Below are 57,091 nucleotides of genomic sequence, written 5' to 3'. Positions count from 1 at the left end.
AGAGGTAAATACCCGACCGATATTGCGTACCGACGTCGTTGCCTTGGCACATGCCCTGCGTTGGATCGTGCGATTCCCAAAATACCTTCAAGAGATCGGCGTAGCTCACGACCTTCGGATCGAACACGACCAACACCACTTCGTTATGACCGGTCATGCCGCTGCAGACTTCGTGATAGGTCGCGTTCGGTGTATAACCGCCGGCATAACCAACAGCGGTGGTGTACACGCCTGGTAATTGCCAGAACTTGCGCTCGGCGCCCCAGAAACAACCGAGGCCGAACATCGCCGTCTCCAGGCCGGCGGCGAACGGCGGCTTCAGTGGATGGCCGTTCACGTAGTGCCGATCGGGCACCGGCATCGCCTCGGTTCTTCCGGGCGGCGCGTCATTGGGCTTGGGCATGGCGGTCTTCTTCATAAAGGAGAGCATGGTCCACCTCACGTTTGCAGAGAATGATCGGCGATGTGGCTTGGTCGGTACGACGCGGACTTCCTTACAGCGTAAACCTATTGATCGGTATGGGCGATCAACAGTCGCTTGACCGTCAATCCAACGGACATAAGTTTAAACCCAGTGACGGGCACCGGGTCCATCTCGTCGTTTAGCAAGCTCCGATTAGTGCGGTGTCATCCCGCGAAGCGGGAGTTCTTTCGCCAGGATGGGATGCCCCCTTCACTGAGATGGTCGAAAGTAACACACCACCTCCGCAGACGGCTGCGGGGCAATACTGCCGTTACATCTTAAGCTTTATATAGCGATACTCCTGACGTATGAATAGGCCGACGATGCATTACCGAAGACGGACGCCGCGTGCTCGTGGCGCGACCTACTCCGGCAAACTCGTCGGTACGACTGAATTGCTTTCGCCGTCTTGGCGACGCAGCGCATCGGCAACTTCTTCTTTCTCTTCTTCCTGCTGACGGGCGCCGTTAACGTTATTTATCTTCGGCGCTGCCGCGGGTGCCTGCTGCTTGGATTCGGGATGATATTTAAATAAGTTTAGGTTCATGGACTCGCTCCTGGCGACAACCCGTGGGAGATACGCGGCAGCATCAAACATCTAACGGAAGAATCGGTAACCTTGCCGGCAACCGAATGTTAAACGACCCGCCGGGCGCCGTCGGTGTGGTAACGCACATAGCACGACATGTTCGCGTTTCAGGCGGCGGTACGATCGATCACGGCCTGATAACAACTGCAGGAAGCACGTTCCAGACCACGACGATTGATGATGGTGATGTTGCCGCGGCTATAACGAATCAACTTCTGTCGTTGCAGAGAATGGGCCGCCTTGTTGATGCCGGCCCGCTGGACGCCGAGCATCGGCACCAAAAATTCCTGCGTGAGATAGAACTCATTTGACTCGACGCGATCTTGCGTCATCAACAACCAGCGGGCGAGACGCGGACCCACCAAGTGCAAGCTATTGCACGCCGCCGTCTGCGCGACTTGGACCATGAGCGTGCAGAGATAGCGGTTTAGTTGACGCTGCAATGCCGGGCTACGTTTTATTTCCGAACGAAACGATGCCGCCGGCATGCGCAAGGCGGTGCCGGCACCTTGCACCAACATGCGCACCGGCGAAAAAGTGGCGCCCAACATCAGCGGTATCCCGGCCATGCCTTCACGGCCGACGATGCCGACTTCGATGTGCAAGCGACTGTCCACCGGCGTCAGCAACGAAACCAGACCGCGGCCAACAAAATAAACGTACTCGATCCGGTCACCGGACTCGCACAGTACGTCGGCAAACGTAAGTTGAACTGGCTGGCAACGCTCAACGACGCGTTGATAGTCCTTTAACGGCAGGGCCGCGAGCAGGCGATTGGGACGGCGTACAGATTGCATGGGTGCGCTCCAGTAACGTAGGAGGACCCAACAGACGGCACAAGGAACGATCGCGCCACAATCCTAATGTCGAATCTTGAGTGTGAGGACGAGCTTTCACTATACGCGCAATTGCCGGCATCGATACCTTAATTCCAAAACCCGATCAATGCTCGCTAATGGCCTCAAGAAAATTTGACGGGATCAGCCGATCAGACTCTTTCTTGACCACCGCATAGCATTCACACACCTTCGCCTCGAGACCGGGTCGATCAGTCACGGTGATGTGACCCCGCATGTAGTGAATTAATCCAGCCGTTTGCAGTTTGCCGGCCGCTTCGGTGACGCCCTCGCGGCGAACGCCGAGCATATTGGCGATCAGTTCCTGCGTCATGGTCAGTTCGTTGGAACGCAATCGATCGAGGCTCAACAACAGCCAGCGACAGAGCTGCTGCTCCACGGAGTGATGCCGATTGCAAACCGCGGTCTGTGCCATCTGCGTGATCAGTGCCTGCGTGTAACGCAACAACAGATGTTGCAACCTACCGCCGCGAGCGAACTCCTCTTTCAGCGCCTCCGACCTCAAGCGGAACGCGTGGCCGGCGCTTTGCACCAGCGCCCGGCTGGGCGTGCTCTCGCCACCCATGAACAACGAGATACCCACCAATCCTTCATAACCGACCACGGCGATTTCCGCCGACGCTCCGTCTTTCATGACGTAGAGCAGCGAAACGATACAGTCGGTCGGGAAATAAACGGACGACATTTGCGAACCCGCTTCGTAGACGACGCTACCAAGCGGCATCGACGTCAAATCCAAGTGCGGACGAAGTCGATTGAATTCGACCGGCGACAGATTGGCAAGAAGCTGATTCTGTTCGGGGCGAGAGGTTGGCATGAGCGATGCTCTCCGATGCTAACGCTTCCGGGTACGCGACCAACGTACTAGAGGAATGACGGCCACACGATACGCGCCTTATGTGCGATTGCATACATAACCGTTCGACCAAAACACGGCGCCAGAGTTAAGCCGACGCCACTGCCGCCATTCGTAAAACCCTATGTGCGTAAACGTACAGACGCGCTTAAATCGGACCGATACGTTATCTACCTAATTAACTAGGGGGGTGTACTTAAGGGAGAGTACTACGGCGGCACAAACAGCAAACACCCGCGATTAATTAAAGGAGCAACATGATGGCAGCACAACCCAAGGGAACAACCCTAATTACGCCAACGCTGCAGGCAACCTTCTGGGAGCCGGCGGAACTACTGCCCGCGCTCGTCATTGCGCAACAGAAATTGGTTGCCGCCAATCACGATATTAACCTGCTGACTGAAACCAACCTTCGTCTGCGCCAAGAAGCAAAATCGCTCGCCCGTAAAGAGGCATGCGCATGGCACTCGGCTTATCACGATGAGCTCACCGGTCTACCCAATCGCCGATTGCTGTGGGACCGACTGAGTCAGGCGATGACGCAGGCCATACGACAAAATAAACAGGTGGTCTTACTGTTCTTCGACATCGATCGCTTCAAAAGTATCAATGACCGCATGGGCCACAGCACCGGCGACACTATTTTGCGGCAAGTGGCGGATCGCCTAGCCACGTGTCTTCGACGATCCGACACCGCCTGCCGTTATGGCGGCGACGAATTTATCGTGATGCTGCCGGAGATCGACGGCCAGGAGAGCGTGGTCGCGGTCGAGCGCAAAGTACGAGCGCGTCTGGCGGAATCTTATCTAATCGATGGCAGCGAGATTACGATGAGCATCAGCGTCGGCAACGCCGTCTACCCGGTCGATGCGCAAAATCGTAGTGAATTGTTAAAGCATGCGGATCACGCCATGTATGCCGCAAAGAACTCGGCTGGCGGTTGTTCCGTTACGCGGCGATAATTCTATCGGGCAAACCAGGTCGATTCCGCCCACGTCACAGCAATCAGCCATATCGGCGTCGGCTATTTTCTCCACTTGCCAGCAGCGTACGGCGCAACCAAAATCGCACACGATGGTCATAACGCACGCCGCCCAAATTTGTGGAGGGGATTGTTATGCGAACCATTATTCGTTTCATCATTATTGCTATCGGCGGGTTGTTCGCGTTGGCGGCGGTAGCTACCGAGTCATCCAACGGCAGTACCAAGACACCTGCTATCGCTATTTTCGCCGGTGGTTGCTTCTGGTGTATGCAACCACCGTTCGACAAACTTGCCGGCGTGGCATCGACCACCGTCGGCTACACCGGTGGACAAAAACCGAACCCGACTTACCAAGAAGTTTCCGCCGGCGGTAGCGGACATCAGGAGTCGATACAGATCGCTTTCGATCCCGCCAAGATTAGTTATCGCCAACTACTCGATGTGTATTGGCACAACATCGATCCGCTCGACAGCGGCGGCCAATTTTGCGATCACGGGGATTCCTATCGCGCGGTGATTTTTTATGGCGACGATGAGCAGAAACGGATGGCCGAGGCATCGAAAGCGGACATCGAGAAGACGCTCGGTCGCAGCGTCGTCACCGCGATTCTGCCGGCGCGCGAGTTCTACGCTGCCGAGGACTATCACCAGAGTTACTATCAGAAAAATCCGCTGCGGTATAAGTACTACCGCTACCGCTGCGGACGCGATCAGCGACTCGAGCAGGTGTGGGGTAAGGCCGCGGCGGCGCACTGAGCGCCGCATTGATTCCGGCTTAGCCTTCCGGACCGGAGCCGCGCAGGTTCTCCGCATACATATTGCAGAACAATGTGCCCTGCTCCAGTGCATCGTCGAGCGCGACATGCGTATGCGGGCGTTCGTCGAACCAGCGCTTCGGCAAATACGTGCGTGAGGTTTGGCGGAAGGTCGATTTGCGCATGCCCATGGCGTACGAACGCACGTCGAGCGCGTTCTCGCGGAACGGGCGTTCGCCGGTGAAGCGAACCAGGTACCAATAGATCCACATGAAGTCCCAGTTGGCCGGCCAGCCGAGGAAGATCGGTGTACCGGGCAACGCTTGCAGCCACTTCAAATATTCCGGCATCACCACTTCCGGCGACCGCGTATCTTTACGGCACGCGGCCCACGCCTCGGGGAAATTTTTCCACCACTCGGCGGTGCGCGGATCGACCGTTGCGCCGGGCAGCGTCTCTAGATTAGCGCTAAAGGTTTGCAGCTCGGTCTTGTCGGCCAAGTAGGCGACCGAGGCGAAGCTCAGCATGGAATGCGGTCCGGGGATCGGGCCGTCGGCTTCGATATCGGTGCTGACGTAGATTTCGATAGGTTTGTTCATAAAGGGTCAGCAAAAGTTATTAGTAGGTCGCTATCGCGAAACTCGAAATTGCCCGAAAACTTGTCGCCCGGATGGAGCGACGCGTAATCCGGGAACGGTCTTTCCCGGATTACGACGCTTCGCGCCTCCATCCGGGCTACTACGTTGCCATCGTTTTGAATTTCGCGATAGCGATTATAAATATGAGCCAACCTTGGCGTCCCACGATTGAAAAAAGAATTGTCCCTGCTCGTCAATGAGAAGGACAGCCGTGCCTGATAATTTAGCCAGCGAATCTACCGCAGAGGATAAAGCCGACCACCCGTATTCGGGCGCTCGTATTGATAGAACGCCGATCCCATGGCGCTGTCGAGCTGGCGCAGCCGTTCTTCCGGCAACGGATGGGTCTTGAACAACAACTGTACGCGGTCGTCGCTGTTGGCGACGCTGCCGATCTTTTGCAGTACCGCCGGCAAGCCATACGGGTTGTAGCCGGCGCGGGCGCTGAGCACGATCGCATGGCGGTCGGCCTCGAACTCGGCCTTCTTGTCCAAGCCGCGGGCGAAGATCTCGGCGCCGTTGCCGACCAAGCGCTTCAGCAATTCCTCTTTATTACCCTTCGTTTGCTTCTCGATCGCGTCGCGGCTTTCTTCCAGCAATACGGTCTTGCGCATCAGATCGATGTGATGGCGCTCGGTGATGTGGGCGATCTCGTGTGCTAACACGCCGGCGAGCTCGGCTTCGTCGCTCAAGCTGGCATAGAGGCCGCGCGTGATCAGCACGTGACCGCCGGGCGCGGCGAAGGCGTTGACGTCGGCCGATTCGATGACGCCGAAGCGCCACGGCAAATCCGGACGCTCGCTTTGCGATGCGAGCCAACGGCCGACCGTGTTCACGTAACGCTGCAGTGGTTCGTCGTTAACGAGCGGCGCCACGCCGAGTAGATTGGCGGCAATCTGTTCGCCGACGCGTACTTCGTCCTCCGGCGTCAGTGCCAACAGCAATTGCTTGGAGCTCGGAATTTTTTCGAGCAGCTTCGAGCGCAGATTGTCGGCGGACGCACCGGCGATCTGCGTCAATCCGAGAATTGCGACAACGACACGCAGCCAGTGTTTCATGGCGACTCCGGCAGATACGGCACATCGTGTCGTGCCAAGCGCTGCTTGCGTGCGTAGTCGGCCGCCTGCTCCTTGCTGGCGGTGTAACTCTCGAGCTTCTTCAGCTCTTCGGGATTTGGTTGCGCCGTGCGTAATTGCTCTTCATTCAAGCCGCGAATGCCGGTGGTGGAAACGATATTGCCGCTGCCGGCACGGCCGGTGGCCAGCTTCGCGACCGCTTCGAGATCTTGGGCGTTGCCGCCATGCGCCGGTTGGCTGCTGACGTGCAGCAGTCTGACCCAGCCCGGGCGACCGGCGCTCAGCACTTTGTACCAACCGCCGCTGCGGTCGATGATGGTGAGCGGCGCATTGGCCGGCAACCGCTTGAGGGTCTTAGCATCGATAGCAGGTTTGTCTTTGAACTCGGTCTCGCGCCGCGTCGTTCCCGGCGTCGGTGCCATCTTCGTGGTAGCGGTCGCTTTCGGCGTTGACGTGGCCGCGTGCACCGACGCGATGGTCACGCCTGCCGCTAGCAGCAGCGCAGCGATAACGAAATAATGTCGTAACCGATTCATCGACGCATTCTAACCCAACGTCGGTGTACACCAGCCAGCGTTTTGTAATAACTCGGGAACGGACAGATCGCCGCAACTGGCCCAGAGCTCGGCAAACTCCGGGGTCGTTGTAAGGGGATGGCGACTCGACTGCGTCGATAGCGCCAAGCCTTGCACCACCGCTGCCTTGCCGGTCTGGCGCCAGCGGCCGTCGGTGTCGACGGTGAAATGAAAACCATGTAATACGAGCTGCGCCGCCGTTGTTAATCCCTGCGCTTGCAACTTGCTGAAGCTGCGCAGCAACATCCGCTGCAAATCGATCAGTGCCGCACGCGTCTGCGCCGGCTCGACCAGCCAATAGAACAACATCGTATCCGCATGCAGATTGTTGAGCAGCGGCGCCGCTGCAAACGGCCGGGCAGCAACGACCCCGTAATGCGTCAACCCGGCTTCGCGTTGCAAGACATTGGCGGCACGGCGCTGCGCCGCTGTGTCGGTGCCGGTAAAACGGCAGGTCACCAATAACGACTGGCAGGTTTTCCCCGGATCGAGCGCGGCGGAAAATAACGGGTGACCGTTACGACGCCACAACATCGCCCGGTAATAAAAACGAGCGAAGAAAAAGTACGCCACAGCGGCAGTGAACGGCACGGTCAGGTCGACGAACCAAGTGCTGTAGTTGAGAAACAAGTACGCCACGCCGAGGAACGCCGTCTGCATCATCGTGAACAACGTATACAACCAAACCGGATCGACGTTGTAGAGAAAGGCGATTGCTAACGCGACTAGGGCAATGATGGTGATCAGCAGGTAAATGCCTTGCGGCAATTCGGTGAGGTAATCGCCGTTCTTGAGATTGTCGATGGCCGTGAGCAGGATCTCGACGCCGGGATGGGTTTGCGAAACCGGTGTCGGCTTGATATCGAACAGCGACGGCGCGGTCGAACCGATGACAATGATCTTGCCGGTAAAGTCGCTGCTCGCCGCCGCGCCCTGCTGTTTTTGTAAGTCGGTATAGAGCGTATAAAACGAAACTGTTTTATACGACAACGGCCGACCGCGCCAATTCAGCAGAATGTCGGAACGCTCCGGCAATTCGCCGCCGAGCGCCGCGACCACATTCGCCGGCAACGAAAACAACCGCCAGCCGTAAGCATCGCGATAGACATGATACTTACGGGCAATGCCGTCGTCGTCGGTATAGAGCGTGTTCGTACCCAAGCGACGATCGTTGAGCACGTCTAAAAAATACGGCACGACAGCGGCAACCGTTGCATCCTGCGGCGCATTCGGACTCAAGGGGACGGCACCGGGCAAGCGCGACAATTTGAGCTCGCTGAGTCGATCGTTGTCCGGATTCAATCGGATCATGGCGGAGAACGTTTGCGGATGCTCGGCGATGACGTCACGAAAGTAGCGATCGGCCTCGGGGTGATCGACATCGAGATCGCTGAAGGCGATATCGAACACGATTGCCGCCGGCTTATGGCGCTCCAACCCTTCGACCAGCTCGGCCATCACACTACGCGGCCACGGCCAGCGACCGTACTCCGGCGCCATCGCCGCCATGCTCGCTTCGTCGATGTCGATCAAGACCAGATCGGGATCCGCCGGCGGCAACCGAAAGCGGTTCTTCATGATCAGGTCGTACGCCTGATGCTTCATGCCGCCGGCATGACCGCCGCTGACGCTATAGAGCGCGACGGCGATAACGACGATAGCCAAGCCTATATAGAAGCGGTTGCCCAAGCGTTCCGACAACAACGCGAACGGCAACAGCACGACGCGCGCGAGGCGCACAAGCAAGGACGGATTGCGCATACGGCGAATGATCGAGGATTAGCGCGGAACTGGCAATCCGGAAAACGGGGTTCTTATCTAGACCTCATAGTCGACCACGTGCCGCTCTCGGCGGACTTCGGCGACGAATGGCATCACCGCTTTGTGCGCCGGGTGCGCTTGATAATCCGCCAGTGCTTGGCGTGACGCGAACTCAGAGTAAAGCACGACGTCGCCGCTCATATCGGTGGCCGAGAAATCGATACCGACTTCCAACTTGAGCATGCCCGGAATCTTGCCGTGCAACGCTTCCAGTTTCTCTTTGATGAGTTTCGCGTTCGTGGCCTTGTCATTTCCCTGCGCCGATTCTTTTAAACGCCACATGACGATGTGCTTGATCATTTTTACTTCCTCACTAATGTCACGTCCGCTAATTCATTGAATAAGACGGCGATCCGAAACTCCCCTCTCCCCTTGCGGGAGAGGGGTCGGGGGAGAGGGGTGATCATAACTAAAGTTTATTTATTCTCCCCCTCTCCCTTGTTCCCTCTCCCGCAAGGGGAGAGGGAGACGCAAGGTTGTATGCTGAAAGAATTCTTTGACGAATTAACGGGATCGGGCGCTAGATAACAAAAGCCGATAGAACTTGCTATCCACATCCATTAACGGAAACGTCGCCGGTAACGTTTCCTTAGCGATAGCAACAAAGCCGTTCTTCTCGTAAAACCGATGCGCCGCGAAAAACTTGGCAGTAGTGCCAAGATAAATGCGAGACACTCGCTGCTGTCGCGCCCAATCCAGCAGCGTCTGTAACAACGCGTACGCGACACCGGCATCACGCCCACGCCAGCGCGGCTCGACAAACATCTTTCGCAACGCCGCGTCGCCGGCGCCGATATCTTTCAGCGCAATGGTTCCGACGACGGCACTGTCGGCCAATGCGACCCAAAAATTTCCGGCGCCGGTTTGATAGAACGACGGAATCGATTGCAAGTCGGGCTGCTGTTGTGGCGTGATGTCGATGCCGAACTCGGTCCGTTGGATGGACGAAATCAACGCGACGATCTGCGCTTCCTGACCCGGTGTGTACGCCGCGATGCGGAAACGCATATATCGTTCCGATTAAAGCGTCGCCCCCGGCTTCGCCACTGCATGCTCGGTCAATTGCTTGACGATGTACTCGTAAGCATCGTCGATCGAGTCGGTCGGATAAAACAGCTTCAGATCGGCGGCGTCGATGTTGCCGTACTTCACGAGCGCATCGAAGTTAATGAGCTCGTCCCAATATTTGGTGCCGTACAACACGATCGGCAAATGCTTGCGAATCTTATGGGTCTGCAACAGCGTCAACAGCTCGAACAGCTCGTCGAGCGTGCCGAAGCCGCCGGGGAACACGATCACGGCCTTGGCGAGGTAGGCGAACCAAAACTTGCGCATGAAGAAGTAGTGAAAGTGAAACGCCAACTCGCGCGTGACGTAGCGGTTGTCGAACTCTTCCACCGGAATCGAGATCGTCAAGCCGACGTTGGTGCCGCGCGCCTCGGAGGCGCCGCGGTTGGCGGCCTCCATGATGCCGGGACCGCCGCCGGTGCAGACGACGAAGCGGCGCTCTTCCGGATCGAGCTTCTTCGACCACTCGGTGAAGCGTCGCGCCAACTCGCGCGACGCTTCGTAGTATTGCGATTGTTCCAAACGCATTTCGGCGCGCTTGATATCGCCGTTGCCGGCGTTGGCCTGCGCCAACTCCTGCTCGGCCTGCTCGCGCGACAGCGTGCGCGCCGAACCCATGAAAACGATGGTGTCGTCGATGCGGTAATGGTCGAAGCGGGCCGCCGGTTCTAAATACTCGGCGAGAATACGCAACGCACGGGCGTCGGGGCCGTTGATGAAGTTTTGGTTATCGTAAGCTTTTACCGAATGGCGACGTCTCTCAGTCATTATCAGTTCCTTTTGTTGTGTCCTTGTCTTGCAGTCTAGCGATATTTCCCAGCGCACAAAAAAGAAACCCCGCCAGGGGCGGGGTTCCGAAAAGCTCGCCTGGACGGCGAATCAGGCGGGAACTACGTTGGTAGCCGCAGGACCCTTAGGGGTCTGCTGAATTTCGAACGTTACCTGCTGGCCTTCAGCCAGGCTTTTGAACCCGTTTCCGCGGATGGCGGAATAATGAACAAATACGTCTTTGCCACCATCCTTGGGGGTAATAAAGCCGAAGCCCTTGCTCTCGTTAAACCACTTCACAGTGCCTGTAATCACGAATCACCTCACATGGATAACAGAAGAACCTGCAGCTGGTTTTGAAGTATTCGCGGGAGCACTGCCGGGATCCGGTGGAACTTCCGTGTTAAACGACAAGACCCTTACTGCAGTGGCGTGGACTCTACGATACGGTTTTTTGGCAGACTACTGGGAGATACCCGAAGCAGGAATGGACAGAAAAGTAAAGGTAATTGGATCTACTCGGCGTGATAACCCATTCGTAGAATCTCCCTCGTTTTACGCCGACTGTCGAAAAAAATTACCCATAGAAGAGCCGTACTAGGATACTTACGCTTGCTGGCGGTTCCCCGCGAGTGCCGGTTACCAAGAAACGTTCTCCAACAAAATGTTCGGCGCGGTTGATCATTTAACGATTTTGGAGGAGGACATGAAGCAGAAGTTATCGAGTCACCAAACCATTGGCCTGGAACACCTCGGATTAAGTGGACTGGGCGATGTGTATTGGAATCTTTCGGCACCGGCGCTCTATGAGCACGCCATCCGCCGCGGCGAAGGCCTAATTGCCGCCGACGGTCCGCTGGTGGTGCGTACCGGTCAACATACCGGCCGCTCGGCTAACGACAAATATTTCGTGCGCGAGCCGGCCAGCGAGAAGGAAATCTGGTGGGGCAAAATCAACCAATCCATCACGCCGGAGCAATTTCGTAAGCTGCACGCCAGGATCACGTCTTATCTCAAAAGTAAGGACGTTTATGTGCGCGATGGTTATTGCGGCGCCGACCCGACGCATCGTTTGCCAATCCGCATCGTCACCGAATATGCGTGGCACAGCCTGTTCGCCAGTAATTTGTTCATACCGTCGGATGGCAGCACGCCGTCGACACCGCCGTTTACGGTTATCGATGCACCCGGCTGCCTAGCCAATCCCAAGGAAGACGGTACCCGCTCCGAGACGTTCATCGTCGTCAATCTATCGCAGCGGCTCGTACTCATCGGCGGCACCAGCTATGCCGGCGAGATCAAGAAATCGATCTTTACCGTCATGAACTATCTGATGCCGTTTGCCGACACGCTGCCGATGCATTGCTCGGCCAATATCGGTAAGGACGGCAATACCGCGTTGTTCTTCGGCCTAAGCGGCACGGGCAAAACGACACTTTCGGCCGACGGCTCGCGCGTGCTGATCGGCGACGACGAGCACGGCTGGAGCAGCAACGGCGTGTTCAACTTCGAAGGCGGTTGCTACGCCAAGATGATCCGACTGTCGCCGACCGCCGAACCGGAGATTTACGCGACCACGCGGCGTTTCGGCACAGTACTGGAAAACGTCGTGCTCGACGAAACCCGGCGCACGCTCGACCTCGACAGCGATACATTGACCGAGAACACGCGCGGCGCTTATCCGATCTCGTTCATTCCCAATACCAGCGAGACTGGCCGCGGCGGCCATCCGAAGCACGTCATCTTCCTGACCGCCGATGCCTTCGGCGTGCTACCGCCGGTCTCGCGGCTGACGCGGGCGCAAGCGCTGTACCATTTCTTGCTCGGCTACACCGCTAAGATCGCCGGCACCGAGAAGGGCATTACCGAGCCGACGCCTAATTTCAGCGCCTGCTACGGCGCGCCATTCATGCCACTCCATCCGCAACGTTACGCCGAGCTACTCGGTCAACGGATCGACCAACACAAACCGCATGTGTGGCTCATTAATACCGGCTGGAGCGGCGGCGCTTACGGTGTCGGCAAACGCATCAGCATCGCCCACACTCGCGCTATGGTTCATGCCGTGCTCGACGGACGCTTGGACGATGTACCGGTCAACATCCATCCGGTCTTTGGGTTGCAGATGCCGACCGAGTGCCCGGGCGTGCCACGCGAAGTCCTGGACCCGCGAAACACCTGGGCGGATAAGGCGGCTTATGATGCCCAAGCCAAGCAATTGGCCGGGCGTTTCGCCGAAAAATTCCGGGAATTTGCCGACCAAGTTTCACCCGACGTCCGGGCGGCGGCGGTGGCGGCCGGTTAACCCCGCCGGGCCCATACGTAACTGCTTGAATCAGTAAAGAGTTTCTGTATACCCCCTCTCCGATGCCGGAGAGGGGTCCTTAGCTACCCTCTCGACTAAGCCGGAACCTTTGTTTTTATTGACCTATTAGCCCAGATACCCCCTGTGGTATTCTTCGGCCCTTGTCACGATGCCCGCCCCTCTAACTCTTTCGAGACGTACAGCGGGATCGAATTGCCAGAGCGTCATTTTCACCGTCCCCATTGGATCGGGCCGGTGCCTATTTTCGCTAGGAGAACGTGTAGATGTCGCAGTCCACAACAAACGTAAACGCCAGTACTCGCCGCCCCGTCACCGCTAGTCGCACGGGTCCATTTCGTCTCGCCCGTGTCGAAAAAACCGACAACCCGGACGGCGGACGCGGTGGCCAACATTGGTATCGCTATGTGCTCGATAACGGTCGTTCGACGATCACCGGCCAACGCCGCGGCTCGCTCAAAGACGTTACCGCGCACGCCAATCGTTACGCAGAACAGCTCAACACCCGCACCTTCGGCTCGCATTCCGTTTGGACCGCCCGCCGGGGTGACGCAAAACCAAAAGCCGCTAAATAGCGTTTTGGGCACGGCGTCTGCTATCGACGCCGCATTACTGCCACTTCCTGCTGTATCTCGCAGCCTCGCCGCGCGTTTGTCGGATATCATCCGACGCCGTTGTCATTCGTGAGCACACCGTTGTCACTCTCCAACAACTATTTTGCGAGCTGCCCGAAGGGCATTGAAGCGCTGTTAGCCGACGAATTGCGCGCCCTCGGCCTCGACGGCGTACGCGAAACACGCGCCGGCGTCGCCTTCGACGGCCGGCTCGAACAAGCCTATCGCGTTTGCTTATGGTCGCGGCTCGCAAGCCGCGTGCTGTTACCGCTGGCACGCTTTCCTGCCGCCAGCGCCGATGCACTTTACCAAGGTACGCAATCGATCACTTGGAGCGAGCACATAAACGCTAGCGGCACGCTCGCGGTCGATGCCAGTGTCTCGCAATCGGCGATCAATCATTCGCACTTTGCCGCACTAAAAATAAAAGACGCGATCGTCGACCAGATGCGCGCCGCTTTCGGCACGCGCCCCTCGATCGACACCGAGCGGCCGGACATCCGCCTGAACCTCTATTTGAACCGCGACGAAGCTACGTTGAGCCTCGATCTGTCCGGCGACAGCTTGCACCGCCGCGGCTATCGCGCTCACGGCGTCGAGGCGCCGCTTAAAGAAAATCTGGCGGCAGCGATTCTGCTGCGCGCCGGCTGGGCGGCACAAGCGGCCGACGGCGCACCGCTGGTGGATCTGATGTGCGGCTCGGGCACGTTACCGATCGAAGCCGCGCTCATCGCCGGCGATATCGCCCCGGGGCTGTTGCGGCCCTATTTTGGTTTTCTTTATTGGCTCGGCCATGACGCTGCCACTTGGGAGGCGTTGTTGACCGAGGCGCGCGAGCGACGTAACGCCGGCCTTGCGCGCATTCCCAATATTCGCGGCTACGACAGCGACACCCGCGCGGTGCAGGCAGCGCGCAAGAACGCCGAACGCGCCGACCTCTACGACTTCGTGACGTTCGAGGTTCGCGCACTGGTAGAAAACGTCGCCGAAACCGATACACCTGCCGGCCTCGCCATCGCCAATCCGCCCTACGGCGAACGCCTTGGCGAGGCGCACGAGCTACCGGCGCTCTACAAAGAGCTGGGCGACACGTTAAAGCGTTACTACGCCGGCTGGCGCGCGGCCGTGTTTACCGGCAACGCCGAGCTCGGCCATGATCTGGGACTGCGTGCCCATCGGATGCACACGCTCTACAACGGCGCGATTGAATGCCGGTTATTGCGCTTTGAAGTGACGCCGGAGTGGTACCACCGTGAACGCGTGGTCATTACGTCGCCCGAGCAATTGGGCAGTGGCGCCGAGATGTTCGCCAATCGATTGCGCAAAAATCTAAAACACTTCGGCCGCTGGGCCGAGCGTCAGGACTTCGGCGCGTATCGGCTGTACGACGCCGATCTGCACGAGTACAACCTGGCCATCGATGTCTACGAAGGCGATCGCCGCCGCGTGCACGTACAGGAATATCAAGCGCCGGCGAGCATCGATGAACGCCTGGCGCAACGCCGGCTGAAGCATGCCTTAACCGTGATCCCCATGGTGTTGGAGATTCCGCCGGAGCAGCTCTACTTCAAAGTACGCCGGCAACAAAAAGGCCATAGCCAATACGAGAAGCTCAGTGAGAGCGGCCTGTTTCATCAAGTGCGCGAAGGCGCTTGCCGCTTTCAGGTGAACTTCACCGATTATCTCGACACCGGCCTATTCCTCGATCATCGGCCGACACGCCTGCTACTCGGCGAACTCGCGCGCGGTCGACGCTTCTTGAACCTGTTCGGCTACACCGGCACGGCGACCGTGCACGCCGCGCTCGGCGGTGCCGCCTCCACTACTACCGTCGACATGTCGAATACTTATCTCGACTGGGCGCAGCGCAATTTCGATTTGAACGGCATCTACGGACCGACGCATGAATTGATTCAAGCGGACGTTTTGAAATGGCTAGAGCAGAATCAGAACCGGCGCTACGACCTGATCTTCCTCGATCCGCCGACGTTCTCGCGTTCTAAGCGCATGGACGACACACTCGACACGCAGCGCGATCACGTCGGCCTCATTCGCGCCACGGCGGCGTTGCTCGAACCTGACGGCATTCTGATTTTTTCGACCAACTATCAGCGCTTCAAACTGGCGGTCGACGAGCTCAGCGGGTTCGCCATCGACGACATCACACACCGCACTATCCCCGAGGACTTCAAGCGCAACGCCCGCATTCATCAGTGCTTTCGCATCGCCCGCTCGGCAAAATAACTCGGCGTCATCACTCACCCACAGGAGCATACCGTGGACGATAAAACCCGCATTGAGCTCGAAGCCGCCGCCTTCCGCGGACTCGTGCAACATCTGCAACGTCGTACCGACGTGCAGAATATCGACTTGATGAACCTCGCCGGCTTTTGTCGCAATTGCTTAGCGAAGTGGTATGCCGCGGCCGCCAAGGAACGTGGCATCGAGCTCAGCTATGACGACGCACGTCGTGTGGTGTACGGTATGCCGTACGACGAGTGGCGTCGTCAGCATCAGCAAGACGCGACGGCGGAGCAACAACAGAAATTCGAAGAGACCAAACCGCTGCACGCCCACATCAGCGGACATTAAAAGGCGAGGTGGGCAACATTAGCTTGCCTACCCGACTGGCACTGACTTAAAGCTGTTCCCTCTCCCCGCTTGCGGGGAGAGGGCGAGGGAGAGGGGCGCATGAAGTATTGACCGTCTTAACCTATACCCCCTCTCCCTGACCCTCTCCCCCGAAAAGCACGGGTGAGAAGGGAATAAGTCGTTAAGTCAGTGCCATTCGTTGCCCACGCTACGTTTTTAAACCGTCGCCCGGTGCAGCGCGCGCTTCAGGCTGTGAATCTTGCGCAGCACATCGCCAAGCGGCTTATGGTCATCGGACGCCAGAATCTCGTCACGACGCGCCTTGAGCAGACGAATCTTGCTCTTAATCGCGGTCTTATCGATGCCAACCACATGATGATGCGCATGCGCTTCAATGCCGAGCGCCTTGCATAGCCCTGGTAACAACTGGTCCTTGTGTAGCTGCGTATATCCCTGCACCGCTTCATGTTGAACGCCGGCGGCGATCTCGCGCAGCTCGGCGACGGTCTTGTGCTTCAGTTCTTCGTACGTGTGGGTCATTCGCGCTTCCTCTGTTGATGAGTGAATGAACCGCCTACGACTTTAAGCAGCGATCCAAAAAAGCCAACGTCCGCGGCCAAGCAACTTCCGTCGCCGCCTGCCGGTAACGTTCGGCATTGGTGAAATTCATGAAGGCGTGACCGGCGTTGGGGTAATGGTAAAATTCGTGCGCCTTACCATGGCGCGTGAGTTCGGCATCGAGCATGCGTCGATCAGCGGGCGACGGGTTGTCGTCTTCGTCGCCGAAATGAAACAGGATGGGACAATTTATCTGCGGCGTGCGCGCGAACGGCGTTGGCACTTGCTCGCCCCATGGCACCTTGATATTGCCGCCGTAGTAAACGACCGCCGCCTTGAGTGTCTGATTCGCCGCCGCCAGCAAATACGCTACGCGCCCGCCCATACAGAAGCCCAACACGCCGATACGCTCCGGATCCACGCGTGCATCGCTGCGCAAATACGCCACCGCGGCATTCACGTCGGCCATAACCTCAATATCTTTCAATAAATCCATGCACTCGAGCGGCCCGAGCGGCATCGTCGCGTCCTGACGGTGATAGAGATCGGGCGCAATGGCGGCATAACCGGCATTGCTTAGGCGCTCGGCGACCGAATGAATAACGCTGTCCACTCCTGGCGCATGCTGAATGACAACGACACCCGGAACGCGACTAGCAGCCACGGGAATGCTCGTATGGGCCGCCATGGTCTGCTGAACCGTAAGGGTTTTAGTCGACGCTGCCGTCATTAACGTTGCCGATACTTAGCAGCATAATGCCGACCCATCACTTTGCGGGTCTGCGACGCCAATCGGTGATTGCTTTTAGCGAGCAAATTTTCGCGCAATCGCTTCGGTATCTTATCGGGCTTTCGATCGACGCTCTTCATGGGGACGAATGATCCTACTTATGCCCGATACCGGCAACAGTCGGCGCCACGTTGATTTATCGTCGACAACGCCGTACGTTTGCGCCAGCCCTGCTGGGAATACGGAAACGACGGTACACACGACAACGTGTGCTCGTTCCGTTGTCATTTCTAATAATCAAAGGAGTTAGCATGAGCCCTACTGTTCTACGAATTGCCGCCGCGCTGTTGCTGATCGCCACCGCTAGTGCCGAAGCGCGCGACAGCCGCCACTTGCTACCGATCGAGGAAGCGCTGAATTCCACATTGGCCGGGAACAAGCTCAGCAAGGACATTAAATTCTATTTCGGCAAGCAGACGCACCCGCCGATTGCCAAGTCCATCGGCCACTGGACGTCCAATAAAAAAACCAACGCCGCCAATAAATCAGACGAGGAAGCGTGCCGCATCGCCTTCGTCAGTAGTCTCATTGCCTTGCAAGAACGGGCGCAACGGGAAGGCGGCAACGCCATCGTCAATATTCACAGCGTTTATAAAGGTGAAAATGTTGCCAGCAATAAAGAGTACCTCTGCGGCGCTGGTGCAATCATGGCCGGGGTCGCGCTTGAAGGCACAGTGGTGAAACTGGCGAAGTAATTCTTAAATCTATGCCGAGGACACAGTTGTCTTCGGCATGGCTTACTAACTCCGAGTCGTCTTACTGCTTTTTTTCCGCTTTTTTATCGCCAAACAAACGCTCCACCGCTGCCCGCGCCGGATCTGCGTCGGCATCGGTCGGCGGTGTCGCGCCGAACAATGCATCAAGCGTCGACTTGGCGGTCTGCGCCTTCGCCTGCGCGCGCACATCGAATGCATTCGGTCGCGCCTTGAACCAGTCGCAAAAGTTCGCGCGCTCCTTGTTCACGATTTCTTCAGCTCGAATTTCACTGCATTGACGAGTCGTGCGCGCGTCGTAGAACTGGCACAGTCGACACACATGCAACTCGGCCTTGCATACTGGACACTCGGCCAGGCGCGACAGCGGCTGCGGTAATACCTGTAAGCTTGCGCCGCACTTCCAACAAACCAGCGAAGCGGCCATTACCAACCTCCTAGTCGTCTGCGTTCGCGACCGCCGCCACCAGCGCCAAGTCACCGCTGCGGACCGAATCGAGATTGAACTTCTTAGCTGCCGCCGCCATACGCGTCAGCGCCGCGCCGATCGCCATCGGCGGCTTAGAATCGCCCTTCTTCAACTTGTGGAATCGAACCGGATTAATGCGGGCGACGACATAACTACGCAAATACGGCGATTTAAAACCGCGCTCTTGCAAACCGTCGATGATGCGCTTGACGTGCGCGTCGATCTCTTCGAGCCGCGCCGCGTAATCGTCGCGATGGCGCAGGCTAACGGTGAGCGAGCGATCGATGAAGCGATCGACCTTCTTTAGGAACGGGCTATATGCCCCACCACCGAAACGGGCGTTGCGCTCGTAGACGATGCCGAGCGTCAGTAGCTCCGGCGCCTCGAACTCGGCAACGAACTCCGACTCTTTCGCACTCGACCGACGCTTCACCAACTCGCGCGCCATGCGAATCACTTCGAGACTACGGTCCTTTAGGTTATGCGCCTTCTCGGTGTTGAGCGCGAGAATACGAAACGCCAAGTTCTCGTCCGGCGACATCAGCGCCGTGATCTGTCGTAAGCCGAGCAACTTGGCCGCCGCTAATCGATGCCGACCATTCGGCGTCCACAGCCGACCATCGATGCCGCGGACGACGATCAATGGATCGAGAAACGATCCCGACTCGTCGATCTTCTGCGCCAAACGCTTGGCATGCGTCGGCGATAGATCGCGCTGAAACGGCGTCGGCTGCAGCGCATCCAGCGGCAACACCGCCAACAACACCGCCCGCCCCGACAACGGTTCCCGATACGCGCCGATCGCCGCACCGCCGACCGCCCGCACCTCACTCGCCAACGCCGCGACTTCCGGTGCATCGACCGCCAACACGATCTCCGCCGCATCGAGCCCGCGCTTTTCTTTACGCGGCGCCAATCGAGCGCGCGAACGCGTTGCTTTCTTAACGTTCGTTTTCTTTTTCGTCGCCATGATCCGCAGTGTAGCGAAAAGATCCCGTGCCCCGCGAGAGTACGTATAATGCCGCCTCGCAAAACAGCTTCACCTGCATGCCACAAACCCCTTACGAAATCCTTGGCGGCGCCACCGGCGTCCGCGCCTTAACCGATCGGTTCTACGACTTGATGGATACCCTGCCCGAAGCCACTGCCGTCCGCGCGCTTCATCCGCAAGATCTCAACGGCTCGCGCGACAAGCTCTTCAAATTTCTCTCCGGTTGGTTCGGCGGCCCAGCACTCTACGTACAGGAATTCGGCCACCCCATGCTACGCGCGCGCCATCTACCTTTTACCATCGACAAATCCGGACGCAATGCGTGGATGCTATGCATGAGCCGCGCATTGGCGGAATGCGATATCGATGCATCGATCTGCGAGCAATTGCTCGGTGCATTTTTTCGGACGGCGGATCATATGCGGAATCAGGATGATGGGATGTGAGATGTGATGTGATGAATTGTCGAGTTAAGAATTTTCAGAATCGCCCCATAGGGGCGATTCAACTACCCCAGCCCCACATCCAAATAAGGCGCACCACCCGGCCGCCCAACCGCAAACCGAAACCTCGGCTTAACCTCAAACCGCTCGCGCGCCGGCAACGCTACCAACGCGCTCGACACCGTACCGAATCCAGAATCGGTAACAACATTCATCGCCCCCTCCGCCCCCGCATCCGACTCCCGGCTCGCCAACAACGCCTCCCACGCCAACCAATCGCCACGCTCCGGATCCGGTACCGCCGCCGCCCGCAACAACGGTAGATAGCGTCGTACCCGCGGCGACGTCATATCGTTACAGTCATAAGCCGTAATCATCGACAACCCTGACGCCAGCGGCATCACGTCGATGCGATCGGTCTGCTCGACATGACGCAGCCAATAGGCACGCTCGCGGTCGGCGATCACCAGATTGAACGGGCGATACGCCGACGGATCGATGAAACGCAACGCCTCAGCCGCCGTTTGCGCCTCGGCGTGCTCAAGCGCTTCCAGCACCAGCTCGCCGCGGCTACGCTTGCCGGCGGCGGGACCCAACGTACCGCGCCGATTCATAACACCGGCGACGATGCCGTCATCGTTCAGCCCGAACCAGCTGCCACCGCCCTGTTCATCGAGACCGGCAACCACATTCGACCGATCCGGCCAGTAGCGCGCCGGCGGCTGCCATAGACGATCGAGCATCTCGTCGCGATTGGCGGCGATCAGCAACGGCCAGGGATGCTGCGGTCGATACAAAACGACAAGCGTGCACATTATTCGACCGGATTGATCAGGGTGCCGATCGGCTCGATGGTGACGGCGACGAGGTCGCCCTTGTGCAAAAACTTCGGCGGCTTAAAACCCATACCAACACCCGCCGGCGTGCCGGTGGCGATGATATCGCCCGGCTCGAGCGTCATGGTGAGCGACAACGTTTCGATGAGCGTCGGGATATCGAAAATGAGATCGGCAACGCCGCCATCTTGGCGCAGCTCGTCATTCACGCGCGTCTGTATGCGCAGCGCGCCGACGTCGGTCACTTCATCGACGGTGATGATGACCGGCCCCATCGGGCAGAACCCGTCGACGCTTTTGCCGAGAAACCACTGCTTATGGCGCGCCTGCAATCGACGTGACGTGACATCGTTGACGATGGTGTAACCAAAAACATGGCGCATCGCATCGCCACGGCGAATACCGCGACCGCCGCGGCCGATAATGACGGCGAGCTCGCCCTCGTAATCGGCCGATGCGGTCGGATCGAGATGCGCCGGAATCGGCACACCGGGGCCGATCACGCTGGACGGCCACTTGGTAAAAATAATCGGCGACTCCGGCACCGGATCTTTGCCAGGATCGATCACCGCCGCTATTTCGAGAGCGTGGTCGCGATAGTTCTTGCCGACGCAAAGAATGTTGCGCGCCGGCCGCGGTATCGGCGCCAACAACTTGGCGTGCGCCAGCGGCAAACGGCCGTTGCCGCTGGCCAGCGCCGCACGCGCGGCGGCGAGGCCGGTCTCGCCGGCAGCGATGAATGCCAACATGTCCGGCGCCACCGACGCGAGATCGACGATCTCGCTACGGCCGCGATCGAGCACACCGATACGCGTGCGATTGTTTTCGGTAAAGCTAACCAGCAGCATCGACACCATCTCCGAGCAACGAAAAAGTTCGGAGGGCATCTTCGAGCGTAACGCCGGCAAGCGTCAACTGCCGAGGCGGTCGCCTTAAGCAATCGCCCGTTCGAGCGGCCAATTGACCGCGTTCTGCGGCGTGCCGCCCATCAATACTTGCAAGATGTTGCGCGCCGCTTCGAGCTCGATCGCCAAGCGAACGCCGGCGACGGCCGAGCCCAAATGCGGCGTAAAGAGCGTACTTGCCGTGTCTTCAAGCAACGGCGACGGAATCGCCCGTGGCCGGTCGGTGCGCACCCAGTCTTCCATCTCGAACACGTCGGCGGCGTAACCGCCGAGTTGTTCGTTCGCGAGCGCCTCGGCCACCGCTTGCTCGTCGACTACCGAGCCGCGACAGGCATTAATGAGGAATGCACCCGGCTTCATCTGGGCAATGGCCTCGGCACCGAGCAAATGAAACGTGCTCGGCCGAAGCGGCACCATCGGCACGACGAAGTCACTCGCCCGCAATAGATCGGGCAAACTGACGCGCCGTAAATTCCACTGCGCCTCGCGCGCCGGCTCGAGCGCCACCGGATCGGCGTACAGCAAGCGTATATCGTAACCCTGCAAACGTTTGGCGATGGCTTGGCCGACGGCACCCATGCCGATAATACCGAGCGTACGACCGGCCAAGCCGGTGCCATAAAGCGTCGGCCGCCAACCGTTGAATCGACCGGAGCGGGTAAAGCGATCGCCTTCCAACACCTTGCGCGTCAGGCCGAGCAACAGCGCGATCGTCAACTCCGCCGTCGGCACGGTCAAAAGATCTGGAACATTCGCCACCCAGACGCCGTGACGCGTGCAGGCGTCGATGTCGTAGTTGTCATAACCCTTGAGCGCGCAACCGATGACGCGCAGCTTTGGGCAGGCACGCAGGAATGCGTCGTCCACTCGATCCGGCGTAAAACTCAAAATCGCTTCGGCGTTGTGCGCCCGCTGTAGGATTTCTTCGCGTGCCAGCGTGTCGCGCGTCGTATTGGGAATAACATCGCAGCGCACCGACAACAGCTCGATCACCTCGTAGTGGGTACGGTGGGTAATGACGACTTCGGGCTTCTGACGAAGAGTTCGCATGTCTCATCCTTGTGAACGCCAAACGGAAGTCACCAGGCTAAGGGAGGTCGATGGCGGGGCGATGGCGGCTTGATGACAACTCAATGACGACCGCGGACCTTCCGGGATTTACCCGAATGGGCCGGTAGATGAGGCAGTAGAATGCGCTTTCCTAACCTTTTATGCTGTTGCACTGCCATCAATACGTAACACTGAATAGAGAGACCCCATGCAAAAGCCCACAGATAAAATGCCTGAACCAACCATGGATGCGGCAGCCCTCTGCCGTGAAGAGGTCTTCACCGACCGCAAGGTCGGCACGATTCGGCGACTGGCCCCGGTAAAAACTGACGGCACGACCGATACCACGCGGCAGGTGCTATTCGTCGGCGAAGCGCAAATTCTCACCGGTATGGGTGCGCTGCCGTTGAGCTTCGAGATTCCGGCCCAATCGTTGGAAGAGGCAATTAGTAAATTCGGTCCGGCGACCAAGGTCGCCGTCGAACGGGCGATGCAAGAGTTGCAGGAGATGCGACGGCAAGCGAGTTCATCGATCGTCATTCCGGAGCGCGGTGCTGGCGCGCTCAGCCCCGGCGGACTGCCCGGCGGCAAAATCAAGCTACCTTAAAAAACTTGGAGAGCCGTATGCGACTCTATTACGCTCCAGGCGCTTGCTCGATGGCGCCGCATATCGTACTGCGTGAGGCCGGCTACACCTTCGAACTGACGAAGGTGAGCACATCGAAACACGAGACCGAGAACGGTGAAGATTATCTAAAGATTAATCCGAAGGGTTACGTACCGACGTTACAACTCGACGATGGCCAACGCCTGACCGAAGTAGCCGTCGTCCTGCAATACCTGGCCGATCAAAAACCGGAAGCCGGGCTCGCGCCCAAAACGGGAACGATGGAGCGCTATCGGCTGATGGAATGGCTGAACTTTATTTCGAGCGAGCTGCACAAATCGCTCGGTGGTCTGTTCAAACCCAATATCACTCCGGAATGGCGCGAAGGAGTGATCGCCCTATTTAGCAAGCGCTGCGATTGGCTCGAGCCACAACTCGCCGGCAAGTCGTATCTCATGGGCGACAAATTTTCGATCGCCGACGCCTATCTATACACAGTACTGCGTTGGACCAGCGTACTGAAAGTCGACATGAGCAAGTGGCCGGGACTACAGGCGTACGTGCAGCGCGTAGGCGAGCGCGCAGCGGTGAAGGAAACGGCACAAGCAGAAGGATTGAAACGATAGATCGGCTAGGTCGGGCACCAGCGCGGAATGCGATCCGACACATCTTTAAGCAGCGCCCGCCGCGGGCGATAGTCTGGACAATGTTTTTCCACCAACGCCCAAAAGCGCGTTGAGTGATTCATCTCCGCCAGATGGCAGAGCTCGTGCACCAGCACGTAGTCCACTACCGGCGGCGGCAAGAAAAGTAATTTCGCGTTGAGCGAAATCGTTTTATCGCGCGAACAACTGCCCCAGCGGGTCTTCTGGCGCTTTATGCAAACGCGTCGATAGCGCAATCCGGTCTGCCGGCTCAACGCATGTAAGCGCGGTTCTAAATAATCGCGCGCTTCGCGCACCAACCAACGACCGAGCGCCGCACGACACTTTTGTTCATTGTCGACGCAACCACGCAGCTGCAAACCATCTGCGCCGATAGCACGCACGGTCACGCTCGCCGCCGCGGTCGTCTGAACCTGTACCTGCCACAGTTTCGCCATCGCCGGTAACGCGATCCGATCCGGCACACACCACGCCGTGTCTGCTCGATCGCCCTGCATGCGTTCAAGCGCCGCCCGGATCCAATGTTCGCGCTCTGCCAACAACCGCGGAATGTAGGCGACGGCAAAACCTTCGGGCACGACTACCTCGAGCCCGTACTCACTGCTCACGCGTAGCCGCACATGTCGCGCGCGCGCACTTTTGCGCAATCGATACTCGAACAACGCCGTCGACCTACTTTCCTAATGCACAAAAAAAGACCCCGCCTTGTGGGCGGGGTCAGTTGTCACGAAGACGGTAAATAATTTACAGCGGTCGGACGTTGGCAGCCGACGGACCCTTCGGGCCCTGCTGGATTTCAAATTGAACCTTTTGGCCTTCGGCCAGGCTCTTGAATCCAGTGCCTTCGATAGCGGAGTGATGTACGAATACATCTTTGCCACCATCGGTCGGGGTAATAAAACCAAATCCTTTTGAATCGTTAAACCACTTAACTGTTCCTGTAGCCACGGAAATACCTCATTAGATTGAAATGCGATTTTTTGCAGTTCGTTTCTTGAAAGCGATACGGGAGAGCTTCCATTACAAGCAGGAGGACTTCCGAACTAACTACAAGAACTGGACTGCAACGGGGGCCACTATACACAAGGCCAATAAAGAAGCTACTACTATTTACCCCCGGGCCCGACCAAAGGCCGGCGAACCGCAACTATGCCTAAGGTTGCCACCCCTATTCCGCTCGGAAAACGCACAAACTCCGCTATTTTGACACTATTTTTGTCCGCCCGTCGTGCCAGTTAGGCCGGATATCTTCTTTATGAAAAGTCGTAAACCAACGTCACGGCAGTGACGGTATCAGTGTCCTCGGTGCCGGCCGGCGGCTCGGTATTGTGCAACACCCGGTACGATAGCTTGGTCGCCAGGCTGCCGTTAATTTTTACCTTTAGCCCCGTCTCCGATTCGCTGTGGGTGTTGTTCTCGCCGATTTCGCTAAAGGCAACTTCGCTCAGCTCGGCGGTGTCGCTGATCTTCCAAATATAGGTGGTCGCTAAACGCAGGATGGCGTCATTGCTCTGCTCCTGATTAATAAAGCGTGTGTGACTACCACCGACACCAACTTCGAGATCGAGTTTTTGCGTCTCCGCCAAAAAGCGTCGACCGTAACCGATGGTTTCGGAAATGCGATAATCGAGCCCACCGATTTCATCTTTCTCTGCACGGAAGTTGCCGAACAGATAATTGCGCTCGTCAAGCTTATAGTTCGTCGTCGCCTGGCCGACGCTGCGCTTGGCCGTCACTCCCTCATTCTCGAAGCTCTGTAAATGCTCAGCCTGCAACTTGTTACGCCACGTCTCCGACTCGTGCGCGACATAGAGCTTGGCATTGATCGTGGTGCTTTCGGTGTTGCCGCTCAGATCGATAAAGCCGAGCTCGGCCGACACCTTCCAACCCGTTCCGTTAGTATCGAACGGCGGTTGCGCCACCGCTGCACTTGTCATTAACAACCCGATAAGTAGTAAGGCCCATCGTCGCACTAGTCTTTCCTCCGTTATACACAACAACAGCGTGTATCAGATTAGTGCGCACGAGTGAACCCTTCGCTCTCTAGGCCTTTCCGAGAAAATCTTGCTTGCCAACTTCAACACCGTTATGCCGCAAGATCGCGTAAACAGTCGTGACATGAAAATAAAAGTTCGGCGTGGCGGCATGCAAGAGATACTGCAACCCGACATAGGTCTTAGAACTATCACGCATCTTCACTGTTATCGTGCGATCTTCTGAACCATCGATCTGCTCCGGCTTCAATGTATTGAGAAAACTCACTGTCTTTTGCAGGCGAGCGATGAGCTCGGGAAATGTTTTCTCGGTGTCTTCGAATTTCGGCGGCTCCAACCCTGCCAAGCGGGCAGCGCAACCCTTGGCGCTGTCAGAGGCAATCTGCACCTGACGCGACAGCGGGAACATATCGGGATACAACCGGCTGTTAATCAATACCGTCGGGTCGATCTTTTTAGCTTCGGCGTAGGCCGCACCCTTCTCGAGAATCGCTGCCAAATTATTCAATGTGCGGATAAACACCGGCACCGATGCCTGATACATAGAAATTGCCATTACAACTTCCTCCGTGAGATTGAGCCGCAATTGTACACGTGCGTCGCACCATGTTCGTGCTTGCATTCATGGCGTGATTACTGTTGGTGCAAACGAATGCACACTCGCGTCGCGCTGTAACAGATCGGTCGGCATTTTTTTTCGGTAACTTACGAATCGCACCGGCATAAATACAAAAAACGGAATAGTTTTTGCTCTAGCGGAGACCGTGAGACTCTACGCCGACAATCGTCTGCCACCCACCGAAATCGAAGACGGCCGTACCGGCCTGAGCAAGGACGCGCTCAAGCAGGCGTTCCTCGATCACCTGCTTTACGGTCAGGGGAAATTTCCGGCATTGGCCACGCGCAAGGATTACTACCTGGCGTTAGCGTATGTCGTGCGCGATCGCTTGCTGCAACGCTGGATCAGCACCGCCGCCGCTTACACAAAACAAGGATCGCGCACTGTCGCCTATTTGTCGGCCGAATTCCTTCCAGGGTAAAGAGCTGCGACTGGAGCAACAGTTCTTCTTCGTCTCGTGCTCGCTGCAAGACATGCTGCGCATCATGCGCGGTCAAAAGATTCCGCTCGAGCATTTCCACGAAAAATTCGCGGTCCAACTCAACGACACGCATCCGGCGATCGCCGTCGCCGAGCTGATGCGGTTACTGGTCGACGACCATGGCATGCTGTGGAAACCGGCGTGGGATATCTGTCGTCGCACATTCGCCTACACCAATCATACGCTGTTGCCCGAGGCATTGGAGTGTTGGCCGATCACGCTGCTCGGCAAACTGCTACCGCGCCATCTGGAAATCATCTACGAGATCAACGCGCGTTTTTTGGACGAGATACGGGCGCGCTTTCCCGGCGATCACGACCGCATTGCCCGGCTGTCGTTGATCGATGAGAGCGGCGACCGCCGCGTACGCATGGCGCACCTCGCCTGTGTCGGCAGTCATGCGATCAACGGCGTTGCCAAATTGCACACCGAGCTACTGCAACGAGACGTGTTGCACGATTTTTATGCGCTGTGGCCGGAGAAGTTCAGCAACAAAACCAACGGCGTCACACCGCGGCGCTGGCTACGACTCGCCAATCCAAACCTCGCCGACCTCATCAGCGACGCCATCGGCGGCGATTGGGCCAAGGATCTCGATAAGTTGCGCCGCCTGGAACGGCTAGCCGACGACTCCGCCTTTCAGACGCGCTGGCAAGCGATCAAGCGCAGCAACAAACAGCGGCTGGCGCTGCTGGTGCGCGAGCGTACCGGCCTGGTCATCGATCCCGACTCGCTGTTCGATGTGCAGGTAAAACGCATCCACGAATACAAGCGCCAGCACCTCAATATCCTGCACGTGATCGCGCTGTACCATCGCCTGCGCGCCGATCCGACGCTCACGATCACGCCGCGGACATTCGTCTTCGCCGGCAAGGCCGCGCCCGGTTACCAGCTGGCGAAGCTAATCATCAAGCTGATCCACGCTGTCGGCGAGGTCGTCAACCGCGATCCGGCGGTGCGCGATCAGCTCAAGGTCGTATTCCTGCCGAACTTCAATGTCGACAGCGCGCAAAAAATCTATCCGGCCGCGGATCTCGCCGAACAAATCTCGACCGCCGGCGAAGAGGCGTCGGGTACCGGCAATATGAAGTTCGCCATGAACGGCGCGCTCGCCATCGGCACGCTCGACGGCGCCAACATCGAGCTACGCGACGCGCGTCGGGCCGGAGCATTTCTTTCTGTTCGGCCATAACACCGCCGAGCTGGCGGCACTGAAAACCCACGGCTACTGGCCGAGCGATTACTACACCGCCGATACTGAGCTGCACGCGGTGATCGATCTCATCCGTACCGGCGCGTTCGCCCACGGCGACCCGAATCTGTTCCGGCCGCTGGTCGATGCGCTGCTGTTTATAGATCCTCACTTAAACGCTGCACACAGAAAAACGGCCTTCATCCCCTCTCCCCGATTTTCAGGGAGAGGGGCACCGAGTCTGTGACGGAGACCGATTGCGCTCAGAACCTAGCTCATCGCAGCCAGTAATACGGATTGGCGGTCAACAGCCAACCTTGCGGAACCGGCAGCGGCGGCGCCGACGACAGGGTTCCACCGAGCACGCTGCCGCCAAAATCCTGCTGCCAGGTAGCCGTGGCCAACGGTCCGATCCAGCCTTGCGATTGCACCACCGGTGGCGCCGCACGCGCACCCGCCATCGCCGCCTGCCGCACCGCGGCTTCGCTCGGCCGCGCCTGCAACGAGTTGGCGATGGCGCCGATGTTAGGCACGCCGGCACCGATGCGATCGGCGGTCAACGGTTCGGGCGTGGAGATCGAACGAATCGCCCCGAACAACGCCGCTACCCGATCGCGATTGCGCGTACGAAACTGGGTTTGAAACAACGGATGGTGCGCGAGTAACAATGCCGCGAGCCCGGTGATATGCGGCGCCGCCATCGACGTTCCCGACTGCGCATCGAACGCATTGCCGGGTACCGTCGACACAATCGCGACGCCGGGCGCGCACACCGCGATCTCCGGCCCGTGGCAACTGAACGACGGCGAGAACAGACCGTCCGGCGACACTTGTCCGTTCTGAATACTGGTGGCATCGAACGTGTTCGGTTGGACCTCAGAGAGAGTACCGATCGCCGCTACCGCCAACGTCTCCGGCGAGCACGCCGGATACTTAACCGCATCACCGGAATTACCCGCAGCGACGACGCAGGCGATACCGTGCAACACCGCAAACTGCAATGTCTCTTCGACGACCGGATTAATTTCGGCGTCACCGCCGAGGCTCATGTTGACGACGTCGATCTCGTTGCTGATGCAATAATCCAACGCCTCGAGCAAGCTGCTATAAGCCCCACCGGGGAACACGCGCAGGATATGGATCTCGGCGTCAGGCGCAAAACCGCGCAGCATTTTTTTATCCTTGCCTTGCGCGGCGATGACACCGGCACAGTGGGTTCCGTGGCCAATGACGTCCTGATTCCAGGCATTGGGCTCGGTGCCGCCGGCGAAATCGCGGCCGAGTTTGATGTGGCCGAGCAGCGGATGGGTGTTGTCGCAGCCGCTGTCGATGATGGCGATCTTGACACCGGCGCCGGTGAACTCGGACGGTAATTTATCGAGGCCCATCAATCGCTGACCCCAACCAAAACGATACTGCTCCGGAAAGCCCGGAATCGTCTCACTCAAACTGCGGACGCGGATGACATTGACGACGCTGTCGGACAGATGGGGATCGGTCACAAACAGATCCCAGTAGTCGGTCGGTGGGGTCACCACCAGCACCCGCGGTGGTCGGTCGCCAAGCGTCTGCAACGTCAGCTCGATCTCACCATCATCGTCGGTAACGCCGTTCACCGGAAACGCATCCCCGGCCAACTGCACCGTGGTTTTCGCCAACGGCTTGTCGTTCGCACCGAGTACGCGAAACCGCAGCTTCTTGCTGGTGACGCGCGCCTGCACCGATAACTTTTCCGGCGGCGCCAACACGCGCTGTAAATGTACACCGTAGCTGAGTGGTTTATCCTCAGCGATCATCAACGTCGGTGGCAACGTTTGCCGCAGCAGCTCGGCGCGCTCGGGCTCGAGGCGCGCGACCACGACATCGGTCGCCTCGCTCGGACCCGTGCTCAACGCCTGGACCGTACTGGCGCCCCGGCGAATACGACGCACGATCTCTACGCCCAATGTCGATAAGGTGTTGTTCATCGCCGTCGCCGCCAGCGGCTGCAACCCCGACAGCTTCGCCGCCAGGCCGCGACGCGGCGCGATCAGGTAATTTCGTTTAGCGCCGCCGACCGGCACGACATGCGCGCCGGCGGGCTCCTTGCCTCGTTCAGTCCGTTCAGCCATGGAACGTCTCCTTGTGTTTGTGCCATTACTCGGTAAACAACTTCAACGCTGCGTTGGGCGCGAATACCACACGATCACCAAAAGTCGCCTGGAGATCGGCCAGAATGCCGCCGGTAGTCCGGATCACTGCCCGCCGTGGACTCGCCTCGGGCCCGGCGATATGCACGATCACGACCCCCGGATATTTTTTGATCTCGTCGATCACATCGCCGAGCACACGCTCGGGGTCCGGTGCGCGACCCACTATTAGCCACTCGCTGGTGGTAGACAGTGAGACATCTGTCATGAAAATTTCTCCGGCGCCGACATTCCCGTCGATCTCCAGTCGACAACACCCATTACGCAATCACTGAACCGAGACCTTAGTGCAATAAGAACTGCTGCTGCGGACTTGCCCCGAACGGCAGCACTTGCCCTAACGCTCCACCGATGCCGCTGATTGCCCGGCCGAGATCGCCACTGACAACACCACCGAGCGCGGGTGACAACTGACCGACGAGATTACCGAGCCAACCCTGCGGGGCGAGTGCTGAACCTCCCAGATAGGAAGACTGCTGACCCGACGCACCACCGAGCGCTTGCTGTAATGCCTGCTGCTGGAGCGCTTGCTGTTGTGCCTGTTGTAGCGCCTGCTGCAGCAGTGCTTGCTGTAGCGCTTGTTGCAAGGCTTGCTGTTGTTGTTGGGCTTGCTGTGCGCCACCGTAACCACCGAGACCCTGCTGTCCAAAGCCCTGTTGGCCGAGCCCTTGTTGGCCGCCGAGTCCCTGCTGCAGCTGTGGACCTACGCCGAACGGCAGCACTTGTCCCAACGCTCCACCGATGCCGCTGATTGCCCGGCCGAGATCGCCACCGAGTGCGGGTGACAGTTGGCCAACAAGATTTCCGATCCAACCCTGCGGGGCGAGCGCCGAGCCACCGAGGTTCTGCGACTGCTGACCCGACAAACCGCCGAGCCCTTGTTGTAGTGCCTGTTGCAGCGCTTGCTGGAGTGCCTGTTGCTGGAGCGCCTGTTGCAACGCCTGCTGTTGGGCCTGTTGTTGAAGTAGCTGCTGAAGCGCTTGCTGTTGCGCCTGCGGATTCGCCGCGAACGGCAAGAAACCGCTGGCCAGACCACCGATTGTGCTACCCGGATCGCGCTGACCGAAGGCATTGCCGATGAGACCGCCGGCAAGACCGCCTAAGGCGCCGCCTAAAAGACCCTGCGGTGCTAATTGTCCGAACGACGCCGACGCGCCTGGTAATTGACCGGCATATTGAGCATACAAATTCGTCATACCTACACCCTCCTTGGGTTCAACAGTTAACGTCCATTCACCCTCCTCTGCTTCGCCGCACTTAACGAATCAGAGCGAGACGTCGTGGTGACGGCATCGATTTCGGCTGACACACGATGTTTCAAAAAGATGACATCGAGACAACTGCCATAGAGACCAAAATCACCACTTGCGCGCGCACCACGCCTGCTCGGTGTGACACGACGATTCACGAATCGTTCTATCTGATTTTTTTACTTTGTTGAAAAAAAAATAACGAGGGGAAGAAAAAGAATAGCGGACACAAAACCAGCGCGTGGGCAGTAAGGCACTGCCCACGTATACATCATTAAACTAGAGGTAATTCAAATAGTGCGCAGCGGAATTCGGAAATTAACGCGCTTGCCGCTGCGCCGGCGGCAATGATTCCACACCCTGACTACGTAGGTAATCGTCGTACGTACCACCAAAGTTAACGACACCTTGAGGCGTCAACTCGATGATGCGCGTCGCCAACGACGACACGAACTCACGATCGTGGCTAACGAAGATCAACGTACCCGGATAATTGTCCAGTGCTAGGTTGAGCGCCTCGATTGACTCCATATCCAAGTGGTTAGTCGGCTCGTCGAGTATCATAATGTTCGGTCGTTGCAACATTAATTTGCCGAACAACATACGCCCCTGCTCACCGCCGGAAATAATCTTCACCGATTTGGCACTCTCATCGCGCGAGAACAGCAAGCGACCGAGCACCGCCCGGATCGATTGCTCGTTTTTGTCTTGGCCCTTGGCCCACTGGCTCATCCAATCGAACAGGTTCGTGTCGGTCGCGAAATCGGCGGCATGGTCTTGCGCGAAGTAGCCGACGTTGGCGCTCTCCGACATCTTGATGCGACCACTATCGGGCGCCAGTTCGCCGACCAGCGTGCGCAGCAGCGTCGATTTACCGATACCGTTCGGGCCGATGACGGCGACGCGCTCGCCGACTTCGACCATCACGTTGAGCTTGCGGAACAGCGGCGTCTCGCCGAAGCCCTTGCTCACGTTCTCGGCTTCCAGCGCTTGCCGATACAGCTTCTTCTCTTGATCGAAGCGAATGAACGGGCTCACGCGGCTCGACGGCTTTACATCGGTGAGCTGGATCTTATCGATCTGGCGTGCCCGCGACGTCGCTTGCTTGGCCTTCGACGCATTCGCCGAGAAGCGACTGACGAAGGTTTGCAATTCGGCGATCTGCGCTTTCTTCTTGGCGTTGTCCGCCAACAATTGCTCGCGCACTTGCGTCGACGCCATCATGTAGTCGTCGTAGTTGCCGGGATAAATGCGCAGCTCGCCGAAATCGAGATCGGCCATGTGCGTGCATACGCTGTTCAGGAAGTGGCGATCATGCGAGATGATGATCATCGTGCTGTTGCGCGCGTTGAGCACGTCTTCGAGCCAGCGGATGGTGTTGATGTCGAGGTTATTGGTCGGCTCGTCGAGCAGCAGGATCTCCGGATCGGCGAACAGCGCTTGCGCTAACAGCACGCGCAGCTTCCAACCCGGCGCAATCGCGCTCATCGGTCCGACGTGCTGATGCAGCGGAATGCCGATACCCAGCAGCAACTCGCTGGCACGCGCCTCGGCGGTGTAGCCGTCGAACTCGGCGAACTGAACTTCGAGATCAGCGACTTTCATGCCGTCGGCTTCGCTCATCTCCGGCAGCGCATAGATGCGATCACGCTCGGTCTTCACACGCCACAGCTCAGTGTGGCCCATGATCACCGTATCCAACACCGAGTAATCCTCGAACGCGAACTGATCCTGGCGCAATTTGCCGAGGCGTTCATTACTGTCGACAGCGACGTTGCCCGAGGTCGGCACCAAATCGCCGCCCAGAATCTTCATGAACGTCGACTTGCCGCAACCGTTAGCGCCGATAAGGCCATAACGATTGCCGTTGCCGAATTTGACCGAGATATTCTCGAACAGGGGCTTGGCCCCGAACTGCATGGTGATGTTGGCGGTGGTGATCAAGGCGCGGTACCCGGTAAGTGAGCAAAGAGTTTCCAGCGCCGCAACAGCGGATCGGGAAACCGAATCGGTATGCGAGTTATAGCTTAAGACAACCGTGATGCGGCAAGGGCCAAAGCGGAGGGCTAAGCAGATAGCAAGCGGCCGGCATTCTCTCATACCTGCCGGGGCGCGGCGACCCGGCAATTGCCCATCATATGAGGCAATTGCCGTAAATCCCGTTGATTTCGATAAACTGCAGCCGATTGTGAAAGCAAAACCTCTCGACCACACGGCGCTTGCCGTTACCCCTGTCGGCCTCGGCCTGGCCGCTCTAGGCCTACGGCCGAGCGGAGGAATTTCTCGCGTCGCGGCTGGCGCAACAACTTGTTGCCCACCCGCTTTTCTTACGGCTCGCCGGTCTGGCGATACGCCTGCCGCTCGAAATAGTTATCCCAATACGGATTCCGTCCACACAACAGCTGCCACAGGCTCGAGCCCAGATAAAGCGGGAAGAACAACACACCCCAACGTTCGTATTGCCGCACATGCACGCGCTCATGCGCGCGGCAGTCGATGAGCGCGTTGCCATCGATACCGATAACGACGTGGCCAAAAGTAATAGCGCTGAAACGACACGCCGGTAACCGCGTGATGCCATAGCCCACGCGACCACCGCCGACTTCGAGAACGCCGTCGATCACTGCCATCTTCGCACCGCCCGCCCACACAACGAGCGCCAACGCCAAGCCGACAACACTGGCCGGAGATGCCCAAACATATTTAAGAGCCAGCAACAGACGACGGTGGCAATTCAAACGGTGGCGCTCGGTATTTTTCAAACGGCGTTGAGTTATTTCAACATAAACGCGAGCAACCGACCGACACGTTTCCCGTACGGCGGCTTAAGAAGCGGTATCGTATTCCAACGCGACTGCCAGAAAACACCCTTGCGCTTCGACAAGGCATTGAAGCCTTCGGGTCCGTGGTAATGCCCCATGCCGCTCGGACCGACACCGCCGAACGGCAGCTCATCCTGGGCGATGTGAAAAATCGTATCGTTAACGGTGACGCCGCCGGCGATGGTTTGTTGCAGCAGACGGTCGACGCGGTCGGCATTGTCGTCGAAATAATAAAGTGCCAGCGGTCGCGGATGGTCGACGACGTAGGCGAGCGCTTCCGGCAATTCACGATACGTCAGCACCGGTAAGATTGGGCCGAAAATTTCTTCCTGGAGCAGGCGCATCGTGTGGTCGACGCGCATCACTATCGTCGGCGCCAACTTGCGCGCCGACGGCGCACTATCGCCCAGCGCGATTACCTCGGCACCATTGGCGCACGCGTCATCCAAATAACCTTGCAACCGCGCATAGTGACGGTCGTTGATGATCGCGCTGTAGTCCGGATTCTGCGGAATATTCGGATAGAGCCGTTGTACTTCTTTCTTAGCCGCAGCGATAAACGCTGGCAGCTGCGTTTCCGGCAGCAGCACGTAATCGGGCGAGAGGCAGGTTTGGCCGGCGTTCAAACATTTGCCGAATATCACTCGCTGCGCCGCCACGTCGATAGGAAAATCCGGGGCGATGATAGCCGGCGACTTGCCGCCCAATTCGAGCGTGACCGGCGTTAAATTGGCAGCGGCGGCACGCATGACCTGCCGGCCTACTGCGGTCGAGCCGGTAAAAAGTAAATGGTCGAACGGCAAACCGGCAAACGCCTGCGCCACATCGACATCGCCATTCACCACAGCCACATGATCCGGCGAGAAATATTTTCGCATTAACTCCGCCAACAACCGGCCGAACACTGGCGACAGCTCCGAGATTTTTATCATCGCGCGGTTGCCCGCCGCCAACGCCGACGTCAACGGGCCGATCGCGAGATACAGCGGATAATTCCACGGAGCGATGATGCCGATTACACCGAGCGGCTGCTTCACAACTTTGGCACGGCCCGGTAGGAACCAAGCCGAGACTGATTTGTGTTCCGGGCGCATCCATGTCGCGACATCGCGCTTGGCATGACGCACGCCTTGAATTGAGGGAAACAACTCCAGCAATTTTGTTTCATGCGACGACCGATGGCCGAAGTCGGCATCGATGGCGGCGGCGATGGCATCGATGTTTTCCGTCAACAATCGATGCAACGCGTCTAAATGGGCACGGCGTTCGTTCGCCGATGGATACGGCACCCGCCGAAACGCTCGCCGCTGCTGCTGGAATAGCGCGTCCAGCGCGGCGCCAGCCACCGGTACTTCATGGGACGATGCATGCATTTGCTGTGCCTCGGAATCGTGCCACGCCGAACTCCGTCCCCTTCAAAGAAAAGGAGCAGATCAGAATGGCACTTAACTTAGAGACGGTAACAAAATGAAATAGCTTCAACGTAGCCGTCCCCTCCCCCTCAGGGGGAGGGACAGGGTGGGGGTGGGTTTCGAAGCTGTGCCGCAAACCCACCCCCACCCCAACCCTCCCCCTGAGGGGGAGGGAGTTAACGTGCCAACGTTCATTTTGTTACCGTCTCTTACATAGATTCACCGCCATAACAACAGCGTTCCCTCTCCTCTTGCGGGAGCGGGAGTGGCGGCGGATATGCTTCGGCTTTTGCTTAAGTTAAGTAGTGCCATTCGGAGCAGATCACTTTAACGATACCGCCACCCTACTCTGCCGCCTGCAACCGTAAAAATACTCGCTTCATCGCATTAACTTTGGCGAGATAACCGCGAACATCGTGATCGCCGCAGCGCTGGCCGTCGATTGGCCGAAGGCCGCGCTTGGCAAAAGCGTCGCCGGCAACAGCGCCGCACAAGTGGATCACCGTCGCTAAGTCCTGCTTCTGCTGTAGCGTAGCGACGACGATGTGATGCCGCGCTAGCGTGTTGCTGACGCGGCGATCAAGCATTGCCGACGCCATCTCGACCGCATTCGTCGGCAACACGCGCGTGTACAAACTGTTGAACCAACACGACCGCCAGTCGTGCCACGGCCCATCCTCGACGACAACGTTGTGGTGAACACAGTAGCGCTTGGCCTCGGCGAATGTCCCGTCGGTGATCTGATACATGCCGACCGCGCTCGACGCCGGCCGATACACCTTGAACGGATCCCACCTCATATCCCAGCGCCAATACGTTCGCGCCACCGGATTGCCGGTACTCTCGACCTGCGCGAGCGCCGCCAAAAAATCCGGCGTAATGACCGCCGTCGAATGCCGGCGGAAAAGCGAGCCGTAATTACGCCAGGTCTCGGGTGAGGTTTTCGACAGCGCACCACTTACGGGAAAATACAGCTCGGTTGGCTTGCGGAACACCTGGTACACGCCATTGGCCACAAACCAAATTATAAGAAGGGTGGCGGCAGCGACGATGAACCGCACTTGCCCCGGCGCGGTCCGAAACGCGCGCGACAAACGCCGGCGAAAGCGCGCGCTCGGCCAAATCTTCGGAAGGCGAAAACGGCGCCGGCGGCTTTTTTTCTTGCGAGCGCCGCCTCGGCGGACGTGCGGACGTGGCATGCAGGCCTCTTTTGACGGCGCGATTATGTCGCGCTATTTATTATTAGGCTACGCTAGCGGTTTTGCTCGATGACGATGACATGCGTGCCCTAATCACTGAAAAATTATCCCGGCTACCGCCGCCCACCGCTGTCGACACCCGTCATGGCTTACGCAACGCCGCCGTGCTGCTGCCGCTGCTCGACTATGTCGGCGGAATTCGCTTATTGCTCACGCAACGCACGCAACACCTGCACCACCACCCCGGCCAGATCAGCCTGCCCGGCGGCATCATCGAAGTTAGCGACGCCAGTCCGATCGCCGCCGCGTTACGCGAAACCGAGGAAGAAATCGGCGTTCCATCCGATAAGGTCGACGTCATCGGCCAGCTCGAACCGATCTCCACACGCACTGGTTTTCATATCGTGCCTGTCGTTGGCTTCATCGCCGCCGACGTTCCGCTCGCGCTCGACCGGTTCGAAGTGGAATCGGTACTCGAGGTGCCGCTGGAATTTTTGCTGAACGGCGGCAACTACCAACGACAGTCGCGCCTTATCGACGGCGCCGGCGACATTAGTTACTACGCGCTCGACTACGACGGAAAAATCATTTGGGGCGCGACCGCGAAGATCCTGGTCGATTTTGCTCGCCAACTCGGTGTCGTTGGTATTCCGGACTAGAAACGACCTGTTGAGCTTAACCCCTGCGACGATGCTTCCTCAAAAATACCGGGCGCCACGGCTAGGTCTCAGAGATAGTTCGTCGTCAACAAGATTTGCCGGCGTAAGCTTTAATCAGCACTACTGACCCACCCGGAACCAGCGCAACTCACGTCGAGCGGCGAACTCGTGGCGACGTTCGCCGACGAACATACGTCGGTGTTCGCGCACGGTTAGCTACGACACTACAGTTACGCCGAGTGGACACACGCGTTACGGCGAAAGGCGGTACAAATATGGGATGCGCAAATTCCGCGAAAGCGCCGATCCGAACACCGGCCGACGCCATCTGCAAGGTTGTTACCTCGACCGCGACTGGATAGAAAGCCGGCTACGGATGCTGGATCGCTGAAACATCTTACTAATAGGACCACGACACGAACATCGCCCGGCGGTGCGCCGGGCGACTTCAATGGCTAGTGATGGTCCTTTCCTTCCGGACGGTGTCTACGTTTCTTACCACCTTTTCCGTGCGAGCCGGGCGGCGGTACGAAGGGTTTGGCGGCCGCCGCATTCGATGGCACGCTCGGCCCATTCGCCAGCGGCTCGCGCGCTTCATTGGCGACGGACGGCGCGGGCACCTGCTTGCTCGGCGGATTGGCGACGCTGACGTCCGGCGCAACCACCTTCTTAACCAAATCGCCGACCGAAGCGCTCGGCGGCGAACTTACGCTGCGACGCGCACTGTCCGACACCGGTGACGAACTACGGCTAGCGCTCATGGACGACAACTTGTCGCCGATACCTTTATTACTCTGCTTCCTAAATGCATTAGAAACGAAGTAATTACCCATCGCCGCATAGTTCGCGGCGGAGCATGCCAGACCCAGCGACGTCGTCACCCACAGACGGTACGCCGCAACACTCCAAAGCGTAGTTGGTTCCAAACGATTCATAGAATTCCTCCTGGTATTCATGTCACAACTCCTACCAAAACTAAAACGCGGGAATATTCCCGCACGTTGTTGCAGGCTACACCTCCGCTTATCAAACCAGAACGGTGATGACGACCTCTGTGCCGCGCGAACGCCGCGTTCGTCGCCTCGTCTGCCGCCGACGACGGACAACCCATAATCATTCGATCTCGCCCATTTCGAACATCGCCGCATACGCCCGTGCATCGAAGAACGACTCGATAAAAACGATCTTGTCGTTTTCGACGCGCATAACATGCGCAACCGGCCAAACGTGCCGCTGGTCCATGCGCGTCACGTAATCGAGGATGACGCAAACTTCATTTCCTTCGGCGAACGTGTGACGCCGCTCCACCATTTCCAGAATCGGCCCCACCCGCGAAATGCTGTCGATGAACGCATCGGCATTCTCCCATTCCGAAATTGGGCTACGCGAACGAAAACTTTCATCGGCCAACAACGTGCGCACACGATCGAAATCGCGCGCGGCAAAAGCCGTCACGTAAGCATCTACTACTTCTCGGGGCGAAAGCGCTCCCATATTTCTATACCGTTTGATCGGGATAACTGAAGAGTATTGCGCGAACGACGGACGCACAACAGACAAGTGAGATAGACCTTACTGCCGGCGCTCGTATTGCCGGCACCCCAGCATGGACCCCACCATCGAATTCGTCGAAACGCTTGTCGCCTTTCCGTCAGATCCGTCACAATTGTTTATCCGAACCAAATACGCAAAACGTGGATTATGCTGATCACCTTCAAATCCAAAGCCAGCGGCGATGTCATGATGTTTGGCGATATCGCCAAGCAACTGCTCGACATCATCGGCAAGAAACTCGACAAGCAAGGTACCATTACCATCGAGCAATTGCCGGCAGCGATCGCAAAACTTAGGCAAGCGGCGACCGCCAGCAAAACGCAACAGCCCCAAACGAAAAGCGCGGACGAAGCAAAAAACGACGACGTCGGCGAACAGCGCCCGAATATCAGTCTTGCGGTGCGAGCGGTACCGTTGATCGTACTGCTGGAGCGTTCGCTACGAGCAAAAGTACCGGTGGTGTGGGGCGCTTAAGAACAATTACTTTTGGCAACGGATGAAACGCAGAATGTCCGGTCGGATAAAATCAACAGATAAGGTGTGGTGTTATAAACGTTGACGATAAATAGTCGAGCGCAGTATGTTGGCGCCAGCGAGAGAAAAAACATCAGCGAAGAAAAGAAAGGCATATGTCGCTCGTCGCACCGTTAAATGTAGGTGCGTTCTCGCCGAGCAGATGTTGCTCGTAGGCATAGTTCCTCAACTGGAAAATGTCAGCGTAAGGGGAGTCAAATGAAGTACAGACCGGACATCGACGGCCTCCGCGCCGCGGCGGTTTTGTCGGTCGTTTTCTTCCATTTCAATTTCAGTTTTGCCCCCGGCGGGTTCATCGGCGTCGACGTTTTCTTTGTGATCTCGGGTTATCTGATCACAAAGCTGATCTCCGCCGAAATGGATGCAGGCACCTATTCCACCACCAAATTTTATGTGCGCCGCGCGCGCCGCATTTTTCCGGCTTTATTCTTCATGCTCGCCGTTTGCAGCTTGTACGTGGTTAGCGTTTATCTGCCGAACGAAATCACGAACTTCAACAGCAGCGTGGCGGCAGCGACACTATTTTTTTCCAACATCCACTGCTATTTGAACGATATCGAGCAACTGCCGCTGCTCAAGCATACGTGGTCGCTGTCGGTGGAGGAGCAGTTCTACATTGGCTTCCCACTCATCCTTTTGGCGATCCGTCGTTATTTGCCAAACCACGTAACGAAAATTTTAATGGGGCTGACGCTCCTATCGTTCGCAATCTCCTGTTATCTCATCTTTATCCATAATAAACCCGCCGCTTTTTATCTGCTGCAGTCGCGCGCCTGGGAGCTACTCGTTGGAGCATTGCTGGCAGTCGGCGCTTTCTCGGAGATCCGCAAGCGCGCAACCGCGGAGGCACTCGGTGTTATAGGCTTGATATCGATCGCCGCCGGCGTGCATTCGTATCATTTGCACGATGTGCCGTTCCCTGGGTTCATGGCACTCATTCCCGGTATCGGCGCCGCACTCGTGATTCACTCGGGCGAGAAATGGCCGACGATTACCTCGCGTCTACTTGCTATAAAGCCGGTTCGGTTTATCGGCCTGATTTCTTTCTCGCTCTATCTCTGGCATTGGCCGATCGAAATCGCCGCGTTGTATTGGTGGGACCCGCTAACACGGATGCAAAAACTCGGCATGATGGCCTTAAGTTTTGCCGCTGCCGTTTTCAGCTGGTATTTCGTTGAAGAACCGTTCCGGCGCAAGCCCTATCGATTCGGTTCAGTAGCGACACTGTCGACCTCGGCGGCGGCAATGGCGATGCTCCTCGTCGTCAGCGTCTTGATCTATCCCCTTAGTGTTCGCCTGTGGAATATGCCGGAAGAGGCGCAACGGATGTTGTCGGTGCTCGATAGCAGCGAGGCATCGATGCAAAACGGCAGCTGCTTTTTGAACGCCAACCTCGCCGACTTCGGACGGTTCGACCAGAAACGATGCCTTCCCATTTCGTCCGACAAGAAAAACTATCTGTTGATCGGCGACAATCACGCCGCCAGTTTGTGGGCCGGACTGGCGCAGGTTGATCCGGAGATCAATTTCCTCGAAGCAACCGCCCATGGCTGCAAACCCATCATTGGCGCCAAGGCATGGCGCTACTGCACCGATCTGGTGAAATTCGTAGTCGGCGACTTTCTGCTGAAGCACCACGTCGACACAATATTGATTACAGCTCGATGGGCTCCCGAAGATATCGAAGGCATCAAGAAAACCGCAACGGCGCTAACCGCTTATGCGGACCGCGTAGTGGTGTTGGGGCCGACCGTGGAATACCGGCATTCGTTGCCGCGGATGCTAGCGATGAGCATCCTGCGAAACGACCCGTCGTTGGTTGAGCGCGATCGTTTAACCGAGCAGAAGCAGACCGACAAGTTATTCGCCGAGGCGTTTCGCGATACCAAGATCCAGTATTTCTCCGTCTACGACGCCCTTTGCCCCCAGGATCACTGCCAACTGACCGACGGGAATCACTTGCCGCTGCAGTTCGACGGCGGCGACTTTACGTTGAGCGGATCGATTTATGTGGCGCAGCTGGCAAGGAAGGCGGGCGCTCTGAATTACCAACACACAAACCCATCCGAACTCCCGCCCTCCCCGTAAAGGGGCGGGCGTTCGGTTGCCATTAGCAGACGCTACCCTTTCCGATCGCCGGCCGCTTCGATTTCAATCAGCGTTATCTCGGGCCGAGCCGCCACTCGCATCGGCGGCCCCCAAGTCCCGGTGCCGCGGCTCACATACAACCAGGCGCCGTCGGCAAGACGCGTCAGCCCGGTACGCGCGCGATACACCAACCGCACCAGTAACCCGAACGGGAAGATCTGTCCTTGGTGCACATGCCCCGAGAGCTGCAAATCGAACAATCCTTCGGCACCTGGCCGCAACACCGGCTGATGCTTCAGCAAAATTTTGAACCGCTCGCGCGCCAACGCCGCCAGCGGCACACGTTCGTCGGTGTTGACCCGACCGGCAGGATCGTCGACACCGACGATGCTGATCTCATCGGTGATATCAACACTCTCCGCCCGCAACAACGTGAAGCCGGCGCGCTGGTGAAAACTCAGCGCGTGACCGATACCGGCGTAATACTCGTGATTACCCGTGACCGCAAACTTGCCATAACGCGGCCGCAAGCTATCGAAGATCGGTGCCAACTCGCGCAATCGATACTCCAGACCGTCGACAAGATCACCGGTCGACACCACCACATCGGCGTCGAGCCGCCGCAACCGCTCGACCAGCCGGCGCAACCAACGAGCACCGACGAGCACACCCAGATGCACATCCGAGATCAACGCTACCCGAACTTTACCGCTCGCTGCCGATAACTTCGGCGACACGAGCGTCACCCGCTCAATGCGCACGCGCCGCGCGTCGAAAAAGCCATAAGCGGCAACGACCAACGAGACCAGTGCTGCTGTTCCGAATGATTGCAACCTAGAAGCGTACACCGAGAAATTCGCCGCCAGCGCACCGATGAGCGATAGCCCGAGCGAAATCCAAAAAAATAAAAACACCCACCCCATCCAACTAAAACCGAGCCAAGCGATGACGGTGGCCAAACGATGTTGCCCACGATGCTCGAGCCGCCAAAGCAACGGCAACGAAAACGTCATGAACATGACCCCCGCCACTAAAACGGGAACCGCTTGTATCGGCAGCGCGAGCCCGACATAGACGCGGCAGACGGCATAGACCTGAATCAATACGTAGCCGAGCGCGATAAGAGGAAAGATAGGCAGTCGCCGTTTAGATGACATGATCGATATTACGAAACTTGAACCAGGTTATTGTGCATGGTTTGGCGTCCTACCCTGCCCGCCACCCATTTTAGTACGCCTGGCTTCATCGAATCCTCATGATCGGCGCTACGCCTTTTTCACGAACTCGGATTTCAGCTTCATAGCGCCAATGCCGTCAATCTTGCAGTCGATATCGTGATCGCCATCGACCAGCCGGATATTTTTCACTTTGGTGCCGACCTTCACCACCAGCGACGAACCTTTGACCTTGAGATCTTTGATGACGGTGACGGTATCGCCGTCCTGCAGCACGCTGCCGTGCGCATCCTTTATCACGCGCGTCTCATCACTGCTTTCGGTAACCGCCGCTTTTGACCATTCATGCGCGCATTCCGGACAGACGAACATACTCCCGTCTTCGTAAGTTAATTCCGAGGCGCACTTCGGGCACTTGGGCAGGTTACTCATGATCTAGTTTGTATCCAGTTAACTGACTCGTCGGTTTTAAAAACGACATTGTCGAAATCGGGCGGAATCGAATTGTAGCGAAAACCTGTGCTGATCCTAAAATTCCCCGGTACACCACAACCGCTGGCTTGTACGTGTGCAGTACCAAAAAAAATCCCGCCACTGGCGGGATTCTTTTACTACCGTATCGCTCGCAATTAAGCGGGCTGAACGTTACCTGCCGACGGACCCTTCTGGCCCTGTTCCGGCGTGTACGTCACTTTCTGTCCTTCAGCGAGCGACTTGAAGCCGGCGCCCTGGATAGCGGAGTGATGTACGAATACATCCTTGCTGCCGTCGTCCGGGGTAATAAAGCCAAAGCCCTTCGCGTCGTTAAACCACTTCACGGTTCCTGTTGCCATCTGAAAATCACCTTCTGTTTCGGTTTGTGGGTGCAGTCTTGTTGACTGGATACTGGCCGGGGGTGACGGGATTAACCAAGAAACCTTCGGAAGTGATCACGGGTACAAGCTCTGCAGACGTCGACTATACGCACTTTTGCTGGATGCACCTAATGCCAGCAGTGAAACGGCAGGGTTAAACGATCAAAGCCCCATCCCAACCCGAATAACGCTTAATTTAAGCGAAAAACCCGACATCTCTCCCTTCAAGGGGAGGGCTAGAACTAGTTAAGGCGTCGGAGTCGAATGGCACTTACCTTAAAGCAAACGCCGAAACGTATCAGCCGCCACCCCCTCCCCCTCAGGGGGAGGGGGAGGGGGTGGGTTTTTTGCACCAGCGATCACAACCCATCCCGTCCTGCGCGGATGCCCCACCTCTCCAACACTGCCGCACTTTCAATGTCAGTGCTTAACGACAACCACTTCCAAATACTCCGCCGGTACAACCAACGAATCACGCCCAGCGACGTTCATGCGTTCGAGCAACTCAGTGATATCAGCTTCCAGCTTACTCTGCCCGGCCAGATCCAACGCCGCGAACGCCTTAAGCGTCGGCCCGTAGTAATCACGAAAAATTTGCATCCAATGCGCAGCGGACTTATAGCGAAAGTTAAACATCTTCCGCGTGCTACGAATATCGGCAGCGTCTCCACCGAACAACTGCACGATGTGCGGCTCGGTGCCCCACAGCGCCGGCGATTCGAGCCCCGCCGGCGGCGGCAAATGCTTACCGATCACTTTGAACAACTGGCCGATAAATCCTTCCGGCGTCCAATTGGCAAGGCCGATGCGCCCACCGCTCCGAACCACGCGCAGCATTTCGCTGGCGGGCTTGCGGTGATCCGGCGTGAACATTGCACCGAAGGTGGATAACACCGCATCGAAGCTTTCATCAGCGAACGGCAACGCCTCGACATCGGCCACTTTAAAAGTGACGTTCAACCCCTCCGCGCTCGCTCGTGCCGCACCCTTCGCCAGCAATGCCTCCACATAGTCGGTAGACGTGACCTCGGCAAAACGGCGCGCCGCAGCAAGCGTTGCGTTGCCGTTACCAGCGGCGACATCGAGCACGCGTTCGCCGGCGCCGATATCTGCCGCCTCGGCCAGCGATTCACCGACGATCTGCAACGTAATACCGATCACCGCAAAGTCGCCACTGGCCCACGTGGCCTGCTGTTTCGCTTTGATCGCTTCGAAATTAGGGGGATTCGCCGCGGTGGCAGGTTTGAGTGTTTCCTTAGTAACTGACATAAAACCTCCGTATGAAGTGACAACGAGGGCCTATTATTCACCTCACCACCGATTAACGCTTCACCCAAAGTCCTGCAGATTTGATCACACGTCCGGCAATGTAATTTCGCGGCAGCCATTTGTTGGCCCACCTACGAAAATCGATCGCGTGTCCTTAATCGCGAAGCTACCGAGCCAACCCATGAGCCACGACACCCTCTCCGACGTACTGCGCAGCGTGCGGCTGCGCAGCGCGGTGTTTTACTTCGTATCGTGTGGCGGCAAATGGGCCGCCGAGGCGCCGGCCTCGCGCGATATCGCCGCTCAAGCTTAGGCAGGGCGATATCATCCTATTGCCACACGGCGATGCCCACGTCGTATCGAGCGCGCCCGGCATGCGCGCCGATCCTCACGTCAGTTGGTACCACGAAATGACAAGTCAGCAACGTCCGTTCCGCCTTGCCTACGACGGCGCCGGGCCGCAGATGATTCCCGCCACGTCCGACTCGGCACCTTCCGCCGATCGCGCGCCGTCCACTACCTTGGTGTGCGGCTTCATCGGCTGCGATACGCGACCCTTCAATCCGTTGATCGCCACACTGCCGCGGCGGCTGCATCTCCCGGCCACCAGCGACAGCGCCTGGAGCGAGCAATTCGTGCGTCTAGCGGCGACCGAATCGAACAGCAGACGTCCCGGCAGCGAAGCGCTGCTCGAACGTCTGAGCGAAATGATGTTCGTCGACGCCGTCCGCCGCCACGTCGATAGCCTGCCGGAACAATCGACCGGCTGGCTTGCCGGATTGCGCGATCGCTTCGTCGGCCGTGCCTTAGCGCTGTTGCACGAGAAACCGGCCGCGGACTGGAGCATCGACGACTTAGGCAAACAGGTGAGCCTATCACGCTCGGCGCTGCACGAACTGTTCGTGCAATTCATCGGCCAGCCGCCCATGCAGTATCTGGCCAACTGGCGCGTACAACTCGCATCACGATTGCTGCGTGACGGCCAGTCGAGCGTGGCTACTATCGCCCTCGAAGTCGGTTACGACTCCGAAGCCGCCTTTGCGCGTGCGTTCAAACGAATCGTCGGTATGCCGCCTGCAGCTTGGCGGCGAATGGACACAGGATTGAATGCGCCGTCAAAGCTCGCTACGTAGGATCGTAGGCCGCACCGGAGCGCGATCACTACAACGTCGTCCTTAATCGATTTTCGCAAAGACAGGGGCCAAACGTTTGTCGATGCTGAGATAAAACCTTTTGAATACGGCGTATTTATCGCGGATCACGGGATATTGCCGAATGAGGACGCGCATCTGTTGGGGATGTGTGAATATCACCTGCGCATAGGTATTGAAGTCGTTTTCCAACCCGGTTTCGCCGTAGAACTCAACCAGGCCTCGCTGGTAGAGGGTTTCGTCGGCCGGATATTCGGTAAGCTTGCTAACGAATGAGTACGGATCGTTTTCAAGTTGATAAGAAAAATTTTTGCCGGAGGCACGCTGCCAATCCTGTTCCGAGAAGTTGTAAGAATTTTTCAGAAGGGAGCTGAATTCGTGGTGGAAGGTTTCTTGAAGCTGCTCGACACTATCGGCAATGCCATCGCCTGTCCTTACAATAACGATCCGTTGGGTTGACGTATAAGTACCGGCGGTGTGAATACCATCGGTCGTCAGCTTCTCCAGAAACACCAGCCCTTTGAGCTCCTTGCGTATCAAATCCGCCGGGTATTTTTTTAGGGAAAGCGACAGCGCGTGGATCATCTGACTGAGGCCGACATCGTTTTCCAGTGGAGACACTTTAGCGACGGGTTCGATGGCCCAACTGTCGGGATAGTCTGTCTCCTTGATATCGATGGCGAAAGTAAGGCCGTAGTTTACTTGCAACTGTTGGAAGTCGCGATTGAAGTCGGTGTAGTAATAAATCTGATCGTACACATCAAATCCGTCAGCGGCCCACCTGGCGTTTACCTCCATGGCGATCACATAAACCAGAACGATCGTCCCTATTCCCAGGCGATACTTAGCCTCGCGGACAAAAGCCACCGTGTCGGCAAGCGTACGGTGCCATGCACGAGCAGAATTGCGCCGTAGCCGCGCTAGACGGTTGTTGTGCTCCATTGCTGTGAGCTCTATTTACGAATCGATTGCTGCAAAGACGGGGGCGAAGCCTTTGTCGATACCGAGATAAAACGCTTTGAACACGGCGTATTTATCGCGGATTACGGGGTATCGCTGAATGAGTACGCGCATCTTTTTAGGGTAGGTGAATATCGTTTGCGCATAGGTATTGAAATCATTCTCTAGTCCGGTTTCGGAGTAAAAATTAATGAGACCACGTTGATAGAGGGATTCGTTGTCTGGCTTTCTGGTGATCTTGCTATTGAATGAGTAGGGGTCGTCTTCAAACTGGTAAGCAAAATGGCTGCCACTGGCGTGCTTCCAATCCCGCTCCGATAAGTTGTAGGAATATTTTAGCAAGGAGCTGAATTCATGATGGAACGTACTCTGAAGTGCATCAACCCCGCGGACAGTATTTTTATTTTCGCCTTTAGCAATAAAATCCATTTGGTTGACCTATCGTAGGTGCCGGCAATAGGAAGACTATTTACGGTTAACGTCTCCAACAAAACAAATTCCTTGATCTCCTTCCGAATCAGATCCGGCGGATATTTTTCGAGAGCAAGCGCCAATGCGTGGATCATCTGACTCACCCCCAGACTGTTTTTCAGCGGGACAACTTCGGGCGTAAAGACGATTGCAGTGGTCCAGGCCTTTGGATAGTTTTCCTCTTTAATCTCGGTCGCAACGCTAACGCCATACTTCGCTTGCAGCTGCTCGAAATCCCGCTCAAATCGGGTGCAGTAATACAGCCCGTCCGTGAGGTGGAAGCCGTTCTCTATAAGCACGGCTTCCACCCCGACGATGCTCGCCAGTACCAGCAGGATCGCTGCTAATCCGAGGCGGCGCTTGAGCTGTCTACTTGATGCCATCGCGTTAACGCCACGTCGTGCGGGAGATTCGAAACGCGGCTACTACTACCTTTCCTTAATCGATTGCCGCAAAGACGGGCGCGAAGCCTTTGTCGATGCCAAGATAAAACGTTTTGAACACAGCGTATTTATCGCGGATTACGGGATACTGCCGAATCAATGCGCGCACTTTTAGAGGATGGGTGAATACCGTTTCAGCATATGCATTAAAATCATTTTCCAATCCGGTTTCGGAGTAGAAATTGAGGAGGCCACGTTGATAGAGGGTTGCGTCGTCCGGCTTTTCAGTTAATCCATGCGCCATATTAATAAATAGCCCTGGATCTTTCTCAATCCGGTAGGTGAAATTTTGGCCGCTGGCATTTTTCCAATCCTGCTCCGAAAAGGGATGAGAGCGTTTGAGTAGGGAGCTGAATTCGTGATGAAACGTCTCTTGTAAAAAATTCACTCCCGGTGCGGCGCCTTTATTTCCTTTCCTCGCGATAAAGAGCCGCTTGGTTGGTGCATCGTAGGTGCCGCCGTATGGAAAGCTATTTACGGTTAACGTTTCCAACAACACAATTCCCTTAATCTCCCGACGGATCAACGACGCTGGATATTTTTCGATGGCAAGTGTTAGTGCATGAACTACCTGGCTGAGGCCCAACCTGTTTTCCAGCGGGACGACTTCGGGCATGAAGACAATTTCGGAGGTCCAGCCCTTTGGATAGTTTCTCTCTTGGACCTCAGTAACCAAGCTAATACCGTACTTCCCTTGAAGCTGCTGAAAATCCTGCTCGAAGCGGGTGTAGTAATACACCCCGTCGGTGAGATGGAAGCCGTTCGCTATTAGAACGGCTTCCATCCCCGCGATAATTGCCAGCACCAGCAGGATCGCTGCTAATCCGAGGCGGCGAAACTTGGCGCGTCGACTTAAGGCCATCGCGTTAGCGCGACGCCCCACCAAGGGTCGGTGCAACCCCCAGCCCCGACGGCGGCGGGAGATCCTCATCAGGCGCCGCCATGGCCGGGTTTGCAGTGAGACCGGCGGCGGCGATGGTGGCGGGCCGAAACACGCGGCTTAAGGAAACGGCGGCACGACCCCATAGTGCTCGGCCGCCGAAAAACATGCCGGCAGCAGCGCCGAACGAGATGGGGTCGTCGAGGATATCGATACCAAACAACATCGTCCTTAATCTATTTCCGCAAAAACAGGGGCGAAACGTTTGTCGATGGTGAGATAAAACGTTTTGAACACGGCGTATTTATTGCGGATCACAGGGTATTGCTGAATCAACGCGCGCATCTCTTTCGGATGGGCGAATACTGTTTCAGCGTAGACATTGAAATCATTTTCTAGTCCGGTTTCGGAGTAGAAATTAAGGAGGCCGCGTTGATAAAGGGCTTCTTTACCTGGTACTTCGACAAGATCGTGCATAACTTTGACAAAGAACTGAGGCTCGCTTTCAATCCTGTAGGAAAAATGGCGGCCATTAGCCTTCTTCCAATCTTGCTCCGGGAAACGGTAGGCATGTTTCAGCAGAGAGCTGAATTCGTGATGAAAACTTTCCTGGAGTTCGTTATTTTTCCTTGTAATAAATACCTGTTTAGTTGACTTATCGTAGGTGCCGCCATAGGGAAAGCTATTGACGGTTAACGTTTCCAACAAGACAAATTCCTTGATCTCCTTTCGAATGAGATCCGGCGGATATTTTTCGAGGGCCAACGTCAGCGCATGAATCATCTGGCTGACGCCCAGCGAGTTTTCCAGCGGGACAACTTCCGGCATGAAGACGATTTCCGTAGTCCAGGCCTTTGGATAGTTTTCCTCTTTAATCTCGGTCGCAACGCTAACACCATACTTCGCTTGCAGCTGCTTGAGATCCCGTTCGAATCGAGTGCAGTAATACAGTCCGTCCGTGAGGTGGAAGCCGTTCACCATCAACACGGCTTCCGTCCCCACGACGATCGCCAGCATTAGCAGGATCGCTGCTAATCCGAGGTGGCGGCGCTTGAGGTGTCTACTTGTTGATGCCATCGTGTTAACACAACGTCGTGCGGGAGACTCGAAACACAGCTACCACGACCTTTTCCTTAGTCGATTGCTGCAAAGACGGGGGCGAAGCCTTTGTTGATGCCAAGATAAAACGCTTTAAACACGGCGTATTTATCGCGGATTACAGGATACTGCCGAATCAATGCGCGCACTTTTTGAGGATCGGTGAATACCGTTTGCGCATAGGTATTAAAATCATTTTCCAATCCGGTTTCGGAGTAGAAATTGAGGAGGCCACGTTGATAGAGAGCTTCGTTCTCCGGCACCTCAGCGAGATTGTGCGCATAATTAATAAATAGCTCAGGATCGCTCTCAATTTGGTAGGAAAAGTCGCGGCCACTGGCCTTTTTCCAATCTTGCTCTGGGAAGTGATAGGAGCGCTTCAGCAAGGAACTGAGTTCGTGGTGGAAGGTCTCCTGCATGAAATCAACTCCGTGCGCAGCGCCTTTCCTCCCTATTCTTGCGATAAAGATCCGTTTGGTTGACGTATCGTAAGTACCACCCGCAGGAAAGCTATTGACGGTTAACGTTTCCAACAAGACAAATTCCTTGATCTCCTTTCGAATTAGATTCGGCGGATATTTTTCGAGGGCCAACGTCAGCGCATGAATCATCTGGCTGACGCCCAGCGAGTTTTCCAGCGGGACAACTTCCGGCATGAAGACGATTTCTGTGGTCCAACTTTTTGGATAGTTTTCCTCTTTAATCTCGGTTGCAACGCTAACACCGTACTTCGTATGCAGCTGCTCTAAATCCTGCTCAAAGCGGGTGTAGTAGTACACCCCGTCGGTGAGGTGGAAACCCTGTGCTATCAAGACGGCTTCGACTCCCACAACGATCGCCAGCATCAGCAGGACCCCCGCTAATCCGAGGCGACGGAACTTGGTGCGTCGACTTAGGGCCATTGCGTTAACGCGACGCCCCACCAAAGGTCGGTGCAATCCCCAGCCCCGATGGCGGCGGGAGATCCTCATCAGGCGCCGCCATGGCCGGGTTTGCAGTGAGGCCCGCGGCGGCGATGGTGGCGGAGCGGAACACGCGGCTTAAGGAAACGGCGGCACGGCCCCACAGTGCTCGGCCGCCGAAAAACATGCCGGCAGCGGCGGCGAACGAGATGGGGTCGTCGAGGGTACCGATACCAAGGGTCACGACGTCCTCGACCACGGTGACAATGATCAGCGTCCCGGCGGCGACAACCAGTACTACCGCGACCGCGCCGAGGCTCACGCCTTTAAAGCTGTCGGTGATTTGGTTCCAGACCTCGTTTTCGTTTGGCGAAACTATGAGGTCTTTTGTTAACCCAACTTTTTTGTCAAACGTTACTTCCACCTCAACCCTGACACTCTCCCCCACATAGTATTGGCCGCTGATTACTCCCTTGATCATCGGGTACTCCACACTCCCCTTAAGCACCGGTTGACCCGTAACCGAATCAATACTCGCGACTACCGAAATTTCAGGCGCGTTGGGGATGTTGCTGGCATGTGTGGTCAGGCCACATTCGAACTTTACGGTGCGCTTAGTGGGATCGAATTCGAATTTGGCGGAATTCGTGAGTGTGCCGTAGAGGGTTTCGGCGTCTTGTTTGGCTTTGAACTCCACGTGCTTCAGGCTTTTCGCGTTGATGTCGGGCAACGATACAGGGGCTTTGGCTTGCATCAGTAGTCGACCTAAGAGGGTCGCTTTCACTGAATAACCGGGACCTTTGCCGATCAGCTCGTGCTTGTTGAGCTCGAAAACGAGGCCGGGGCTGGCGATGTAGCCGGCGGGTTTGCGAGCCATGGGTTCGCCACCGTTCGGAGGATTGGGTTGGCGCTGGCGCACGCGTATAACGTCGGTGCTGCGAGGGACGCTGCTCTGTGAATGGCGGTCGCGGTTTTGGCTGACTTGATTTCGGATCGGATTCAGTTGGCTGGCGGCCGGTTTAGCGGCGAGCGGCGGAATGAGTAAGGTTTGGCCGATGAGGATGAGATCGGGATCTACGATCCGGGTGCCGGTACGTTGGCTGATCTCTTTGCGGTTGTTGTGCTGGTAAATCATGGGCCAGAGGCTACCGTTGCCGTAGTAGTGTTCGGCGAGATTCCAGAGGCAGTCGCCGCGGATGACTTTGTGAGTGCGTTCGGTAGTGAGCATGCGGAAGATCCTTTTATTTTCGTTTCCTGGGGAACCGCGATGCTAACAAAAGACCGGCAATTATAGGCAGTACAAAAGCGCCTTGAAAAAAGTTCGGATCTATTTTTGTAAATGCGTCGTTTACGTCGAAGGCAGGCTCGAGGACTGATGCACGGATGAAAAAGTAACCGACTGGGGCCGATAAAATAAATCGATCACCTATTTATTTTGGAATCTGTCGCTTTTTTCCTCTGCCGTTTCATGCGATTGGGAATCACCGCCTCATACATCGAGCCCCGCGCCGTTCTTTCTCAACCACTCCTTACGTTCATGGAAGTTCGGCAGAGTTTGCCGTCCGGTAAGCGGTTGATGGAACGCACTACCTCCCGAAACACTTCCGGCAATAACCACTCCCGAAAATTCGCGCGCAGACTCTTCGCCGGGTTTGAGGGAATGACGCCCTGCGCCTGCTCGATCACCTCCCAGTCGAGCGCCGCGAGTTGATCCAGGAACGGCTTTTCGACATACGCGTATCGCTCACGGCGCTTCTCGAAAGATGGGTTTCCCTTGGGCGAGCCCTTGCACTGGCACCGCCTCCACGCGCTCGTCCAGCGGATAGCGCTTGCTACCCGGATAGAGCACCGCCACGCGCGCAAGCTTGAGGTCGTCGAGCGCAACGCGGATCGAGGGCGTCACACGCGGCGCATCGGCGCGCTTGCACTCCACGCCCAGCAACTCGTCGCCACGGCGCAGGATCAGATCGATCTCCGCCCCCTGATGCGTCGCCCAGAAGAATGCCTCCTCGTGCGGTTCGGTCATCAGCACTTGCTCGATGGCGAAGCCTTCCCACGACGCACCGAGCTTAGGATGGCTCATTAATACCTTCGCCGTACCGATGCCAAGCAACTGATGCAGCAGCCCGCTGTCGCGCACGTATATCTTCGGCGACTTCACCTGGCGCTTACGCAGATTGGCGTGCCAGGGTTGCAACTGACGGATCATCAAGGCATCCGTCAACAGGTCGAGATAACGCCGAGTGGTGGACTCGCCCACCGACAGCGCCCGCGCCGCCTCCGCCGCGTTCCATATCTGTCCGTGGTAATGCGCGAGCATGGTCCAAAAGCGTTGCAACGCGGTCGCCGGAACGCGCACACCCCATTGCGGGAAGTCGCGTTCGAGCAGTGTTTGAATAAAGCTCTTACGCCACGCCAGACTGTCGGCTTCGCTCGCGGCGAGATACGACAGCGGAAACCCTCCGCGCCGCCACAAGACCGGTTCGGCATCCGCACCCAACTCCGCCAGCGAAAAACCATCAATGGCGATTCGCTCCATGCGCCCGGCCAGGCTTTCCGACGTCTGTCGCAGCAAGTCGCCCGACGCACTGCCCAGAATCAAAAACCGCGCGGGCTTATCCTTGCGATCCGCCAACACCCGCAACACCGGAAACAGATCCGGCCGCCGCTGCACCTCGTCGATCACCACCAGCCCCTTCAGCGGCCGCAACGCCGTCATGGGTTCGTCCAACCGCGCGAGGCTGGCCGGATCTTCCAGGTCGAAGTAGTTGATGGAGTCTTCGCTCAACAACTGGCGCGCGAGCGTCGTCTTGCCGCACTGGCGCGGCCCCACCAGCACAACCACGCGGCTGCGTTCCAGGGCTGCTTTCAGGGTGCGGAGAATCGCCGTGCGTTTAATCATGCGGCGAGTATATACCATGAAAATCCACCATGAAGTGACGGATTTTCGCTTAGGCTCGGACCAACCCTCTCAATATATAAATGCCTGCCTTCCCCCTCCAGGAGGCGAGACGACCGGTCGAGCGGGGGCACGGAAAGTCTGCCCCAAATGTTCCTCCTAGGAGAGCGGGTCGAGGACGCGTGCTTCTGTTTTTTCAGCCATCACGATTTTTTCTTAAATGGAATCGCTTCCTTGGACTCTCTGTCCTGAATAATCTCCTCGATAGGAGGTAAATCGGCTCCCTTCGATAACTCCTCTTCGTAAAGATCTTTAAGAATTTCGAGCGCTCGGTCGTAGTCATGCAGCGATTCTTGAATGTCTGCTGGTTTCCTCATAGTTTCCGATTCGAGCAAGCCTTCAAAGCGTTTTATGCTCTGATAAACCGACTGCAAACATATTAGCAACGTGCGGTTATTGATTTCCGACATAATCTAGCCTCTTTTGCTGTCTATACTGCTTTACGAGCAAGTGCAGCGCGTTTCTTTAGCGCGTCACGAGCAAGTTCGTCAAGTTTTTCCTTGAATTCGCTTACCGGCATCATGTAATTGGGCACGATTGAGTAGTGTATCGTGTCGTAACGTTTATTCTTGTCATCTCGAATTATCAAAATGCCTTCGGGGACTTCCGTTCCGGCCGGTATTTCGAAGTAATCCCACTGGTTGTTCCCAAAAACGCCTTCCTTGTCGAATAAGGATGCGCCTTCAACTTTCCAAATACTTTTCCGAGTATCTTTATAAAGCTTCGGAACCACGTACTCGAATCCGTCGATAGTTTGGATTGTTACATCCGGATCTCTATAACTTCCATCGGATTTCTGCCTACGATAAAAATCTGGGTGTAGCGGTCCCTCCGTCTCTACATCTGTTCTCAGGGCGCGCCACACAGTGGCGCTAAGTTCCTGGCCCTTATGTTTGTATATCCTCTGGATCAATGATGCATCGAGCAAAAGTTTTTCGTGCGACTCGACAGTATCGCCTGATTTGTTCAGAAGAATTTCTTCACCCATGGATGTTCCCTCTTTGTTGAGCAAATAAATCGATGTTTAGATCTCGCGTTTGATTTCGTTTACCGTTTGGTACTCGTCGCCGTATCAAACGCCACCGAGATCGGCGCCATTGGTTTTCCGTTTTCGTCGTAAGGGGTATATCGACACTCCAACTCTATAAAGCTTATCTTGTAATGTTCGACAGGCCGGAAAGTATCCTCGCGGGTGCCAGCTACATAGTACGAGCTGACCAACGCGTTTTTCAGAACATATTTCATGTAGACGTCTGCTCCACCACCAACTCCAGTCTTCGTTAAATGTAGCGTCACCGTCTTCCCGACCCCGCAACAACTTTCAATAAACAATTGCGGCGTCGCTCTATCCATAAAACGCCGGATTAATAAATCCCTGATCACGGCGTTGGATGACTCCCGGTCGCCCCGAGTTGAAGTCGCCGATGTGATAAGTCGTTTGGTGCCCCACTGGAAATAGGCCACATCAATCCATTTGCTATGCCCCTTGTCTGCGGACTCGCCTTGCACTCCGTCGAGTGTCATGAAAATTGACATTTATTCGGCCTCCATGGTGATTAGTATTGGAAAAACGACACCGCGTCATTCCCGCGAAAGCGGGGATCCATGCCGGGCTAAACAACGTCGGATATGCCGTATGGATTCCCGCCGGCGCGGGAATGACAGCTGTTTCTTGGTACGCACGGCTTAAAGCAGTGCCATTGGGGACGCTACCCTTTCTCCGCCGTCGTATCGATTCTGAATAGACTCACGCAAACGGCTTTTCAATCACCGCCAAAATAGGCCGCGCCATGTAGAGCTGGCCCCACTTCCTCCCCGACACTTCTTTTAGCATTCCTACCTTCTCCAACGCCACGATAACCTGGCGTGCCGTTGGATTCGATACGCGGAGAATCTTCTGCGCCATGGCGGCAGTAGTGTACGGGTTGGCGAAGAGTGTATCGAGCAATACTAGTGCGTTTGGCTTGCCGGTTAGTCGGCGGCGGTATTTATCGCGCAGGTCCATAAGATTGGCGGCGCGGGTTAGTGCGTCGGTTGCGGTTTCCGTTACGCCTTGTAGAAAAAATCGCAGCCACCCTGACCAATCGCAATGGGTGCGTACGCGTTGCAGTAAATCGTAGTAGTCCTGGTGGTGCGCTTCGATGTAGGCGGAAAGATAGAGTAGCGGTTGCGTTAAGCGTCCGCGTTCGATGAGAAATAACGTGATGAGCAATCTACCGATGCGCCCGTTGCCGTCCAGGAAAGGATGGATCGCTTCGAACTGCTCGTGCATGAGGGCGCATTGGATTAAGTCGGGATATTTATTCCGATCATGCAACGACAGCTCCCATTGTGCGAGAGTCTTTTGCATGTGTGCCGGTGGCGGCGGAACATAGGTTGCGGTTACCGGGGTGCTGCCGGCTGGACCGATCCAGTTTTGCGAGCGCCGGAACTCGCCGGGCGTCGCGCTGTTGCCACGTACGCCTTTCATTAATTTATCGTGCAGCTCGCGCACCAGGCGTAGCGACAGCGGTAACTTGCGCAACCGTTTAACGCCGAACTCCAATGCGGTTACGTAGTTCCGTACTTCGCGGATATCGGCTTCGTCGCCATGAGGGATAGCGGCATGTACTTCGTCCAACAGAATATCGGACAGCGTGGCGCGGGTGCCTTCGATGCGGGAGGACAACACTGCTTCACGACGAATATACGGAGCGATTAATAAATGTGGATTGGGCAGGAAGCGGCCGAGGCCGGAAAGTTCGCTTAACGCCGTATCGGCGCGGGACAACGCGATAACGAGGTCGGCGTGTTAGTGGCGGTCCAAATCCGCGTAAATCTGGCGGCGAGATCGGTGGAGATATATTAGTAAGTCAGCGTTAGGAGTTGTCATCCGATCCGGCGTCGGTGGATCGCGCCATCGCCCCCGATGGCAGCGGGAAGTCCTTGT

The 57,091-nt window shown here is 57.0% G+C and carries 62 protein-coding genes and 2 pseudogenes (1 of these 64 cut by a window edge); 15 read left to right on the top strand and 49 right to left on the bottom strand.

What is annotated here, in order from left to right; genetic code table 11:
- The 4 genes from msrA (HY308_05215) to HY308_05200 all read right to left on the bottom strand — a co-directional run.
- Window positions 1–430, bottom strand: the 5' portion of a protein-coding gene (gene msrA, locus HY308_05215; GenBank protein ID MBI3897682.1) for a peptide-methionine (S)-S-oxide reductase MsrA. 221 nt of this gene lie to the left of the window's left edge; the window shows 430 of its 651 coding nt (coding positions 1–430); the start codon lies at window positions 428–430; its stop codon lies off the left edge, out of view.
- Between the two features lie 397 nt (window positions 431–827).
- On the bottom strand, window positions 828–1,010 hold the full coding sequence (locus HY308_05210) for a hypothetical protein (GenBank protein ID MBI3897681.1): 183 nt from the start codon (window positions 1,008–1,010) through the stop codon (window positions 828–830).
- Between the two features lie 149 nt (window positions 1,011–1,159).
- Complete coding sequence (locus tag HY308_05205) at window positions 1,160–1,849, bottom strand: Crp/Fnr family transcriptional regulator (GenBank protein MBI3897680.1); 690 nt, start codon at window positions 1,847–1,849, stop codon at window positions 1,160–1,162.
- Between the two features lie 145 nt (window positions 1,850–1,994).
- On the bottom strand, window positions 1,995–2,726 hold the full coding sequence (locus HY308_05200; protein ID MBI3897679.1) for a Crp/Fnr family transcriptional regulator: 732 nt from the start codon (window positions 2,724–2,726) through the stop codon (window positions 1,995–1,997).
- Window positions 2,727–3,022: 296 nt separating this feature from the next.
- On the opposite strand from HY308_05200, the gene HY308_05195 reads away from it, so the two are divergent.
- Window positions 3,023–3,727 (top strand): GGDEF domain-containing protein, encoded by a 705-nt coding sequence (locus HY308_05195; GenBank protein MBI3897678.1) that lies wholly within the window; start codon window positions 3,023–3,025, stop codon window positions 3,725–3,727.
- A 155-nt stretch (window positions 3,728–3,882) separates the two neighbouring features.
- Window positions 3,883–4,506, top strand: a complete 624-nt coding sequence (gene msrA / locus HY308_05190) for a peptide-methionine (S)-S-oxide reductase MsrA (GenBank protein MBI3897677.1) — start codon at window positions 3,883–3,885, stop codon at window positions 4,504–4,506.
- A gap of 19 nt (window positions 4,507–4,525) precedes the next feature.
- Here msrA (HY308_05190) and HY308_05185 read toward each other — a convergent pair whose 3' ends face one another.
- The 8 genes from HY308_05185 to HY308_05150 all read right to left on the bottom strand — a co-directional run bounded on the left by HY308_05185 (window position 4,526) and on the right by HY308_05150 (window position 10,766).
- The gene (locus tag HY308_05185; GenBank protein MBI3897676.1) at window positions 4,526–5,104 is read right to left on the bottom strand and encodes an exonuclease; all 579 of its coding nucleotides are present in this window, start codon (window positions 5,102–5,104) and stop codon (window positions 4,526–4,528) included.
- Between the two features lie 275 nt (window positions 5,105–5,379).
- Window positions 5,380–6,201 carry a M48 family metalloprotease gene (locus HY308_05180; protein MBI3897675.1) on the bottom strand — a complete coding sequence of 274 codons (822 nt, stop codon included), beginning with the start codon at window positions 6,199–6,201 and terminating at the stop codon, window positions 5,380–5,382.
- Window positions 6,198–6,755, bottom strand: a complete 558-nt coding sequence (locus HY308_05175; GenBank protein MBI3897674.1) for an SH3 domain-containing protein — start codon at window positions 6,753–6,755, stop codon at window positions 6,198–6,200. Before HY308_05175 ends, HY308_05180 begins: the two co-directional genes overlap by 4 nt.
- A gap of 9 nt (window positions 6,756–6,764) precedes the next feature.
- Window positions 6,765–8,555, bottom strand: coding sequence for a CHASE2 domain-containing protein (locus HY308_05170; protein ID MBI3897673.1), 1,791 nt, complete (start codon window positions 8,553–8,555; stop codon window positions 6,765–6,767).
- Between the two features lie 57 nt (window positions 8,556–8,612).
- A complete protein-coding gene (locus HY308_05165; protein ID MBI3897672.1) occupies window positions 8,613–8,915 on the bottom strand; it encodes a Dabb family protein in 303 nt (100 codons plus the stop codon).
- Between the two features lie 204 nt (window positions 8,916–9,119).
- Complete coding sequence (locus HY308_05160) at window positions 9,120–9,623, bottom strand: GNAT family N-acetyltransferase (protein MBI3897671.1); 504 nt, start codon at window positions 9,621–9,623, stop codon at window positions 9,120–9,122.
- Window positions 9,624–9,635: 12 nt separating this feature from the next.
- Entirely contained in the window at window positions 9,636–10,451 is an 816-nt protein-coding gene (locus tag HY308_05155) for an LOG family protein (GenBank protein MBI3897670.1), read from the bottom strand.
- A 111-nt stretch (window positions 10,452–10,562) separates the two neighbouring features.
- Complete coding sequence (locus HY308_05150) at window positions 10,563–10,766, bottom strand: cold-shock protein (GenBank protein ID MBI3897669.1); 204 nt, start codon at window positions 10,764–10,766, stop codon at window positions 10,563–10,565.
- A gap of 391 nt (window positions 10,767–11,157) precedes the next feature.
- Here HY308_05150 and pckA point away from each other — a divergent pair, with 391 nt between their 5' ends.
- The 4 genes from pckA (at window position 11,158) to HY308_05130 (ending at window position 15,980) form a co-directional block, all read left to right on the top strand.
- On the top strand, window positions 11,158–12,756 hold the full coding sequence (gene pckA, locus HY308_05145) for a phosphoenolpyruvate carboxykinase (ATP) (protein ID MBI3897668.1): 1,599 nt from the start codon (window positions 11,158–11,160) through the stop codon (window positions 12,754–12,756).
- A 284-nt stretch (window positions 12,757–13,040) separates the two neighbouring features.
- Window positions 13,041–13,349, top strand: a complete 309-nt coding sequence (locus HY308_05140) for a hypothetical protein (GenBank protein ID MBI3897667.1) — start codon at window positions 13,041–13,043, stop codon at window positions 13,347–13,349.
- Between the two features lie 120 nt (window positions 13,350–13,469).
- Window positions 13,470–15,632: a bifunctional 23S rRNA (guanine(2069)-N(7))-methyltransferase RlmK/23S rRNA (guanine(2445)-N(2))-methyltransferase RlmL gene (gene rlmKL / locus HY308_05135; GenBank protein ID MBI3897666.1), complete on the top strand. Its 2,163-nt coding sequence runs from the start codon at window positions 13,470–13,472 to the stop codon at window positions 15,630–15,632.
- Between the two features lie 33 nt (window positions 15,633–15,665).
- Window positions 15,666–15,980, top strand: a complete 315-nt coding sequence (locus HY308_05130; protein ID MBI3897665.1) for a DUF1244 domain-containing protein — start codon at window positions 15,666–15,668, stop codon at window positions 15,978–15,980.
- 216 nt (window positions 15,981–16,196) lie between these two features.
- Here HY308_05130 and HY308_05125 read toward each other — a convergent pair whose 3' ends face one another.
- Both HY308_05125 and HY308_05120 read right to left on the bottom strand, forming a co-directional pair.
- Window positions 16,197–16,520: a hypothetical protein gene (locus tag HY308_05125; protein MBI3897664.1), complete on the bottom strand. Its 324-nt coding sequence runs from the start codon at window positions 16,518–16,520 to the stop codon at window positions 16,197–16,199.
- Window positions 16,521–16,554: 34 nt separating this feature from the next.
- Entirely contained in the window at window positions 16,555–17,202 is a 648-nt protein-coding gene (locus HY308_05120; GenBank protein ID MBI3897663.1) for a dienelactone hydrolase family protein, read from the bottom strand.
- Window positions 17,203–17,579: 377 nt separating this feature from the next.
- Between HY308_05120 and HY308_05115 the strand changes: the two genes are divergently transcribed.
- Entirely contained in the window at window positions 17,580–18,023 is a 444-nt protein-coding gene (locus HY308_05115; GenBank protein MBI3897662.1) for a hypothetical protein, read from the top strand.
- A gap of 61 nt (window positions 18,024–18,084) precedes the next feature.
- Here the strand turns inward: HY308_05115 and HY308_05110 are convergent, their stop codons facing one another.
- Both HY308_05110 and HY308_05105 read right to left on the bottom strand, forming a co-directional pair.
- Complete coding sequence (locus tag HY308_05110; protein MBI3897661.1) at window positions 18,085–18,468, bottom strand: hypothetical protein; 384 nt, start codon at window positions 18,466–18,468, stop codon at window positions 18,085–18,087.
- 10 nt (window positions 18,469–18,478) lie between these two features.
- On the bottom strand, window positions 18,479–19,480 hold the full coding sequence (locus HY308_05105) for a ParB N-terminal domain-containing protein (GenBank protein MBI3897660.1): 1,002 nt from the start codon (window positions 19,478–19,480) through the stop codon (window positions 18,479–18,481).
- Between the two features lie 77 nt (window positions 19,481–19,557).
- On the opposite strand from HY308_05105, the gene HY308_05100 reads away from it, so the two are divergent.
- Complete coding sequence (locus tag HY308_05100; protein MBI3897659.1) at window positions 19,558–19,947, top strand: group II truncated hemoglobin; 390 nt, start codon at window positions 19,558–19,560, stop codon at window positions 19,945–19,947.
- A 62-nt stretch (window positions 19,948–20,009) separates the two neighbouring features.
- On the opposite strand, the gene HY308_05095 is transcribed toward HY308_05100, so the two are convergent.
- The 3 genes from HY308_05095 to HY308_05085 all read right to left on the bottom strand — a co-directional run bounded on the left by HY308_05095 (window position 20,010) and on the right by HY308_05085 (window position 22,735).
- Window positions 20,010–20,759 carry an NRDE family protein gene (locus tag HY308_05095; GenBank protein MBI3897658.1) on the bottom strand — a complete coding sequence of 250 codons (750 nt, stop codon included), beginning with the start codon at window positions 20,757–20,759 and terminating at the stop codon, window positions 20,010–20,012.
- Window positions 20,759–21,628 carry a fumarylacetoacetate hydrolase family protein gene (locus HY308_05090; protein ID MBI3897657.1) on the bottom strand — a complete coding sequence of 290 codons (870 nt, stop codon included), beginning with the start codon at window positions 21,626–21,628 and terminating at the stop codon, window positions 20,759–20,761. The genes HY308_05095 and HY308_05090 overlap by 1 nt, the downstream gene beginning before the upstream one ends.
- A gap of 84 nt (window positions 21,629–21,712) precedes the next feature.
- Entirely contained in the window at window positions 21,713–22,735 is a 1,023-nt protein-coding gene (locus HY308_05085; GenBank protein ID MBI3897656.1) for a hydroxyacid dehydrogenase, read from the bottom strand.
- Window positions 22,736–22,943: 208 nt separating this feature from the next.
- Here HY308_05085 and HY308_05080 point away from each other — a divergent pair, with 208 nt between their 5' ends.
- Window positions 22,944–23,342, top strand: coding sequence for a hypothetical protein (locus tag HY308_05080; GenBank protein ID MBI3897655.1), 399 nt, complete (start codon window positions 22,944–22,946; stop codon window positions 23,340–23,342).
- Window positions 23,343–23,359: 17 nt separating this feature from the next.
- Window positions 23,360–23,968 (top strand): glutathione transferase GstA, encoded by a 609-nt coding sequence (gene gstA / locus HY308_05075; protein ID MBI3897654.1) that lies wholly within the window; start codon window positions 23,360–23,362, stop codon window positions 23,966–23,968.
- Between the two features lie 5 nt (window positions 23,969–23,973).
- Here gstA and HY308_05070 read toward each other — a convergent pair whose 3' ends face one another.
- The 4 genes from HY308_05070 to HY308_05055 form a co-directional block, all read right to left on the bottom strand.
- Window positions 23,974–24,669 carry a M48 family metallopeptidase gene (locus HY308_05070; protein MBI3897653.1) on the bottom strand — a complete coding sequence of 232 codons (696 nt, stop codon included), beginning with the start codon at window positions 24,667–24,669 and terminating at the stop codon, window positions 23,974–23,976.
- Between the two features lie 82 nt (window positions 24,670–24,751).
- A complete protein-coding gene (locus HY308_05065) occupies window positions 24,752–24,955 on the bottom strand; it encodes a cold-shock protein (protein ID MBI3897652.1) in 204 nt (67 codons plus the stop codon).
- Between the two features lie 305 nt (window positions 24,956–25,260).
- Window positions 25,261–25,944 (bottom strand): DUF481 domain-containing protein, encoded by a 684-nt coding sequence (locus tag HY308_05060; protein MBI3897651.1) that lies wholly within the window; start codon window positions 25,942–25,944, stop codon window positions 25,261–25,263.
- 106 nt (window positions 25,945–26,050) lie between these two features.
- On the bottom strand, window positions 26,051–26,557 hold the full coding sequence (locus tag HY308_05055; GenBank protein MBI3897650.1) for a DUF1993 domain-containing protein: 507 nt from the start codon (window positions 26,555–26,557) through the stop codon (window positions 26,051–26,053).
- A gap of 268 nt (window positions 26,558–26,825) precedes the next feature.
- Here HY308_05055 and HY308_05050 point away from each other — a divergent pair.
- Window positions 26,826–28,540, top strand: a pseudogene (locus HY308_05050) (glycogen/starch/alpha-glucan phosphorylase).
- A gap of 28 nt (window positions 28,541–28,568) precedes the next feature.
- Here the strand turns inward: HY308_05050 and HY308_05045 are convergent.
- The 7 genes from HY308_05045 to HY308_05015 all read right to left on the bottom strand — a co-directional run bounded on the left by HY308_05045 (window position 28,569) and on the right by HY308_05015 (window position 37,165).
- Entirely contained in the window at window positions 28,569–30,404 is a 1,836-nt protein-coding gene (locus HY308_05045; GenBank protein MBI3897649.1) for a S8 family peptidase, read from the bottom strand.
- Window positions 30,405–30,429: 25 nt separating this feature from the next.
- Entirely contained in the window at window positions 30,430–30,690 is a 261-nt protein-coding gene (locus HY308_05040) for a hypothetical protein (protein ID MBI3897648.1), read from the bottom strand.
- A gap of 76 nt (window positions 30,691–30,766) precedes the next feature.
- Complete coding sequence (locus HY308_05035) at window positions 30,767–31,678, bottom strand: hypothetical protein (GenBank protein MBI3897647.1); 912 nt, start codon at window positions 31,676–31,678, stop codon at window positions 30,767–30,769.
- Between the two features lie 372 nt (window positions 31,679–32,050).
- Window positions 32,051–33,676: an ABC-F family ATPase gene (locus tag HY308_05030; protein ID MBI3897646.1), complete on the bottom strand. Its 1,626-nt coding sequence runs from the start codon at window positions 33,674–33,676 to the stop codon at window positions 32,051–32,053.
- Window positions 33,677–34,059: 383 nt separating this feature from the next.
- Window positions 34,060–34,470 (bottom strand): hypothetical protein, encoded by a 411-nt coding sequence (locus HY308_05025; GenBank protein ID MBI3897645.1) that lies wholly within the window; start codon window positions 34,468–34,470, stop codon window positions 34,060–34,062.
- 35 nt (window positions 34,471–34,505) lie between these two features.
- Window positions 34,506–35,927, bottom strand: coding sequence for a coniferyl aldehyde dehydrogenase (locus HY308_05020; protein ID MBI3897644.1), 1,422 nt, complete (start codon window positions 35,925–35,927; stop codon window positions 34,506–34,508).
- Window positions 35,928–36,310: 383 nt separating this feature from the next.
- Complete coding sequence (locus tag HY308_05015; GenBank protein MBI3897643.1) at window positions 36,311–37,165, bottom strand: transglycosylase SLT domain-containing protein; 855 nt, start codon at window positions 37,163–37,165, stop codon at window positions 36,311–36,313.
- 80 nt (window positions 37,166–37,245) lie between these two features.
- Here HY308_05015 and HY308_05010 point away from each other — a divergent pair, with 80 nt between their 5' ends.
- Window positions 37,246–37,824, top strand: coding sequence for a CoA pyrophosphatase (locus HY308_05010; protein ID MBI3897642.1), 579 nt, complete (start codon window positions 37,246–37,248; stop codon window positions 37,822–37,824).
- 455 nt (window positions 37,825–38,279) lie between these two features.
- Here HY308_05010 and HY308_05005 read toward each other — a convergent pair whose 3' ends face one another.
- Complete coding sequence (locus HY308_05005) at window positions 38,280–38,759, bottom strand: hypothetical protein (protein ID MBI3897641.1); 480 nt, start codon at window positions 38,757–38,759, stop codon at window positions 38,280–38,282.
- Window positions 38,760–38,937: 178 nt separating this feature from the next.
- Window positions 38,938–39,279, bottom strand: coding sequence for a nuclear transport factor 2 family protein (locus HY308_05000; protein ID MBI3897640.1), 342 nt, complete (start codon window positions 39,277–39,279; stop codon window positions 38,938–38,940).
- Between the two features lie 246 nt (window positions 39,280–39,525).
- Here HY308_05000 and HY308_04995 point away from each other — a divergent pair, with 246 nt between their 5' ends.
- Both HY308_04995 and HY308_04990 read left to right on the top strand, forming a co-directional pair.
- Window positions 39,526–39,852: a DUF1840 domain-containing protein gene (locus HY308_04995; protein MBI3897639.1), complete on the top strand. Its 327-nt coding sequence runs from the start codon at window positions 39,526–39,528 to the stop codon at window positions 39,850–39,852.
- 258 nt (window positions 39,853–40,110) lie between these two features.
- Window positions 40,111–42,000, top strand: coding sequence for an acyltransferase (locus tag HY308_04990; GenBank protein ID MBI3897638.1), 1,890 nt, complete (start codon window positions 40,111–40,113; stop codon window positions 41,998–42,000).
- 32 nt (window positions 42,001–42,032) lie between these two features.
- Here HY308_04990 and HY308_04985 read toward each other — a convergent pair whose 3' ends face one another.
- The 4 genes from HY308_04985 to HY308_04970 all read right to left on the bottom strand — a co-directional run bounded on the left by HY308_04985 (window position 42,033) and on the right by HY308_04970 (window position 45,298).
- Window positions 42,033–43,157 (bottom strand): metallophosphoesterase, encoded by a 1,125-nt coding sequence (locus tag HY308_04985; GenBank protein MBI3897637.1) that lies wholly within the window; start codon window positions 43,155–43,157, stop codon window positions 42,033–42,035.
- 108 nt (window positions 43,158–43,265) lie between these two features.
- Window positions 43,266–43,607 (bottom strand): alkylphosphonate utilization protein, encoded by a 342-nt coding sequence (locus HY308_04980; protein ID MBI3897636.1) that lies wholly within the window; start codon window positions 43,605–43,607, stop codon window positions 43,266–43,268.
- Between the two features lie 197 nt (window positions 43,608–43,804).
- Entirely contained in the window at window positions 43,805–44,008 is a 204-nt protein-coding gene (locus tag HY308_04975; GenBank protein MBI3897635.1) for a cold-shock protein, read from the bottom strand.
- A gap of 441 nt (window positions 44,009–44,449) precedes the next feature.
- A complete protein-coding gene (locus tag HY308_04970) occupies window positions 44,450–45,298 on the bottom strand; it encodes a class I SAM-dependent methyltransferase (protein MBI3897634.1) in 849 nt (282 codons plus the stop codon).
- A gap of 181 nt (window positions 45,299–45,479) precedes the next feature.
- Here HY308_04970 and HY308_04965 point away from each other — a divergent pair.
- Window positions 45,480–46,431: pseudogene (locus HY308_04965) on the top strand (AraC family transcriptional regulator).
- Window positions 46,432–46,473: 42 nt separating this feature from the next.
- On the opposite strand, the gene HY308_04960 reads toward HY308_04965, so the two are convergent.
- The 13 genes from HY308_04960 to HY308_04900 form a co-directional block, all read right to left on the bottom strand.
- Entirely contained in the window at window positions 46,474–47,391 is a 918-nt protein-coding gene (locus HY308_04960) for a hypothetical protein (GenBank protein MBI3897633.1), read from the bottom strand.
- A gap of 15 nt (window positions 47,392–47,406) precedes the next feature.
- Window positions 47,407–47,751, bottom strand: coding sequence for a hypothetical protein (locus HY308_04955; GenBank protein MBI3897632.1), 345 nt, complete (start codon window positions 47,749–47,751; stop codon window positions 47,407–47,409).
- Window positions 47,745–48,263, bottom strand: coding sequence for a hypothetical protein (locus HY308_04950; protein ID MBI3897631.1), 519 nt, complete (start codon window positions 48,261–48,263; stop codon window positions 47,745–47,747). The genes HY308_04955 and HY308_04950 overlap by 7 nt, the downstream gene beginning before the upstream one ends.
- Before the next feature lie 55 nt (window positions 48,264–48,318).
- The gene (locus HY308_04945; protein MBI3897630.1) at window positions 48,319–49,185 is read right to left on the bottom strand and encodes a hypothetical protein; all 867 of its coding nucleotides are present in this window, start codon (window positions 49,183–49,185) and stop codon (window positions 48,319–48,321) included.
- A 4-nt stretch (window positions 49,186–49,189) separates the two neighbouring features.
- Window positions 49,190–49,429, bottom strand: coding sequence for a hypothetical protein (locus HY308_04940; GenBank protein ID MBI3897629.1), 240 nt, complete (start codon window positions 49,427–49,429; stop codon window positions 49,190–49,192).
- A 5-nt stretch (window positions 49,430–49,434) separates the two neighbouring features.
- Complete coding sequence (locus HY308_04935) at window positions 49,435–50,220, bottom strand: hypothetical protein (protein MBI3897628.1); 786 nt, start codon at window positions 50,218–50,220, stop codon at window positions 49,435–49,437.
- 116 nt (window positions 50,221–50,336) lie between these two features.
- Window positions 50,337–51,146 (bottom strand): hypothetical protein, encoded by an 810-nt coding sequence (locus tag HY308_04930; protein MBI3897627.1) that lies wholly within the window; start codon window positions 51,144–51,146, stop codon window positions 50,337–50,339.
- A 61-nt stretch (window positions 51,147–51,207) separates the two neighbouring features.
- Window positions 51,208–52,431 carry a hypothetical protein gene (locus tag HY308_04925; protein MBI3897626.1) on the bottom strand — a complete coding sequence of 408 codons (1,224 nt, stop codon included), beginning with the start codon at window positions 52,429–52,431 and terminating at the stop codon, window positions 51,208–51,210.
- 516 nt (window positions 52,432–52,947) lie between these two features.
- Complete coding sequence (locus HY308_04920) at window positions 52,948–54,105, bottom strand: ATP-binding protein (protein ID MBI3897625.1); 1,158 nt, start codon at window positions 54,103–54,105, stop codon at window positions 52,948–52,950.
- 200 nt (window positions 54,106–54,305) lie between these two features.
- The gene (locus HY308_04915) at window positions 54,306–54,572 is read right to left on the bottom strand and encodes a hypothetical protein (GenBank protein ID MBI3897624.1); all 267 of its coding nucleotides are present in this window, start codon (window positions 54,570–54,572) and stop codon (window positions 54,306–54,308) included.
- Window positions 54,573–54,592: 20 nt separating this feature from the next.
- Window positions 54,593–55,150, bottom strand: coding sequence for a hypothetical protein (locus tag HY308_04910; GenBank protein ID MBI3897623.1), 558 nt, complete (start codon window positions 55,148–55,150; stop codon window positions 54,593–54,595).
- A gap of 59 nt (window positions 55,151–55,209) precedes the next feature.
- Window positions 55,210–55,698, bottom strand: coding sequence for a type VI secretion system tube protein Hcp (locus HY308_04905; GenBank protein ID MBI3897622.1), 489 nt, complete (start codon window positions 55,696–55,698; stop codon window positions 55,210–55,212).
- Window positions 55,699–55,909: 211 nt separating this feature from the next.
- Window positions 55,910–56,938 carry a Fic family protein gene (locus HY308_04900; GenBank protein MBI3897621.1) on the bottom strand — a complete coding sequence of 343 codons (1,029 nt, stop codon included), beginning with the start codon at window positions 56,936–56,938 and terminating at the stop codon, window positions 55,910–55,912.
- Window positions 56,939–57,091: the final 153 nt, after the last annotated feature.

The sequence above is a fragment of the Gammaproteobacteria bacterium genome (assembly GCA_016199745.1).
Lineage (GTDB): Bacteria > Pseudomonadota > Gammaproteobacteria > Acidiferrobacterales > Sulfurifustaceae > JACQFZ01.
Note: the sequence above shows the minus strand (reverse complement) of the source record. Positions and strands in the feature narration are given on the sequence as shown.

Coding starts and splice junctions, on each gene's coding strand:
- HY308_05210 (MBI3897681.1), bottom strand. CDS start 1,010: ATGAACCTAAACTTATTTAAATATCATCCCGAATCCAAGCAGCAGGCA.
- HY308_05205 (MBI3897680.1), bottom strand. CDS start 1,849: ATGCAATCTGTACGCCGTCCCAATCGCCTGCTCGCGGCCCTGCCGTTA.
- HY308_05200 (MBI3897679.1), bottom strand. CDS start 2,726: ATGCCAACCTCTCGCCCCGAACAGAATCAGCTTCTTGCCAATCTGTCG.
- HY308_05195 (MBI3897678.1), top strand. CDS start 3,023: ATGATGGCAGCACAACCCAAGGGAACAACCCTAATTACGCCAACGCTG.
- msrA (MBI3897677.1), top strand. CDS start 3,883: ATGCGAACCATTATTCGTTTCATCATTATTGCTATCGGCGGGTTGTTC.
- HY308_05185 (MBI3897676.1), bottom strand. CDS start 5,104: ATGAACAAACCTATCGAAATCTACGTCAGCACCGATATCGAAGCCGAC.
- HY308_05180 (MBI3897675.1), bottom strand. CDS start 6,201: ATGAAACACTGGCTGCGTGTCGTTGTCGCAATTCTCGGATTGACGCAG.
- HY308_05175 (MBI3897674.1), bottom strand. CDS start 6,755: ATGAATCGGTTACGACATTATTTCGTTATCGCTGCGCTGCTGCTAGCG.
- HY308_05170 (MBI3897673.1), bottom strand. CDS start 8,555: ATGCGCAATCCGTCCTTGCTTGTGCGCCTCGCGCGCGTCGTGCTGTTG.
- HY308_05165 (MBI3897672.1), bottom strand. CDS start 8,915: ATGATCAAGCACATCGTCATGTGGCGTTTAAAAGAATCGGCGCAGGGA.
- HY308_05160 (MBI3897671.1), bottom strand. CDS start 9,623: ATGCGTTTCCGCATCGCGGCGTACACACCGGGTCAGGAAGCGCAGATC.
- HY308_05155 (MBI3897670.1), bottom strand. CDS start 10,451: ATGACTGAGAGACGTCGCCATTCGGTAAAAGCTTACGATAACCAAAAC.
- pckA (MBI3897668.1), top strand. CDS start 11,158: ATGAAGCAGAAGTTATCGAGTCACCAAACCATTGGCCTGGAACACCTC.
- HY308_05140 (MBI3897667.1), top strand. CDS start 13,041: ATGTCGCAGTCCACAACAAACGTAAACGCCAGTACTCGCCGCCCCGTC.
- HY308_05125 (MBI3897664.1), bottom strand. CDS start 16,520: ATGACCCACACGTACGAAGAACTGAAGCACAAGACCGTCGCCGAGCTG.
- HY308_05115 (MBI3897662.1), top strand. CDS start 17,580: ATGAGCCCTACTGTTCTACGAATTGCCGCCGCGCTGTTGCTGATCGCC.
- HY308_05110 (MBI3897661.1), bottom strand. CDS start 18,468: ATGGCCGCTTCGCTGGTTTGTTGGAAGTGCGGCGCAAGCTTACAGGTA.
- HY308_05105 (MBI3897660.1), bottom strand. CDS start 19,480: ATGGCGACGAAAAAGAAAACGAACGTTAAGAAAGCAACGCGTTCGCGC.
- HY308_05100 (MBI3897659.1), top strand. CDS start 19,558: ATGCCACAAACCCCTTACGAAATCCTTGGCGGCGCCACCGGCGTCCGC.
- HY308_05095 (MBI3897658.1), bottom strand. CDS start 20,759: ATGTGCACGCTTGTCGTTTTGTATCGACCGCAGCATCCCTGGCCGTTG.
- HY308_05090 (MBI3897657.1), bottom strand. CDS start 21,628: ATGCTGCTGGTTAGCTTTACCGAAAACAATCGCACGCGTATCGGTGTG.
- HY308_05085 (MBI3897656.1), bottom strand. CDS start 22,735: ATGCGAACTCTTCGTCAGAAGCCCGAAGTCGTCATTACCCACCGTACC.
- HY308_05080 (MBI3897655.1), top strand. CDS start 22,944: ATGCAAAAGCCCACAGATAAAATGCCTGAACCAACCATGGATGCGGCA.
- gstA (MBI3897654.1), top strand. CDS start 23,360: ATGCGACTCTATTACGCTCCAGGCGCTTGCTCGATGGCGCCGCATATC.
- HY308_05060 (MBI3897651.1), bottom strand. CDS start 25,944: ATGACAAGTGCAGCGGTGGCGCAACCGCCGTTCGATACTAACGGAACG.
- HY308_05055 (MBI3897650.1), bottom strand. CDS start 26,557: ATGGCAATTTCTATGTATCAGGCATCGGTGCCGGTGTTTATCCGCACA.
- HY308_05045 (MBI3897649.1), bottom strand. CDS start 30,404: ATGGCTGAACGGACTGAACGAGGCAAGGAGCCCGCCGGCGCGCATGTC.
- HY308_05040 (MBI3897648.1), bottom strand. CDS start 30,690: ATGACAGATGTCTCACTGTCTACCACCAGCGAGTGGCTAATAGTGGGT.
- HY308_05035 (MBI3897647.1), bottom strand. CDS start 31,678: ATGACGAATTTGTATGCTCAATATGCCGGTCAATTACCAGGCGCGTCG.
- HY308_05020 (MBI3897644.1), bottom strand. CDS start 35,927: ATGCATGCATCGTCCCATGAAGTACCGGTGGCTGGCGCCGCGCTGGAC.
- HY308_05015 (MBI3897643.1), bottom strand. CDS start 37,165: ATGCCACGTCCGCACGTCCGCCGAGGCGGCGCTCGCAAGAAAAAAAGC.
- HY308_05010 (MBI3897642.1), top strand. CDS start 37,246: ATGCGTGCCCTAATCACTGAAAAATTATCCCGGCTACCGCCGCCCACC.
- HY308_05005 (MBI3897641.1), bottom strand. CDS start 38,759: ATGAATCGTTTGGAACCAACTACGCTTTGGAGTGTTGCGGCGTACCGT.
- HY308_04995 (MBI3897639.1), top strand. CDS start 39,526: ATGCTGATCACCTTCAAATCCAAAGCCAGCGGCGATGTCATGATGTTT.
- HY308_04990 (MBI3897638.1), top strand. CDS start 40,111: ATGAAGTACAGACCGGACATCGACGGCCTCCGCGCCGCGGCGGTTTTG.
- HY308_04985 (MBI3897637.1), bottom strand. CDS start 43,157: ATGTCATCTAAACGGCGACTGCCTATCTTTCCTCTTATCGCGCTCGGC.
- HY308_04980 (MBI3897636.1), bottom strand. CDS start 43,607: ATGAGTAACCTGCCCAAGTGCCCGAAGTGCGCCTCGGAATTAACTTAC.
- HY308_04975 (MBI3897635.1), bottom strand. CDS start 44,008: ATGGCAACAGGAACCGTGAAGTGGTTTAACGACGCGAAGGGCTTTGGC.
- HY308_04970 (MBI3897634.1), bottom strand. CDS start 45,298: ATGTCAGTTACTAAGGAAACACTCAAACCTGCCACCGCGGCGAATCCC.
- HY308_04960 (MBI3897633.1), bottom strand. CDS start 47,391: ATGGAGCACAACAACCGTCTAGCGCGGCTACGGCGCAATTCTGCTCGT.
- HY308_04950 (MBI3897631.1), bottom strand. CDS start 48,263: ATGGCATCAAGTAGACAGCTCAAGCGCCGCCTCGGATTAGCAGCGATC.
- HY308_04945 (MBI3897630.1), bottom strand. CDS start 49,185: ATGGCCTTAAGTCGACGCGCCAAGTTTCGCCGCCTCGGATTAGCAGCG.
- HY308_04940 (MBI3897629.1), bottom strand. CDS start 49,429: ATGTTGTTTGGTATCGATATCCTCGACGACCCCATCTCGTTCGGCGCT.
- HY308_04935 (MBI3897628.1), bottom strand. CDS start 50,220: ATGCTGGCGATCGTCGTGGGGACGGAAGCCGTGTTGATGGTGAACGGC.
- HY308_04930 (MBI3897627.1), bottom strand. CDS start 51,146: ATGCTGGCGATCGTTGTGGGAGTCGAAGCCGTCTTGATAGCACAGGGT.
- HY308_04925 (MBI3897626.1), bottom strand. CDS start 52,431: ATGCTCACTACCGAACGCACTCACAAAGTCATCCGCGGCGACTGCCTC.
- HY308_04920 (MBI3897625.1), bottom strand. CDS start 54,105: ATGATTAAACGCACGGCGATTCTCCGCACCCTGAAAGCAGCCCTGGAA.
- HY308_04915 (MBI3897624.1), bottom strand. CDS start 54,572: ATGTCGGAAATCAATAACCGCACGTTGCTAATATGTTTGCAGTCGGTT.
- HY308_04910 (MBI3897623.1), bottom strand. CDS start 55,150: ATGGGTGAAGAAATTCTTCTGAACAAATCAGGCGATACTGTCGAGTCG.
- HY308_04905 (MBI3897622.1), bottom strand. CDS start 55,698: ATGTCAATTTTCATGACACTCGACGGAGTGCAAGGCGAGTCCGCAGAC.